Annotated in this window: 30 protein-coding genes and 1 pseudogene; 25 read left to right on the forward strand and 6 right to left on the reverse strand. The window is 55.8% G+C overall.

The genetic code is table 11. From position 1 onward, the window contains the following. Positions 1–374 precede the first annotated feature (374 nt). The 4 genes from C162_RS13060 (at position 375) to deoC (ending at position 5745) form a co-directional block, all read left to right on the forward strand. Entirely contained in the window at positions 375–1451 is a 1077-nt protein-coding gene (locus C162_RS13060) for a bifunctional 3-deoxy-7-phosphoheptulonate synthase/chorismate mutase (RefSeq protein WP_036694897.1), read from the forward strand. A gap of 41 nt (positions 1452–1492) precedes the next feature. Continuing rightward, positions 1493–2947 carry a SulP family inorganic anion transporter gene (locus C162_RS13065; RefSeq protein ID WP_442792435.1) on the forward strand — a complete coding sequence of 485 codons (1455 nt, stop codon included), beginning with the start codon at positions 1493–1495 and terminating at the stop codon, positions 2945–2947. A gap of 211 nt (positions 2948–3158) precedes the next feature. Continuing rightward, positions 3159–4916, forward strand: a complete 1758-nt coding sequence (locus tag C162_RS13070) for a methyl-accepting chemotaxis protein (RefSeq protein WP_036694900.1) — start codon at positions 3159–3161, stop codon at positions 4914–4916. A gap of 151 nt (positions 4917–5067) precedes the next feature. Next, positions 5068–5745 carry a deoxyribose-phosphate aldolase gene (deoC, locus tag C162_RS13075; protein ID WP_036694901.1) on the forward strand — a complete coding sequence of 226 codons (678 nt, stop codon included), beginning with the start codon at positions 5068–5070 and terminating at the stop codon, positions 5743–5745. Between the two features lie 1200 nt (positions 5746–6945). Here deoC and C162_RS13085 read toward each other — a convergent pair. Then, positions 6946–8226, reverse strand: coding sequence for a glycoside hydrolase family 125 protein (locus C162_RS13085; protein ID WP_051493447.1), 1281 nt, complete (start codon positions 8224–8226; stop codon positions 6946–6948). Positions 8227–8253: 27 nt separating this feature from the next. Next, positions 8254–11022 (reverse strand): alpha-mannosidase, encoded by a 2769-nt coding sequence (locus C162_RS13090; protein ID WP_036694905.1) that lies wholly within the window; start codon positions 11020–11022, stop codon positions 8254–8256. A 356-nt stretch (positions 11023–11378) separates the two neighbouring features. Between C162_RS13090 and C162_RS13095 the strand changes: the two genes are divergently transcribed. The 6 genes from C162_RS13095 to C162_RS13120 all read left to right on the forward strand — a co-directional run bounded on the left by C162_RS13095 (position 11379) and on the right by C162_RS13120 (position 21675). Next, the gene (locus C162_RS13095; RefSeq protein ID WP_051493448.1) at positions 11379–12293 is read left to right on the forward strand and encodes an ABC transporter permease; all 915 of its coding nucleotides are present in this window, start codon (positions 11379–11381) and stop codon (positions 12291–12293) included. 16 nt (positions 12294–12309) lie between these two features. Further along, positions 12310–13221, forward strand: coding sequence for a carbohydrate ABC transporter permease (locus C162_RS13100; protein WP_036694906.1), 912 nt, complete (start codon positions 12310–12312; stop codon positions 13219–13221). 37 nt (positions 13222–13258) lie between these two features. Continuing rightward, a complete protein-coding gene (locus C162_RS13105; protein WP_036694907.1) occupies positions 13259–14869 on the forward strand; it encodes an extracellular solute-binding protein in 1611 nt (536 codons plus the stop codon). Between the two features lie 93 nt (positions 14870–14962). Then, entirely contained in the window at positions 14963–17266 is a 2304-nt protein-coding gene (locus tag C162_RS13110; RefSeq protein ID WP_036694944.1) for a glycoside hydrolase family 3 N-terminal domain-containing protein, read from the forward strand. 3 nt (positions 17267–17269) lie between these two features. After that, on the forward strand, positions 17270–20440 hold the full coding sequence (locus C162_RS13115; protein ID WP_036694908.1) for an alpha-mannosidase: 3171 nt from the start codon (positions 17270–17272) through the stop codon (positions 20438–20440). Positions 20441–20658: 218 nt separating this feature from the next. After that, a complete protein-coding gene (locus C162_RS13120) occupies positions 20659–21675 on the forward strand; it encodes a glycosidase (protein WP_036694909.1) in 1017 nt (338 codons plus the stop codon). Between the two features lie 357 nt (positions 21676–22032). Here C162_RS13120 and C162_RS13125 read toward each other — a convergent pair whose 3' ends face one another. Further along, complete coding sequence (locus C162_RS13125; RefSeq protein WP_063829014.1) at positions 22033–24369, reverse strand: helix-turn-helix domain-containing protein; 2337 nt, start codon at positions 24367–24369, stop codon at positions 22033–22035. Positions 24370–24638: 269 nt separating this feature from the next. On the opposite strand from C162_RS13125, the gene C162_RS13130 reads away from it, so the two are divergent. The 7 genes from C162_RS13130 to C162_RS13160 all read left to right on the forward strand — a co-directional run bounded on the left by C162_RS13130 (position 24639) and on the right by C162_RS13160 (position 32865). Continuing rightward, positions 24639–25739 (forward strand): amidohydrolase/deacetylase family metallohydrolase, encoded by a 1101-nt coding sequence (locus tag C162_RS13130; protein ID WP_235218421.1) that lies wholly within the window; start codon positions 24639–24641, stop codon positions 25737–25739. Beyond that, entirely contained in the window at positions 25717–26823 is a 1107-nt protein-coding gene (locus tag C162_RS13135) for a DgaE family pyridoxal phosphate-dependent ammonia lyase (protein ID WP_036694911.1), read from the forward strand. The genes C162_RS13130 and C162_RS13135 overlap by 23 nt, the downstream gene beginning before the upstream one ends. Next, complete coding sequence (gene dagF / locus C162_RS13140) at positions 26823–27578, forward strand: 2-dehydro-3-deoxy-phosphogluconate aldolase (RefSeq protein ID WP_036694912.1); 756 nt, start codon at positions 26823–26825, stop codon at positions 27576–27578. The genes C162_RS13135 and dagF overlap by 1 nt, the downstream gene beginning before the upstream one ends. After that, the gene (locus tag C162_RS13145) at positions 27571–28584 is read left to right on the forward strand and encodes a sugar kinase (protein WP_036694913.1); all 1014 of its coding nucleotides are present in this window, start codon (positions 27571–27573) and stop codon (positions 28582–28584) included. The genes dagF and C162_RS13145 overlap by 8 nt, the downstream gene beginning before the upstream one ends. A 10-nt stretch (positions 28585–28594) precedes the next feature. Further along, positions 28595–29317: a GntR family transcriptional regulator gene (locus C162_RS13150; RefSeq protein WP_036694914.1), complete on the forward strand. Its 723-nt coding sequence runs from the start codon at positions 28595–28597 to the stop codon at positions 29315–29317. A 306-nt stretch (positions 29318–29623) separates the two neighbouring features. Beyond that, positions 29624–30919 carry a homocysteine synthase gene (locus tag C162_RS13155; RefSeq protein WP_036694915.1) on the forward strand — a complete coding sequence of 432 codons (1296 nt, stop codon included), beginning with the start codon at positions 29624–29626 and terminating at the stop codon, positions 30917–30919. Positions 30920–31806: 887 nt separating this feature from the next. Then, positions 31807–32865, forward strand: coding sequence for a hypothetical protein (locus tag C162_RS13160; RefSeq protein WP_036694916.1), 1059 nt, complete (start codon positions 31807–31809; stop codon positions 32863–32865). A 266-nt stretch (positions 32866–33131) separates the two neighbouring features. On the opposite strand, the gene C162_RS13165 is transcribed toward C162_RS13160, so the two are convergent. Continuing rightward, positions 33132–33941 (reverse strand): polysaccharide deacetylase family protein, encoded by an 810-nt coding sequence (locus tag C162_RS13165; RefSeq protein WP_036694917.1) that lies wholly within the window; start codon positions 33939–33941, stop codon positions 33132–33134. Between the two features lie 308 nt (positions 33942–34249). Between C162_RS13165 and C162_RS13170 the strand changes: the two genes are divergently transcribed. The 8 genes from C162_RS13170 to C162_RS13205 all read left to right on the forward strand — a co-directional run bounded on the left by C162_RS13170 (position 34250) and on the right by C162_RS13205 (position 47892). Continuing rightward, positions 34250–34915, forward strand: a complete 666-nt coding sequence (locus C162_RS13170) for a hypothetical protein (RefSeq protein ID WP_036694918.1) — start codon at positions 34250–34252, stop codon at positions 34913–34915. Between the two features lie 2 nt (positions 34916–34917). After that, positions 34918–39207 (forward strand): glycoside hydrolase family 2, encoded by a 4290-nt coding sequence (locus tag C162_RS13175; RefSeq protein ID WP_036694919.1) that lies wholly within the window; start codon positions 34918–34920, stop codon positions 39205–39207. Further along, a complete protein-coding gene (locus tag C162_RS13180) occupies positions 39204–41744 on the forward strand; it encodes a GH36-type glycosyl hydrolase domain-containing protein (protein WP_036694920.1) in 2541 nt (846 codons plus the stop codon). The genes C162_RS13175 and C162_RS13180 overlap by 4 nt, the downstream gene beginning before the upstream one ends. Before the next feature lie 934 nt (positions 41745–42678). Next, positions 42679–44646, forward strand: coding sequence for a heavy metal translocating P-type ATPase (locus C162_RS13185; RefSeq protein WP_051493450.1), 1968 nt, complete (start codon positions 42679–42681; stop codon positions 44644–44646). A gap of 205 nt (positions 44647–44851) precedes the next feature. Further along, positions 44852–45793: a thioredoxin-disulfide reductase gene (trxB, locus tag C162_RS13190; RefSeq protein ID WP_036694921.1), complete on the forward strand. Its 942-nt coding sequence runs from the start codon at positions 44852–44854 to the stop codon at positions 45791–45793. An 83-nt stretch (positions 45794–45876) separates the two neighbouring features. Then, on the forward strand, positions 45877–46113 hold the full coding sequence (locus tag C162_RS13195) for a glutaredoxin family protein (RefSeq protein ID WP_036694922.1): 237 nt from the start codon (positions 45877–45879) through the stop codon (positions 46111–46113). Between the two features lie 410 nt (positions 46114–46523). Continuing rightward, the gene (locus C162_RS13200) at positions 46524–47225 is read left to right on the forward strand and encodes a phosphodiester glycosidase family protein (protein ID WP_036694923.1); all 702 of its coding nucleotides are present in this window, start codon (positions 46524–46526) and stop codon (positions 47223–47225) included. Positions 47226–47340: 115 nt separating this feature from the next. After that, the gene (locus C162_RS13205) at positions 47341–47892 is read left to right on the forward strand and encodes a hypothetical protein (RefSeq protein WP_036694924.1); all 552 of its coding nucleotides are present in this window, start codon (positions 47341–47343) and stop codon (positions 47890–47892) included. Positions 47893–48065: 173 nt separating this feature from the next. Here the strand turns inward: C162_RS13205 and C162_RS13210 are convergent, their stop codons facing one another. Both C162_RS13210 and C162_RS36360 read right to left on the reverse strand, forming a co-directional pair. After that, the gene (locus C162_RS13210; RefSeq protein WP_036694925.1) at positions 48066–48260 is read right to left on the reverse strand and encodes a hypothetical protein; all 195 of its coding nucleotides are present in this window, start codon (positions 48258–48260) and stop codon (positions 48066–48068) included. Between the two features lie 229 nt (positions 48261–48489). Beyond that, positions 48490–48684, reverse strand: a pseudogene (locus C162_RS36360) (ROK family protein); the annotation flags it as partial.

Below are 48684 nucleotides of genomic sequence, written 5' to 3' on the forward strand. Positions count from 1 at the left end.
AGAGCACTGATATACCTTGTAATGACAATGACGAAGAGAGTAAGCACTTCATAGCGGATCTTAACAGGGAAGGCGTGCCGGAGACTGAGAGCACCCTCATGAGACGTTTAGTGCCGAAGTTCACTTCCGAGTCGGTCCCTGAAGTACACTGCTGCAGCAGGTATGGGTAGGGTGGCCCGCTTCCTGCGTTAACGGATGTAAGACAGAATGAATCCACGGCCGGTAATCTTCAGGTATTCCGCCATATGCTGATGCGTCAGCTGGATTCAGCTCTAAATAAGGGTGGTACCACGGCTCCTCGTCCCTTGCGGCGGGGGGCCTTTTTGCGTTCGTTCATAGCCTTAATTATTAATATCACAAAGGAGTGTCTGGGAATGAGTAATGTGGAATTGGATGACTTGAGAGCAAGATTGGATGAGATTAACGGTCAGCTGCTGGAGCTGATCTCGGAGCGTGCCGGAATCGTTCAGGAGATTGGGGTACTCAAAGAGAAGCAGGGCGTGCCGAAGTTCGATCCTGAACGGGAGAAGGCGATGCTGGAGAAAATGGTGGCAGGCAATAAGGGGCCGTTCACGAATGGAACCATCCGTACGCTGTTCAAGCAGATTTTCTCTGCCTCGCTTGATCTGCAAAGTACGGAGCATAAGAAGACCCTGCTGGTAGCGCGCAAAGATCATGCGGAGGATACAGTTATTGAGCTGCCGGGCGGCGTTACTGTAGGCGGATTATCCTCGCTGATGGTGGCTGGCCCCTGCTCGGTGGAGAGCGAGCTGCAGACCCGTACGGTAGCTGCGGCCCTGCAGAAGGCAGGCATCAAGGTTATGCGCGGCGGCGCCTTCAAACCCCGGACCTCCCCTTATGATTTCCAGGGACTGGGCATGGATGGCCTGCGGATTCTGCGTGAAGCGGCGAGTGAATACGGGCTGCTGACGATCAGTGAGATTGTCGATCCCCGGCATATTGAAGAAGCGCTGGATTATGTGGATGTCATTCAGGTCGGCGCGCGGAACATGCACAACTTCGAGCTGCTTAAGGCGGTAGGGGAAGTGAATAAGCCGGTGCTGCTGAAGCGCGGACTATCCGCCACGCTGGATGAATTCGTTCATGCGGCAGAATATATTATGTCCCGCGGCAATATGGAGATTATGCTGATTGAACGCGGGATCCGAACCTATGAGCGGTCGACGCGCAATACGCTGGATATCTCGGCGGTGCCGATTCTTAAGCAGGAATGCCATCTGCCGGTGCTGGTCGATGTCACCCATTCCACTGGACGTAAGGATATCCTGATTCCATGTGCCAAGGCCGCGCTTGCTGCCGGAGCCGACGGGATTATGGTAGAGGTGCATCCTGATCCGGCTACAGCCTTGTCCGATGCGGCGCAGCAGCTTAATATTGAGGAGTTCAACACCTTCTTCAATGAAGTGAAGGCTTCGGGATTATACCGTTAAGCTGAATAGGGTAAATTCAGGCACTAGGAGGAACTGGAATTTTGAAGCAAATCGTCTCATACAACAACGGTTGGTTCTCCAACACACGGAGTGATATTTTATCGGGCATGACCGTGGCTATTGCCTTAATTCCTGAAGCGATTGCTTTCTCCATCCTTGCTGGCGTAAGCCCGATGGTTGGTTTGTACGCCTCCTTCTGTATCGCTATTGTAACAGCCTTCGCCGGCGGGCGGCCGGGGATGATCTCGGCGGCGACAGGAGCGATGGCGCTCCTGGTCGGCAGCCTGGTGTTGTCGCACGGCATTGAGTATCTGTTCGCGGCTACGGTGCTGGCTGGCATCCTGCAGATTGTGATGGGACTGCTGAAGCTGGGCCGGTTCATCACCTTCCTGCCGCAGCCGGTCATGACGGGCTTTGTCAACGCGCTGGCGATTCTGATCTTTATGGCTCAGCTGGTGCATTTTGAGGGGCAGGGCTGGATCATGTATGCATTGGTGGCTCTTACGCTGGTCATTATCTATACGGTTCCCCGGATCACCAAGGCGGTGCCGTCAGCGCTGGTCGCCATTGTCGTAGTCTCGGTACTCAGCATTATGCTGGGGCTGGATGTTAGAACCGTGGGCGATATGGGGACTATTACTTCGGCACTGCCGGTATTCCATCTGCCGAGCCTTCCCTTGACGCTGGATGCGCTGCTGATTATTCTGCCGTATTCGCTCTCTCTCGCGGTAGTCGGATTACTGGAATCGCTGATGACGGCCACGCTGATTGATGATATCACGGGCACCGGCAGCGATAAGAACCGGGAAGCGAAGGGGCAGGGGCTAGCCAACATTGTGACCGGCTTCTTCGGAGGCATGGCGGGCTGCGCGATGATCGGCCAGTCGATGGTCAATATGAAATCGGGCGGACGGACACGCTTGTCCACTTTTGTCTCCGGGATCTTCCTATTGTTCCTGATTCTTGTGTTGGGTGATGTCGTTAAGAAGATTCCTATGGGTGCACTGGTCGGTGTAATGATTATGGTCTGCATCAGCACCTTCGAATGGAAGTCCCTGACCTCCTTGCGGAGAGTTCCGCTAAGCGATGCCCTGGTCATGGTGGTCACTGTGGTTACAGTAGTAGCTACCGATAACCTGTCGATCGGCGTGCTGTTCGGCGTGCTGCTGAGTGCTTTGTCTTTTGCCTGGAAAATCGCTTCCCTCCAGCTGAGTGTTCATACTACGGCCTCTGTAACGACTTATCGGGTATCGGGCCAGCTGTTCTTCGGAACCACGAGCCATTTCGTGAATGAATTCATGTATGACAGTGATCCGGCGCAGGTCATTATCGATTTCAGCCGTTCCCATGTGTGGGATCAGTCGGCGGTGGGGGCTATTGCCAAGACGATGGACAAATACGCGGCACTAGGTACTAAGGTCACTCTCACGGGTCTAAATGAAGAAAGTGCCCGGCTGGTGCAGCGGGTTGGATTGTCGTCTTCGGGCGGACATTGACGGATCAAGGACAGAAGGCTGTTTTTGGAGCGATTGGGCTTCAGAAGCAGCCTTTTTTTTGAATGGTTCAAAATTTATCGTTTGTACCCCCTTAGGAAAAGGGTTTTTGAAAAGTTTGTCGAAATTTTCCGGTAGAGGGACATTTGTCATTGCTTCTTCGGATGGCCCTACTATAACTACGCAATTGTGATGCGCGAAAGGGAAGGCCTCCATGTTTTCTTTTATCCGAACCAGACTGATTGCCCGTATTCTCTGTGTTATGACTTTAGTGATTCTCTGCATTACAGCAGGCAATGCTGCCATTCAGTGGGTGAACACCGGATCAGCGGTTAAAGGGACGATCAGCAGCTACAACATGAGTATTGCCAGCCATTATGTGACGCAGATTGATGCCGGGCGCTACAGTGAATTCCTGGCCGATCCGCAGGAGTCGGACCTGTATTGGTTGCTCCGCCATGAACTGGATCAGTTCCGGAAGTCGATTGGTGCCCGTTATGTATATTTTGTGCGGATTGATGATGCCCGCCAGCCGCAGCTGATGATTGACGGCAGGCCGGAGGGAGACCCGCTGGCTTCGGGGATTAATGAGAGTACCGATATGCCAGCGGCCGCAGTTACGGCTGTACTTGCCGGAGAGAATGCCAGCACGCCGCTGATCAGTAATCCCGAATACGGGGATTATATCTCGGCATTCGTTCCAATGAAGGACACCACTGGGAAGCTGGTCGGGGCGCTGGGCATTGATACGGATGTTGCTGTACTGAGTACGCTGACCCGTGATGTCCTGATTGAGAGCCTGCCGCTCTATAGTATTATTCTAGCGCTGTCTCTGGGCGCACTCGCGGTGCTGGCATGGTTCGTCTCCCGGTCCTTGCGTCCGCTGGTGACGATTACAGAGAGCGCGGGCACGCTGGCCGAAGGGGATCTCGCCGGGGCTGCCCGCATCCTGCATGCCCGTCCGGTCACCTCCCGGGATGAGATTGGCAGGGCTTATCAGGCAATGCTCCAGATGTCGGGGGATCTGAATGCCAGAGTGAAGGGGATGGTATCCGGGGTGTCTACCGCATCCGACAGCCTCTACGGCTCCTCCGAGACCTTCGCCAGGAATGCCGATGATGTGCTGAAGATGAGTGAGACGGTGAGCGGCAGAATCAGCGATATCTATGCCGGTGCTAACTCGCAGACGGAAGGCGCACAGAGCAGCGCTGTGGCTATGGATGAGATGGCGCTGGGCATCTCGCGTATTTCGGAGGCCTCGGCTGCGGTCTCGGAATTCGCAGTCAAGGCGCTGGACATTGCAGAGGCGTCCCAGACGGCCATGAACCATACGAACCAGCAGATGAAGTCGATCTCCGTATCTACCGGGGAGACGCTGGATATCGTGCTGAAGCTGCAAGGCTATACCGATGAGATTGAGGGCGCGCTGGCTGCGATCAGGGAGTCTGCGGATCAGACAAAGCTGCTTGCGCTGAATGCCTCGATTGAAGCGGCACGTGCGGGGGAGCACGGCAGGGGATTCACTGTCGTAGCCGGTGAAGTGCGCAAGCTGGCAGAAGGTTCCGCAGCCTCGGCCGAGCGGGTGGCTGAGCTGCTGTTGCATATCAGCCAGGCTTCGGCGAGCATCGGGGTTCAGATGACGGAAGCGTCCGCTGAAGTGAAGGAAGGGGTGCGGATGTCAGCCGAAGCGGAGGCTGCTCTGCTGGAGGCCTCCGCCGCCTTCCGGGAGGTGGCCGGACAGATCGTTGATGTGTCGGCGACAGCGGAGCAGCTCTCCGCTGGCTCGGAGGAGGTTGCGGCAGCGGTGGGCAGTATGGCCGATATTGCCGGAGAGGTCTCGGAGCAGACCCGGGAGATCCGTGAGCTGACCGATCTGCAATTGGCGCGTATCAAAGAAGTCTATGAGGCTTCGCTGAGCGTCAGCGCGAGTACGGGCGATCTGCGGGAGGCCATCCGGCAGGTGAATGTATAGGGAGATAGGGGACGGTAGGTGTGATCTATACTGCCCGGATTGGATACAGGATTAGCAGATGTTATACCCTCCAGCTTTCAAAAGTGTCCGACTATTGGTATGATTACAAGGGATGTGAACATCTATTACCGATTATATGGAGGAATTGAACATGAGTGAAACTACAATATCCGGGATTATTGATCATACGCTGCTGAAGGCAGATGCCCGTAAAGATGATATTATCAAGCTTGCTGAAGAGGCAAAAGCCTACAAATTCGCCTCTGTGTGTGTGAATCCGGCATGGGTCGCCACGGCGCATGCCGTGCTGAAGGATACACCGGAAGTGAAGGTATGTACAGTAATCGGCTTCCCGCTGGGGGCATCGACGCCTGAGTCGAAGGCTTTTGAGACGAAGGATGCCATTGCGAACGGTGCCGGTGAGGTGGATATGGTCATTAATATCGGCGCACTAAAGGATGGCAATGACGAACTAGTGAAGCGCGATATGGTTGCAGTAGTCGAAGCCGCGCGCGGCAAAGCGCTGACCAAGGTCATTATTGAGGCCTGCCTGCTGACTGAAGAGGAGAAGGTCCGTGCCTGCAAGCTTGCTGTAGAAGCGGGCGCAGACTTCGTGAAGACTTCGACCGGCTTCTCGACCGGCGGGGCAACGAAGGAAGATATCGCCCTGATGCGGGCAACGGTAGGCCCTGAGATCGGCGTGAAGGCCTCCGGCGGTGTACGCAGCGCGGAAGACGCCCTCGTGATGATCGGCGCAGGCGCCAGCCGGATCGGAACCAGCGGCGGCGTAGCGATTGCCAAGGGCGAGCAGAGCCAGAGCGGCTACTAAGCCGAAGTAAGCTAAATACACACAGAAACGGCTGAGGCCTCCTTGAGTTCAAGGGAGCCTCAGCCGTTTTCTGCTTGTGGGAAGTAGGGAAGGTGGATTTCCTCCAACTATTAATGATCAAATGAGTGCTGCCGTTCCACTACATAAATTAATTGTATTTAAGAGTACTTAACAAATTAATAAAAGTTATATAAAAAGGATATATAACCATAGCACCAATAGCAAGGAGTCCATGCACTGGAGGAACCATTTCAGCAGGATTAACATTTGGCCATATTGTGGTAAAAACAAATACGAAAATGGCGAAGTATGGCAACCATAAAATTGCCGTGAAATAATTTAATTTAGATGCTTTAAAATGCTTGTTGGTATAAAAAATGAAGAAAGCCGTACCTAATATAAAAAATATTATATTAAAAATTGAGACCAATCTATTTGTAAAAACGAAATCTAAACCAGTTGTCCTACTCAATCTATTTACATTCCCCATTAATTGCAATTCAATAAATAATAATAAAGCATACATACAACTGATACTATTCAGCTTTAGCATAATTAATCACCTCACTCCACTTCCATACATACTCTAGGTGGACAATTTTATGAATGATCTATGGTTGAGGGGCAAGGCAGTAGGCATTATTGAAGGTTGATTTCCAGGGAATGAATTATGTAGCCTTGGCTAATGTCAACTGGCTTTTGACGGTATGAAAAAACAAGGACACTGTGGGTTTTAGCAGGTCCTTGTTTTTTTTATTGTACGTGGGCCAAATATATGCGTAAAACAGAATACAAGGGGCGCTGCTGGGATGACGTATAAGCCGCATGTTCCCCAGCCAGGAACATTTTTAGAGAAATCCTGCAAAAAGTGCAGCAATACTGCCCAATAGAAGCGGTCTGTACCGAAAACCTGTACGAAATACAACAAAGTCAGCGCTAACTTGCTCTCTGTACTGAAATTTGTGCAAATAATGCAACACTCTACTACAATCAGTAAAAGTTGTAGAAGAATCCTGCAAAACATGCAACAATGCTCTCTATATAACTGATCGGTGAGAGAGAAATGGCTGGATATGCCACCAGAAAGTGATAAGACACCAGTATTATTTACCGCAGGGGGATTTTATTCTGCAGATTGCTAGTATTAGCTCCTCTATTAGTGGGCAAAACCGAAAGTTCTGTTTGATTTCCCGCTACCCCCTAGACCAGCCCCTTATCCATTGCCTTGCCGATCAGCGTGGCGAACAGGCTGTTGGACCAGGCGAACCACTCGCGCGAGAAGTCAGCCGGATCATCCGGGTGGAAGCCTTCGTGCATATAGCCGGTATCGGCATCGGTCCGGATCAGCATATCGATCAGCTCCTTGATCTCCTCATCGTTATCCGCCGTCAGTGCCTGCATGGATAGCGCCATATGCCACACATAACCGCCCGGCGTATGCGGACTGCCGATGCCCTTGGCGTGCTTGCCCTCGAAATAGAACGGGTTGTCGAAGCTGAGCGCGAACCGGCGGGTATTCTGATAGATCTCATCCTCCACGCCAACATACCCAATATAAGGAATAGAGATCAGCCCCGGGGTTCCGGCATCGTCCATCAGTGAGTAGTTGCCGTAGCCATCTGTCTCATAGGCGTAGATTCTGCCGTATTTCGGATGGGTTACGATGCCGTAGGTACGGATGCCGAAGTCGATATCTTTGCGGAGCTTCGCCGCTCTGGCTGCCAGCCGCTCATCCTTATATACCTCAGTTGCCATCTCGCCAATATATCCCAGAATAACCACAGCGAACATATTCGAAGGAATGTTGTAGCCGAATTCGCAGCTATCATCGCTTGGGCGGAAGCCCGACCAGCTCATCCCCGTATAGTTGACCGGCATTCCCCGGCCGTCATTCTGCAAGGTCTCGGTATCTTTCAGCGTCTGGCGGACGAAGTGGTACGGGGACTTCTCCCCGTGGCGCTGCTCGGTCTCAATCGTGTTCACAATCGAGGTCAGCGCCTGATAGCAGGCAGCATCGAAGATATCGGTCTGCTCCGCTTCCTTCCAGTACATATAAGCCAGCTGAACGACGAAGCAGAGGGAGTCCAGCTCATATTTGCGTTCCCACATCCACGGGTTCAGGTTACAGTCGTCCGTATCGCGGTAATGCTTGTCGCTTGCCGTCTCGTTGAAGGCGTTGGTGTACGGATCAATATTCACATAGAACATCTGGCGGGCAATCAGGCCGCGGAGAATCCGCTGCAATTCAGGGTCATGCTTGGCAAAAGGAATATAGTGCCGCACCTGCTCCGTCGAATCGCGCAGCCACATGGCCGGAATATCGCCGGTGAACACGAAGGTCGTGCCGTCCTCCAGCAGCTTGGTTGTAGTCTCCAGTGTGTTCGGGAAGCAGTTGCGGAACAACTGCTGCAGTTTCGGGTGATGCGCAAGCCGTTCATCGGCCTCATTCAGATAGGCGGTAATGGAAGCTGGCAGATTCATGATGTAATTCCTCCTGGCATAGTGAATTTAGGATTGTGCGGATTTTAGAGCATAGGTGACAATTTGAGCTTTACCGACAGAGTGGCGTAGAGTGCCTGCTTCCAGGGCTTCCTGCTGTTTGCGCCGTTCCAGAATATCACTGGCATGGATGGCCTTCACGGGAAAATGCGGCGTAAGCGCGAGCTCCTGCTCTGCTCCCGCCAGGTTGTACCAGCGTAGAATGAGGTCCTCATGGTCTGCGGACATTTTGAAGGCGGACAGCGCCAAAGTGCGGCCCTGCCATTCCAGCGGCTGATAGACCGCAGGGAGGGAACCCTCCTGCCAGCCGGTCTGGACCGTGAACCAAGGTACCTGGTACTGATAGGCCCAGGAGCAGGCCTCCGTCCAGTCCGTATCCCCGGCAAAGGGACAGACCGCGAACTCCACCGTCTGCTCACCAAGACACTGGGCTTCCGGTGTAGGGAACACGCCCCAGTCCCCCAGCTCCGATACGCTGCGCAGCAGGGTAACGGCAATTGCATTGCTGCCGTCCCGCAGCACCTCGTATTCGTTCAGCCCTTTATTGGCTACCAGTAGTCCGGCGCTGCCATCCGACACACTGACATAAGCCTGCTGGTGCTGGGCATTGCTCGGATTGATCCAGTCCGCAGCCGGCTCGATCTCACGTTCAGCAGCTTCGAAGATCGAGTCGGCCCGCAGGGTGGACGCCGCCAGCCCGGTAGGGAAAAGCACACGCAGCCGGTGATCCTTAGCCTGATTATTGAACGCGGCCGAGACCTGAACGCCGGTCCCGCCGGCCTCCAGGCTGATCCGGGTTACAATCCGCAGCGGAGTCTGCTCCGCAGAGCGTCCGGCCTTGCGCTGCCGGAACGGCACCATTCTGCGCTTCTCGTCCTCGAACGAAGCATCGGCGGAAGCGGGAATCGTCCATTCATGCACGATTTCATAGGTGATTCGGTAAGGCTCATGTTCGGCAAGCGAGATCCGGGCAGCGAGTCCCTTGGTCGTCAGTGCAGCATCGCCCTCGGGCTGGCGGAACACATATTCATTGCCGATATCGCCGCAATTCTCATAGACGCCGAGTCCGGTGAAGCTGCGGCCTGTCCGCTTGTCGGCCACATCGTAAGAACCGTCCTCGCGGATCTGGACGGCCAGGAAGCCATTCTCCATCCCCCGTTCCAGCAGCTTAAGCGGACCCGCATCAGCAGCACCGGCAGCTCCAGCGGATGCATCGTCCAGCGCCCCCGTCCAGGCGTAGGTGCTGTAACCAAGCGGTGGTACATGCATGGCCTCGAAGGTCAGCCGGACCATCCGGGCCATATAAGGCTTGCGGAACTGATCGTCCGGCAGCTCATAACCGAACCGGGTGCCCAGATCCTCCGCCCGGCAAGCCACGATCTGCCCTTCGGAGTCCACTAGCCGACCGCCCTCCAGGTCAAGCGGAAGCTGATCCAGCGCTTCGGCAATCGCCGCCGGATTTGGCCCTTCCTTGAAGTAACGCTTGGCGATGATGACCTCCATGCTTACTGTTCCGCTGCGTTCCCAGCCGGTAGTATTGAAGACCGTCACTGGCAGGGCAGATTCGCCCCAGGCCGCTACATTCCGGGTTCCGATCTGAGCGGATACCGCCTTCAGACTCTCTTCAATAATAACTTCGCCGACATGGCGGCTCTTCTCGAAGCGGCTGATCATCTCGCGGTGGACCTCATCCACACTGCAGCCGCAGATGCTGTCATGCGGGTGATTCTGCATCAGGGTCTTCCAGGCATAGGTCAGCAGGGCATGAGGATAAGCCTGTCCGCTGACCAGGTAAGCCAATGCCGCCAGCGGCTCAGCGCCCTTCTCCAGCAGCGTCTGGCCCTGCTTGTTCAGCTGCTTCAGGTAGACGCGGGCGGAAGCGGTATTCACCAGCGTCCCCCAGCCGTCCGTATGCTGGCTGCGCAGCTCGCCATGCACGGTGACCAGGTCCTCAGGCAGCGAAGGCGCCAGCGCTTTCAGGTATTGCTCGAAACTGGAGTGGACAAAGTCTGTGTCCGGGTACAGCTTCCGGGCCGTCTCCAGCGCATCCGCGAGATCACGCTGCACCGGCTGATGATCACAGCCGTTCATGAACAGCAGCTCCGGGGTGGAGGCGTATTTGCCGGCATCCGTGATTTTTTTGCCCCAGAAGACCTTGGCTTCCTCTAGATCTACCGGCACCTCGTTGCCATTGCTGTACCAGTTCGCAAACAGTAGTCCCAGCACAGTCGAGCCATCAGGTGACTCCCAGTACATCTCAGAGTAAGGCGATTCGTAGCTGGTGCTGTTCAGCTCGCCCACCATATTATCGAAGCCCGTCGGCTTCACGCCGCGGCCGAACACCGCAGTCTCAATGTCAGCCTGCTTGAGCAGCTGGGGGGCTTGGCCCATATTGCCGAAGGAATCGGGGAAGTAGCCGAGCTTCGAGATGACGCCATATTTCGCTGCGTCCTGATGGCCAATCAGCAGATTGCGCACATTAGCCTCGGAGCTGGTCAGGAATTCATCCTGGAGCACATACCAGGGGCCGATAACAATCCGGCCTTCACGGATGAAGCGCTCCAGCTGCTCTCTCCGCTCAGGATGAACCTGCAGATAGTCTTCAATAATAATGGTCTGTCCGTCCAGGTGGAAATACCGGTAGCGCTCGTCCTGCTCCAGCGTCTCCAGCAGCTCGTTCATCAGCTTCGCCAGCAGCACATGGTGACGCTCGTAAGGCATATACCATTCCCGGTCCCAATGGGTGTGTGAGATCAGGTGGGCAGTTGTACGGGTCATGACAGAAACCTCCTATATCTTCAGTCGATATTGTAGCGATGGCATTCGTAGCAAATGTTTGCATACCTGCCGGGGGATCACAATATGTAACTTTTGCAGGGGGGAGGAGGGTTCATAATTCACACATTTACGGCAGTAAGCCAGCAGCGGCCCATCGAAGTATTCAGCCCGTAAGTCCCGTAGCAGCGCGGTTTTACACTCCGTTAACATGACAATGCACAACCTACATATTTACGATGTCAGCTTAGTTTCTCTACAATTTGGGATGTAAGCGTTAGCAGGAAAGGCCATAGCAAGAATGCGAAGCGGATACAGATTTATGTGTAATGAAAACTAACATAGAGAGGAGTGGGAGAATGAAGGGGAACAAGTCCCTTGGCAAAAGAATCTGGCAGAATTGGGAGCTCTATCTGTTCATGCTTCCCGCGTTACTGTATTTCTTCATCTTTCATTATGGTCCGATGTACGGCATTCAGATTGCCTTCAAGAACTTCGTACCCTCCAAAGGAATTACAGGCAGCGACTGGGTAGGCTTCGACCATTTCCAACGGTTTTTCAATTCTTATTTCTTCTGGGATCTGCTGTGGAACACGTTCAGCATCAGCTTCTATGAGCTTGCCATCGGGTTTCCGCTGCCGATCATTCTGGCCCTGGCCTTCAATGAGGTCCGCAACGGCCCGTTCAAGAAGTCGGTCCAGACAGTTACTTATGCGCCGCATTTCATTTCGGTGGTCGTCATGGCAGGGATGATTATTACCTTCCTGTCGCCCTCCAGCGGAGTGATTATCCGGTTCATTGAATTCCTGGGCTTCCAGCCCGCACAGTTCCTGACCGATCCGGCCTGGTTCAAGACGGTGTACGTCTTCTCAGGCGTCTGGCAGAGCACGGGGTGGGGGACAATTATCTATCTCGCGGCCCTGTCCGGCGTAGATCCCCAGCTGCATGAAGCGGCCATCGTAGATGGAGCCAGCCGGATCAAGCGGGTACTGCATATCAATCTGCCGACGATTATACCCACGATTACGATCATGCTGATTCTGAACATGGGTAACATTCTGGGCCTGGGCTTCGAGAAAATCCTGCTGCTGCAGAATTCGCTTAATATGGAAGCCTCCGATATCATATCCACCTATGTGTACCGCGCCGGTCTGGTGAACGCCCAATACAGCTTCTCGACCGCTGTCGGATTGTTCAACTCGGTGGTCAATGTAATACTGCTCGTTACCGTCAACCGGATTGCCAAACGCACCAGTGAGAACAGCCTCTGGTAGAAAGGAGTTGAAGTCTTTGGTTACTGCGATGAAAGAATCCAGGGGAGATAAGCTGTTTCTGATCAGCACCTACATCTATCTGTGCCTTGCACTGGTAGTGGTCCTCTATCCGCTGATCTACATCCTCAGCGCGTCTATCAGCTCGCCGCAGGATGTCAATTCGGGCGCCATGTGGCTGTTCCCGAAGAATGTGACGCTGGACGGCTACAAGCTGGTGTTCGAGAACCCGAAGATTTGGAACGGATATCTCAATACCATCATCTATACAGCTGTGGGCACTCTGCTTAATCTGGCGGTTACGCTGCCAGCAGCATATGCGCTCAGCCGGTCTGATTTTGTCGGACGCCAGCTGTTCATGGGTCTCATTCTGTTCACAATGTTCTTCAGCGGAGGTCTGGTGCCGACCTACCTGCTGGTTAAGAACCTGGGCCTCATTAACAGCATGGGGGCGTTGATCCTGCCTGTGGCCGCATCGGTGTGGAACATCGTGGTCGCCCGCACCTTTTTCCAGTCCACGATTCCAAAAGAATTACAAGAAGCGGCCCACATCGACGGCTGTACGAATCTGAAGCTGTTCATCCGCATTATCCTGCCGCTGTCCGCGCCAATTGTCGCCGTGATGGCCCTGTTCTACGGGGTTGGACACTGGAACAGCTATTTCCCGTCCCTGATCTATCTGAACGATGAAGCCAAGTATCCGCTGCAGATGGTGCTGCGCCAGATCCTGGTCCTGCAGGAAATGTCAGCTGAGACCACAGGCGCTGCGATCAACGGTGAGGTAGCTATGGCCATGAATAATAAGGCAGAGACGGCATCGCTGGTCAAATATGGCGTCATCGTCGTCTCGACACTGCCGATTGTGGCGGTCTACCCGTTCCTGCAGCGTTATTTTGTCCAAGGGGTCATGATTGGCTCTGTGAAAGGCTAAAGGTTAAAATGTAATGAACCTAAGGGAGGAATTATTAATGCAGATCACACGTAAACCATGGAATATTCTGCTGTCTTCGGCTGTGATTCTTGGACTGCTGGCTGGTTGCGGGAGCTCCAATGAAGGCACCGCGAATAAGGGTACCGGAGAGGCCACGGTGAACAAGGAGGGCTTCCCGATTGTGAGTGAGCCGATCACCCTGAGCATGATGGCGCCGGATGTGGGCATTCAGAACTGGGAGAACATGCCGGTGCTCCAGCAGATGAAGGAGAAGACCGGGATTACGATGGAATATAAAAATGCGCCGAAGGACAGCTTCGATACCAAAAAGAATCTGGTGTTCGCCAGCGGCGATTACCCGGATATTTTCTACGCTGCCGGTCTGACGACTGCCGAGCAGATGAATTACGGCGAACAGGGCATTCTGATCCCGCTGGAAGACCTGATCGAAGAATATGCCCCGAACTTCAAGGCTTTGCTTGCGGAGAACCCGGATGTGCGCAAATCGATTACCGCTCCGGACGGTCATATCTACTCCCTGCCGGTGGTGGAAATGAGCCAGCACTGGTACCGCAACCCGATGTGGTATAACGGGGACTTCCTGAAGGCCCTGAATATCGATAAGCTGCCTGAAACGACCGAGGAGCTGTACACCTACCTGAAGCGCGTGAAGGAGGAAGATCCGAACGGCAACGGAACTGCCGATGAGATTCCAATCTCCTCAGTGACGACAACGGCTGCGAACCTCCGCGATATCCGTACCTGGCTGCTGGGCGCTTTTGGCATCTATGAAGAAGAAATCTATGTAGACGATGCGGACAAGGTCCACTATACACCGCTTGAAGAAGGCTATAAGGAGTACCTGACGTATATGAACCGTCTCTGGTCCGAGGAGCTGCTGGATCATGAGAGCTTCTCGCAGACGGCGGAGCAGAAGAAGGCCAAGGCGCAGAATAACCGCGTGGCGCTCTTTTCCGACTGGCATGCTTATATGACGAAGGGCGGAGAGCCGTCCATGGCAGATCCGATGTTCGCCCCTGTGCGCAGTGAATCGGTGTCCGCTCCGGCGATTGCCAAGAACAGAGGAATTACGACCGGCGCATTCGCCATTACGAACAGTAACCCTGCACCGGAAGCCTCGCTCCGCTGGGTAGATTACCTCTATTCCTATGAAGGTGCCCTGTTCTTCAACAAAGGGCCGGAGGGAACGCTCTGGGAGTACACCGACAAAGACAACCGTGTGAAGCAATACCTGCCTGTACCGGACGGCAAGGAGATGGAGGATTTCCGGGCCACCTTGACGCCGAACTACGGCATTCCTGCCCCAACCCTGTCCATGGATGATATCAACAAGGGACTCAAGACAGACTTCGACCTCTGGGTAGAGCAGGAGACCAAGCAGAAGCTGCTGGATCGGGGCGCACGGATTCCGTTCCCGGCCCTGTTCCTCACGGTGGAAGAGCAGACAGAAATCAGCAGTCTGAATTCGGACCTGAGCACTTATGTGAAGCAGATGGAAGCGAAGTTCATCACTGGTGCCGAGCCGCTGACCGGCTGGGACAACTATGTCGCAACTGTCAAGAAGATGGGCGGAGAGCGTGTAGCCGAGATCAACCAGGCTGCGTATGACCGCTGGAAGACTAACTAATTCCTCAGGCGCTATCCATTTTCTTCGAACTTTCATTCTCTGAAGTGCCGAGAGTGAGCGGCAGAATGACTAATGCAGAAAGGTGCTGTAAAAATGATCTATAAGGATAAAACGCGGACTGTGGCGGATCGGGTACAGGACCTGCTGCAGCGCATGACACTTGGAGAGAAGGCTGGACAATTAGTCCAGCCTTTCGGCTGGCAGTGCTATGAGAAGCACGCGGACGGAACCACAGGCATGACGGAAGCCTTCAAGCGCCAGGTTGCTACCGGAGGCGTCGGCTCCCTGTACGGGACGCTGCGTGCCGACCCGTGGACCGGAGTCACGCTGGAGACCGGCCTGTCCCCGAAGGAGGGGGCGGAGGCCGTTAATGCCATTCAGGCTTATGCGATGAAGGAGAGCCGGCTTGGCATTCCGATTCTGTTCGGCGAAGAATGCTCCCACGGGCATATGGCGATCGGAGCCACTGTATTTCCGGTGCCGCTTGCACTGGGCAGCATGTGGAACCCGGAGCTGTACCGGGAGATGTGCCGGGTGGTAGCGCTTGAGACCCGCAGCCAGGGCGGAGCGGCGACCTACTCGCCGGTGCTGGATGTGGTGCGTGATCCGCGCTGGGGCCGGACGGAGGAGACCTTCGGCGAAGATCCGTTCCTGATTGCGACTATGGGTGTGGAGGCCGTGAAGGGCTTGCAGGGAGAACGGCTGGACGCGGAGGATTCCGTGCTTGCCACCCTGAAGCACTTCGCCGCCTACGGCAGCTCGGAAGGCGGGCGGAACTCCGCGCCCGTGCATATGGGATTGCGCGAGCTGCATGAGGTTGATCTGTTGCCGTTCCGTAAGGCGGTAGAGGCCGGTGCGCTGTCCATTATGACAGCTTACAACGAGATTGACGGCGTGCCGTGTACGACGAACCGTTATCTTTTGCAGGATGTGCTGCGGGAAGAGTGGGGCTTCGAAGGCTTCGTGATCACGGACTGCGGAGCGCTGGGCATGCTGACGAATGGTCATAACACCGCAAATAGCGGAGAAACAGCTGTAGCGCAGGCACTGCTGGCGGGCATCGATATGGAGATGTCGGGCGAGATGTTCGAGCAGCATATCGCGGCTGCTACCACGCACGGGCGGCTGCAGGAATCCGATCTGGAGCGTGCGGCGGCACGGATTCTGGAGTTGAAGTTCAAGCTTGGGCTGTTCGACCGCCCCTATGCCGATCCTGAGCAGGCGGAGAGCATCATCGGCAAGCCGGAGCACCGCGAGCTGGCCCGGCGGATTGCCGGTGAGAGCATCATCATGCTGAAGAATGAGAACGCAGTGCTGCCGCTAAGTAAGGAGATCCGTAAGCTTGCTGTGATCGGCCCCAATGCGGATGCCCCGTACAACCAGCTTGGCGACTATACCTCGCCGCAGCCCGCAGGCGCGATTATCACCGTGCTGGACGGTATCCGGCAGGCGCTGGGCGGTGGAGCGGACAAGGTCCTGTACGCACCCGGCTGCCGGATCAAGGGCGATTCCCGGGAAGGCTTCACCCCTGCGCTGGCCTGTGCGGCCGAAGCCGATGCGGTGGTGCTGGCGATCGGCGGCTCCAGCGCCAGAGATTTCGGTGAGGGGACGATTGATTTGCTCACCGGCGCTTCTGTTGTGACGGAGCATTCCTGGAGCGACATGGAATGCGGCGAGGGCATCGACCGGTCCACGCTGAATCTGATGGGCGTGCAACTGGAGTTAGCGCAGGAGATCCACAAGCTGGGCAAGCCGCTGATTGTGGTCTATATCAACGGCCGCCCGATTGCCGAGCCTTGGATTGTAGAGCACGCGGACGCCATTCTGGAGGCGTGGTACCCGGGCCAGGAGGGCGGACATGCAATTGCTGACATTCTGTTCGGCGAGGTGAACCCTTCCGGGCGGCTGACGATCAGCATCCCGAAGCATGTCGGCCAGCTGCCCGTGTACTACTATAAGCGGCGGACGAGAGGCAAACGGTATCTGGAGACGGATTTTCACGCTGAATATCCCTTCGGCTATGGTCTTAGCTTCACTGAATTCGGATACAGCAACCTGAAGGTGGAGCCTCCTGTAATCTCTGCGGATGAAGAAGCGCTTGTCTCCGTGGATGTAACTAACAGCGGTGACCGGGCGTGCAGCGAGGTGGTCCAGCTGTATATTTCCGACCTGGCCTCTTCCATTACCCGGCCCGAGAAGCAGCTGAAGGGCTTCCGCAAGATCAGCCTTCAGCCGGGAGACACGCAGACGGTGACGTTCCGTGTAGGCCGGGAGGAGCTGGAGTATGTATCGGCAGATCTGACGCGGATCGTCGAGCCGGGAGAATTCACAGTGATGGCCGGCCCGCACTCCGCAGAGTACCTGAGCGCGCCGCTCCAAGTCAGAGAGGAGGGCTAAGCTATGAAGCGTATGGACCGGTTCGCCGGATGGCTGGACAAGCGGCAATGGGCTGAGAAGATAGAGCTTGCGGAATGGACTATGCGGAGGTCCCGCTACCGCACTCCCGGCTGCTATGAGCATGAGGAGGAGCTGCATCGGGAGTACAATGTTTCCCGGCTGGATGGCGGGTATGGAACCACCTATTTCCTTCACCGGGAGATCGCGGTGCCGGGAGACTGGGCACCGGAAGAGGCGGCGCTGCTCTATCTGGGACGCGGGGAAGGTCTGCTGAAGCTGGGCGGAGCGCCGTACCATGGCCTGGACAGCAATCACTGGTTCATTCCGCTGCCGTCCGGCGCTGCGGGCGAGCGCCTGGAGCTGGACATCGAGCTGTATGATCCGGTACCGGAGCCGGAGGACCCGCTGAACCGCCAGGCGGTGATCAAGCCGCCGCTGACGGGTATTGAAATCAAGCTGGTGCGCGTCAATCGTCCGGTATACAGCCTGCTGCATACGGTGCGAATCGTACACGAAGCGGCCCTCCTGCTGCCGGAGGGAGACATGCGCCGCCTCCGCAGCCTTAAGGCGCTGGAGCGGGTGATGGACACGCTCTATATGAAGGAGGAGCTGCTGCTGGACGGCGGGGCCGTAACTGCGGCGGAACAGCAGTTACGGGCTGCTGCTTCGGCGGACCGGGCGGCGGGACTGCACCCGGGAACGATGCATATGGTAGGCCAGTCGCATATTGATGTGGCCTGGCTGTGGCCGGTCCGGGAGACGGTGCGCAAGGTCAGCAGGACCTTCTCCACCGTCTGCACTCTGATGGACAAGTACCCGGACTTCCGGTACTCCCAGAGCCAGCCCCAGCTCTATGCCTTCGCCAAAGAGCATTATCCCGAGCTGTACGGGCGGATCAAGGAGCGGATTGCCGAAGGCCGGTGGGAGCTGGTCGGAGGTATGTGGGTGGAGCCGGATCTGAACATTCCCGGCGGGGAGTCGCTGGTCCGGCAGATGCTGTACGGCCAGGACTTCTATATGAAGGAATTCGGCAAGCAGTCCACGATTGAATGGCTGCCGGATACCTTCGGCTATTGCGCCTCTCTGCCGCAGCTGCTGAAGCAGGCGGGTATCGATTATTTCATGACCACCAAGCTGGGCTGGAATGATACCAATCCCTTCCCGCATACCTTATTCCATTGGGTCGGCATTGACGGGACGAGGATTGTGGCCTATCAGAACCATGGGGTGAACGAGCATACGCATCCGAAGGATGTGCAGGAGCATTGGCAGGCCAACGCCCAGAAGGAAGCGCATGATGAGCTGATGCTGCTCTACGGACACGGCGACGGCGGAGGCGGGGTCACCCACGAGATGCTGGAATATGTGAGCCGCACCGATCTTGCGCCGGGCCAGCCGGTTAGCGAATTCTCGACGGCGGAAGCCTTCTTCTCGGAGATCGGCGCGCGCCAGCCGGAGCTTCCGGCGTGGCACGGCGATCTCTATCTGGAGCTGCACCGGGGGACCTTCACGACCCATGCCTTCAATAAGTGCAGCAACCGCAAGGCGGAGATTTTGTACCGGCAGGCGGAGATTTGGAGTGTGCTGGCGGAGAAGGACGGTGCTCTGGATCTGGAGCAGCCGGATCAGCCGGAGGTGCAGCGGCTGCCCTCAGGGGAGCTGGCCGAGGGCTGGAAGCTGCTGCTGCTCAACCAGTTCCATGACATCATTCCGGGGACTTCGATCCCGGAGGTGTATACGACCTCGCGGGAGGAATACGCGGAGATCTTCCGTCTGGGCGGGCAGGCGCTGGACCGCTCCCTGCATGCTCTGACGGCTGAAGTGAATACATTGGGCGAAGGCCGTCCCTATGTGGTCTTCAACAGCCTGGGCTGGGAGCGTACGGAGCTGCTCCGGCTGGAGGGCGGTTCTGAGCTGGCTGCGGTGCAGGTATTCGACGAGGACGGTCTGCTGCCGAGCGAATACTGGAACACGGAGGCTGGCGGGGATAGTTACACGCTGGCTGTGCAGGTCCGCAAGGTTCCGGCCTTCGGCTGCCGGACGATCTGGCTGCGGGAGGCGGAGGAGCCGGCCGGAGCATGGCCTGAGCCGCCGGGTGCTTCCGTCATCGGGGAAGCTTTCCCGGAAGAGTGGGAGACCGACCATTACATCCTCACATTCAATAAGTACGGCGAAATCAGCCGCTGGTTTGACAAAAGCGCGGGCCGCGAGCTGCTCCAGCCCGGCCAAACCGGGAACCAGCTTCAGTTCTACCATGACACCCCGCCGCTGTGGGATGCCTGGGATATAGATCCGCGTTATGAGCAGCAGCCTGCGGGCAAGGCGAAGCTGCTGGACTGCCGGGTGCTCACCAGCGGCCCTGTGCAGACCGTGCTGAAGTTCCGCTGGCAGCTGCATGAATCGCTGATTGAGCAGGAGATCGTCCTGCCCCGGAACAGCCGCAGGGTGGATTTCCGTACCCGCGTAAGCTGGAGGGAGCAGCATAAGCTGCTGAAGGTTGCTTTTCCGGTGGACATTGTGGCCGCGAAGGCTACCTATGAGATTCCGTTCGGCGCGCTGGAGCGCCCGACCCACCGCAACACCAGCTGGGAGCAGGCGCAATTCGAGGTCTGCGGGCACCGCTGGGCCGATCTGTCCGAGGGCGGCTATGGCGTGAGCCTACTGAACGACTGCAAATACGGCTATGACATTCATGACGGAGTGCTGCGGCTCTCGCTGCTGCGCTCCCCGCGCTGGCCGGACCGTTATGCCGACCAGGGGGAGCATGAATTCACCTATTCGCTGTATCCGCATAGCGGAGAATGGCGGCAGGCCGATGTGGTACGGGAAGCAGCAGAGCTGAATGAACCGCTGCTGGCGGTCAGCGAAGCCGCACATTCCGGCCAATATCCAAGCACCCATGCCTGGCTTGCCTTCCAGAGCCATCATGTCATGCTCGATACAATCAAGCAGGCAGAGGACGGCAGCGGCACGATTATCCGGCTGTATGAAGCGGCGGGCAGCAGAGAATCGGCTGTGCTGGATTGGAAGGACAAGGACGTCCGCGCCTGCCGCGTCAATCTGCTGGAGAGCACGACCAGCTCCGTGGAGACCGCCGGCGGCGTCATCCCGCTGTCCTTCAGACCCTATGAGGTACAGACGCTTAAGTTATATAAGAAGCACGAAAGTAATTAACAGAAAGCAGAGAAGCGGAGGGGAAATTTGGAACTGTAGGAGCGGTAGCGTCCGCCTTTGTCAACGGATTTCAACCGCTGAAAAGCGGATTAAATCTAGAAATCTGTTGACAACAGCGGCCGGAAGTCCAAATGTTCACCGCAGTGACGATCAAGCTTCAAGTTCAAAGCCTAAGTGCTTCTTATATACCACGAACATCATTCGCAGGAGGAATAGACATGCAAATTACAAGACATCCCAATAATCCGATTGTCGTCCCGGGCGGCTATGAGTGGCGCAAGGTGACCGTGTTCAACCCGGCGGTCATCATCGATAACGGCAAGTTCTATATGATCGAGCGCACCGCCGGTTCCCTGACTCCCTGCAAGAACTATCTGGGCTTGCTGGAGAGTGAGGACGGAGTGAACTTCACCCATGTGAAGGATGAGCCGATTGTTACCCCGGATATGCTGGGCTTTCCGTACGGCAGCGTGCAGGACCCGCGTATTGTGAAGATCGATGGAACCTTCTACCTCAACTACGCCCTGCGTCCCTGCGCCATGAGCTATTATCCTACCGGGGCCGGCGTCCCTGAGCGCTCCATTCCCAAATACCCGGACGGCTGGGGGGAAGAGGAGGGCCACTGGCTGACCCGCTCCTCGATTCTGAAGTCAACCAATTTGCTGGACTGGGAGTTCGTGGCGGATACCACACCGCTCGACATCAATGACCGGGACAACATCCTGTTCCCTGAGAAAATAAACGGCAAATTCGTGCTGCTCCGCCGCCCCGAAGAATATGTGGGCGAAGCTTACGGGACGGAAAAAGCTGCTATGTGGATTACCTATTCCGAGGATCTCGTGAATTGGGAAGAGCCCAAGCTGCTCGCCGCCGCCGGGAACCTGTCCTGGGAGTCGCGGAAGATCGGCGGCTCAACGCCTCCAATCCGTACAGACAAGGGCTGGCTGGTGCTCTATCACGGTGTCGATGAAGAGATCGTCTACCGTGTAGGGGCGATGCTGCTGGATCTGGAGCAGCCGGAGAAAATCATTGCCCGGACCCATAACTTCATTATGGAGCCGGAGACGTATTACGAGAAATTTGGCTTCCAGATTCCGAATGTCATCTTCCCGACCGGCAATGTGGTCAAGGACGGCCTGCTCTATATCTACTACGGGGTAACCGACACAGCGATCGCGCTCGCCACGGTGCCGCTGGATGAATTGGTGGAGCATATTCTGAACGAAGCGGAGTAGCCAGGAAGCCGCCGCCAAGCGGAGTACCAGATAATCGCCCCGCGAAGCGGAGTAACCCAAGCACTGGTGAGGCAGGCTGCGTGATTCGTCCCGCAAATGGCGAAGTGGCGAATCACCTGCATAGCTGCTGGTGATATAAATGTTGCACATTTTGCAGCCCCGGTTCACAGATAGCGAGCTTTGCGGGAGGAATGTTGCATAGAATGCAGGAATAAACCTGCCACGCTGCCCGATAAAGATGGAATCCTGCCTTTTGTACAACAATTATGCGTTCGGGCCCATAGGATGAGTAAAATGTTGCATTATGTGCAGGATTGGTTGTATGCCAATATTCAGGACGGACGCTCCGCCCGTTTTTCAAACCGGTCTTTTCGCAGCGGCCCCCTTCAAGGCATGTTCCTTGCGGTATTGCCCCGGCGTCAGACCGGTTTCTTTTTTGAACTTGCGGATGAAGTTGGGTGCATCCAGGTAACCGACCTGCTCGATGATCTCCTTGAGCGGAGCACTGGTGTTCTCCAGCAGCCGGATCACCTCGTCCACACGCCGCTGCCAGATATATTGCGAGAAATTACTGCCGGTCTTCTCCTTGAAGCTTCGGCTTAAATAAGAGGTCGAGATGGCGAACTTCAGCGCCACATGCTCAAGGCTCAGGGTGTAGTCTGCGAACTGCTGATCCACATACGCCAGAATGTCATCCATCAGGGAAGATTCGCTGTTCTCGGTGTTCCGCTCCACCTGGGCACAAATGGCGGAAGCCAGCGAGAGCAGCCGGCTCTCCAGCTCCTCCAGCGTCTCGAAGGAGGTCAGCTCCGGCATATTGGTGAACACCTCATCCATACCCAGCTCCGAGGCGGTACGCAGAAAAGCATTCAACAGATCGAAGCAGATACACCGCAGCAGATGAACCTGCAGCGGCTCGTCCTTGATCGTGTCAATGGTGTCGGCAATCATCTGAGCCGCTACCGATTCGTTGCCCTGCTTCAGACTCTGCTCCAGCTTCAGCATGGATTTGCGCGGAATCCAGAAGCTCTCGGCAGCGGCGGGATTCAGCTCTGCGAGCTGCTCGAAGTAGGTGACCTGGCCGCTGCGCCGGATCATCCGGTGCTCAAGAGCAGCGGAGGCTTCAATGAAGGACTGGTTCAGCCTGGCGAGGTCCCGGTAGGCCATGCCGACACCGATGCTCAGCGCGAGCTGCGAGTGTTCGCGGATCACTGCCTGAATGGCTTCAATAACCTGCTCCATCCGGTGCTGAACAGGCATCTCCCCTTCCCCTGGAAGGGAGATAATCAGGGCGAACTGGTCCTTGACCGAGAATTCAATCCCGAAGATCTGCGCATCCGGGCCCGGCAGGCAGATATTGCTGAGCATCTCCTGCAGCAGATGGCGTTCCTGCCAAGACTTGCCGCCCTGCGCTGCATCATCCCAGGACAGGATGGCCGAGAAATAGAGGCCCTGTCCCTGCTTATGCCTGAAGCCTGCGCTCAGGATCATCTGTTCAATCTCGGGATCATCCGGCTGGCCGTGCTTGAGCAGCAGCAGCATGCACTGGTTGCGGACAAAAGGCTCCTGGAGGTCAATCCGGGCACTGTAGTCATGAAGCGTCTGCCGGATCGATTCCCATTCATTGCGCAGCTTGGGAGCTTCGTTGCCGCTGCCCCGCGGCTTGGCGAATTCCATCAGATCGCGGATCGGGTGGTATTGCCGCTTGGCCAGCAGCAGCGCGGCCGCTATGCCGGTAACAACTGTAATACAGAAGACAATTAGAATCAGCGTCTGAACATGGGCGACCCGGCTGAAAAATTGGAAACTGGGCATCGTGGTGACGTAGGTCCAGCCATTCTCTTCAGACTTCACAGAGACCACGGAGTACTGCTCTCCGTCCAGCTCCAGATTGTGAATCCCCGGCTTAAGAGCGGATAGGGTCTGAAGCTCGTTCTGGGGGAAGCTGACGCCATGGCTGTTCGCGGTCAGCACCTCGCCGGAGGGGCCGAAGATATAGCTGCTGCCCGAGAAATCGCTCAGAACTGAATCCATGACGCCGGTAAGATTGGATTCCTTCATCAGATAGACAACTGTTCCGTAAGGGAACGGGTCATTCGGCTTCACCGGGACGAGCATGGCGAGCATCGGCTCCATCCGGGAATTGACCGTCACATTCTCGGCTGGACGGACCAGTGGCTGACGGGTCTCGTTCAAGTCACGCCGCAGTTCCTCCGGGGTCCAGTGTTCGAACTGATAGAGAGTATCGAAGGTGACATGAAGATCAGCCAACCCACGGTAAGAATAGATATTGGAATCGCCGTGGAAGTAGAGGAACAGATCCTCGGCGATACTGCTGCTGGCCTTGTAATTCGCCAGTGCCTGAATCGCCTCCAGACTGTAATAAGGATGCCGGACCATATAAGGGGTCAGATGCTTGTCATAGGCGATGCGTCCGGCGATCTCCTGAAGCTCATTCATCCGTCCGTCGATGGTGCTTTTCACTTGATTAAGCTGATTAACATTGGATTGTTCAATTTCGACCCGCAGGCCCTTGACGGCGTTTTCATAGACGAAGATGGTAACGCCGGTGAGCGGGATCAGGAACATGAGGATATAGGAAAAAGCGTATTTCAGCAGCAGCCTTGACTTGAAGTGATTCCAGGTCAGCCGGAACCGGTTCAGCAAGGATGGCTGGGGTGCGGGATTGGACATGCAGCAGTACCTCCAGTGTTAAGATATTCGGATTAGAATTCTTGGATGGAACCTCTTGGATTAGAAATCGCAGTTCTCTTCTGGATTACACTTGTGCTACTATAAACATTATAACATTATAATCTTTGGAGTGAAGCAGCTTTATATTTTTATGACAGGACGGCACAGCCGTTGCTACTTGTTAAATATAAGGATGTATGGAGTTCATGTCATTAATCATTTTTGGTAATTCCCCTGTAAATCTGTAATTGAAGAAGGAGATGGGACGAGTGGGCACAGAGAACGTGCTGCGCAACTTGCAGCTGGTGGATGGCCGGACGGTGGATATCTCCATTCAGGGCGGAATCATTACCGCGATTACCCCGCCGGGCCAGGCGGAAGGCAGGAGCCTGCTGGACTGCTCCGGGTTATACGGCTCCAGCGGATGGATTGATCTGCATGTGCATGCTGTGCCGGAGCTTGACCCCTACGGCGATCAGATTGACGAGATCGGGGTGAAGCAGGGGGTGACGACACTGGTGGATGCCGGGAGCTGCGGAGCAGACCGGATCGGGGCTTTTTACAGTGCGAGTCTTCTGGCCGATACCCGGGTATTCGCACTGCTTAATATCTCAAGAATCGGACTTGCGCGGACCGACGAGCTCTCGCAGCTGGAGTGGATTGACCGGGCCCGCGCGCTTGCAGCAGTGGAGGCTTATCCTGAATTCATCGTCGGCCTGAAAGCCCGCATCAGCCAAAGCGTCGTTAAGGGCAGCGGCATACAGCCGCTTAAGCTGGCACGAACCTTATCGGATGAGACGAAGCTTCCGCTCATGGTGCATATCGGCTCCGCGCCGCCTGCTATCTCTGAAGTGCTGGAGCTGCTGCGGGCGGGCGATGTAATTACTCATTACCTGAACGGCAAAGCCAATAATCTGTTCCGGGCGGACGGCACACCGCTGCCGGAACTGCTGGATGCTGTAGACCGGGGTGTCCAACTGGACGTAGGGCATGGCACCGCAAGCTTCTCCTTCCGGGTGGCGGAACAAGCGAAGGCGGCTGGTATCGTGCTGAATACGATCAGCACAGACATCTACCGGGGCAACCGGCTGAACGGTCCGGTGTACAGCATGGCGGATGTACTGACCAAGTTCCTCTATCTCGGCTACAGTCTGGAAGATGTAATCCGTGCCGTCACCAGCAGCGCCGCAGAGTGGCTCGGCAAGCCGGAGCTTGGGCAGATCCGGGTAGGGGGGCAGGCGAATCTGACCTTATTCTCCCTGGAAGACGGTGAGAAACAGCTTATGGACTCAGAGGGCGGGGTGCGGACCGCGCACCACTATATTGAAGCAAAAGGAGTCTTTATCAATGGATCACTCATTACAGGCTAAATATGGATTGAAGCGTGTGATTAATGCCAGCGGAAGAATGAGCATCCTTGGCGTGTCTGCACCGGCGGATTCAGTCATGGAGGCAATGAAGCAAGGAGGGCAGCGGTATGTGGAAATCGCGGATCTGGTGGACAAATCGGGAGATTACATCGCCCGTCTGCTCGGCTCGGAAGGAGCCGTTGTGGTGAACTCGGCCTCCAGCGGCATTGCGCTGTCGGTGGCGGCCATAGTGACCGCCGGAGATCCGCGGCTTAGCCTGCGCCTGCATCAGGAGCCGGTGCTGAAGAATGAGATTATCATGCTGAAAGGCCATAACGTGCAGTATGGAGCGCCGGTGGAGACAATGGTCTTCCTTGGCGGAGGGCGGGTGGTTGAAGCGGGATATGCGAATGAAGGCCGCGTAGAGCATATTGAACAGGCCATCGGGGAACGTACCGCAGCGATTCTCTATGTGAAATCCCACCACGCCGTCCAGAAGAATATGATCTCGGTGGAGGAGGCCTGGGAGGTTGCCCGGCGCAGGGGTGTGCCGATGATTGTTGATGCGGCTGCGGAGGAGGACTTGCGCAAATATGTCCAGTATTCCGATTTGGCCATCTACAGCGGCTCGAAGGCGGTGGAAGGTCCAACTTCGGGCATTGTAGCGGGCGGGAAGAAATACATCGGCTGGCTGAAGGTGCAGCTGCACGGGATCGGCCGCAGCATGAAGGTCGGCAAAGAGACGACCTTCGGGCTGCTCCAGGCTTTGGATGAATATCAGGACAAGGCGGACAACAGCCAGCAGGAGAAGCAGGCGCTGGAGGCACTTCAGCCGCTCGCCGATCTTCCCGGCGTGTCGGTCCGCACCCTGCAGGATGAAGCGGGGCGGGCGATTTACCGGGGACGCATCCAGATTGATGCCGCTGCTGCGGGAAGGGATGCAAGAGAGGTCAATGACCGCCTGCGGGAAGGCGATATTGCCGTGTATACGCGGGACTATGGCGTGAAGCAGGGATATTTCGATATCGATCCGAGATCGCTGCAGGGCGATGATCTCCAGGTTATCGTCAGCAGAATTCAAGAGATTATAGGGGGCAGATCATAATGAGCAAGATTCAGGAGCGTTTTTATAAGAACAGAGCGGCACTGAATGTCCTGGCCGGCAGTATCGGGAACGCCAAGGATATCTACGAGGCTGCCGAAGGGCATGTTCTGGTGGGCGTACTCTCCAAAAATTACGCCAACGCCCAGGAAGCGTCCGCCGCTATGACGGAGTACGGACAGGCGATCCAGGATGCCGTATCCATCGGGCTTGGTGCCGGGGACAACCGCCAGGCGGCGGTGGTCGCAGAGATTGCTGCAAGCTATGCGGGCAGCCATATCAACCAGGTCTTTCCGGCTGTAGGCGCGACCCGTGCTAACCTGGGAGCCAAGGACAGCTGGATTAACAGCCTGGTCTCTCCCTGCGGACAGCCGGGCTATGTCAATATTTCCACCGGGCCGGTCAGCGCGGGGAATGCTTCGCAGGCCATCGTTCCAGTGCACGCTGCCATTGCCCTGGTCCGGGATATGGGCGGCAATGCACTCAAATATTTTCCGATGAAAGGGCTGGAGCTGGAAGAAGAGTATCGTGCGGTGGCCCAGGCCTGCGGAGAAGCCGGATTTGCCCTGGAGCCTACAGGCGGAATCGATCTGGATAACTTCGCGCCCATTCTGGAGATTGCGCTTCAGGCAGGCGTACCGCAGGTGATCCCGCATATCTATTCTTCCATTATTGATCCGCAGACCGGAAGCACGAAGGTGCAGGATGTCCGCACGCTGCTCCATAAGATGAAATCGCTGGTGGACCGGTATGCCTAGAATCGCGGCCTTCGGCGAAGTGATGATGCGGCTGCAGGTGCCGGGGGTGGAGACGCTGGCCCAGAGCAGCAGGCTGGAGTACTCTTTTTCGGGCAGCGGGGTGAATGTAACGGCGGCGCTCGCCAAATACGGCCATAATGGAGCACTAATCACAACCTTGCCGGAGACTCCAGTGGGGGAAGCTGCGATGGCCTATCTGCGCAAGCTTGGGGTGGATACGTCACTGATCCGCCGGGGCGGCAAGCACCTCGGAATGTACTTCCTGGAGAACGGGTTCGGCGCCCGCCCCGGAAGAGTCACGTATACCGACCGGCTGGGCAGCAGCTTCAATACCGCTGAGGCTGGTCAGTATGATATGGCGGCGCTGGCTTCCCGGGTGGATGTGCTCCATCTATGCGGCATTGCGCTGGCTATGAATGACGGAGTGCGCGGGCAGATGAAGCAGCTTGCGGCGGAGGTGAAGCGTGCGGGGGGCATGGTGGTTTTTGACTGCAATTACCGTCCGGCGTTATGGGGTGAGGCGGGGTATACCAAGGCCCGTCCGCATTACGAAGAGCTGCTTGCGCTTGCCGATTTGGTGCTGATGAACGAAAAGGATGCGCTGTACATTCTTGGCACCGCAGCGGCAGATTATGATAGAATAACACAGTTGAAGCAAGCGGTTCCCGCTGTGGCGGAGCGCTTCGGAATCAGAGCGGCAGCGGGCACCCACCGTGAGATTAATGCGGACAATACGCATTCCCTGACAGGATATTTGTACCGTCAAGGTACATTCGCGTTCTCCCGCAAGCTGACCTTCCCGGTGTATGACCGGATTGGTGCCGGTGATGCTTTTGCCAGCGCTGTGATCCATGGTGAGTTGCAGGAGTATCCGCAGCAGCAGACGGTGGAGATGGCAGCGGCCGCAGCGATGCTGGCCCACACCATCCCGGGAGATACCGCGCTGTTTACCGAGAGCGAGGTGCTCCGGGCGCTGTCAGACTTTACCTTAGATGTTGAAAGGTAGTGAACGTAAGGTGTCACTGAAACGCAAGCAAGGCCCCTTATACCAGCAGATCCACAAGATCCTCAAAGACCGGATTCTGCACGGGGTATACCCGCTCGGCAGCATTATCCCCTCCGAGCCTCAGCTCGAGAAGGAGTTCGATGTCAGCAAAATGACGGTTCGCGGCGCGGTCCAGGAGCTGGCCCAGGAAGGCTATGTGCAGAAGAAAAGCGGCGTCGGAACCATTGTGATGCGCAATACCGCCTACCAGAAGCTCTCCAAAGGCAAACGGTTCACAGAGCTGCTGGTCGAAGCAGGCCATAAGCTGGAAAAGAAATTGCTCGCATCCCAGCGTCTCGCTAATGAAGCAGGAACAGAGGAATACAGCCGCTACGGGCCGTATTGCCAGCGGATCGAACGTCTGTATATTCTGGATGGCCAGCCCTATATACATCTGGTGCATTTCCTTACGGCAGCAGCCCTGCCCGGCGGGGGAGCGGCAGAGATGGGGGCAGACATCCAGTCCTTGTACGACTCGCTGGAGGAGAACGGTATTGTGCTGGAGAACTTCAGGGACCGCTTCTTCGTGGAGCCGGCACCATCCGAGGTATGCCTGCTGCTCAAGCTGCCGCCGGGGACGCCTGTGCTGAAGCGTCTGCGCAACTCCTATGACGGGGAGGGCCGGCTGATCGAACACAGTATCGGCTGCTATAATACGGAGCTCCATCACTATCTGGTCAGCTATGATACTTGAGGTGGAGGCTGATGAGCGCCGCTCCCTTGAACCCGCTGCTTGCAGCGGGTTTTTTAGGATTGATGTAGCCCGCGGCTAAGAATTGTGCCTGAAATACAAGATTCGCTGAAACCTATCGGCTCTATCCCTCCAAAGTTGCAGAATGTACAGCATTTTGCAGGGAGGTTATTCTGGCTTGCTAAACTTAATAAAACACAGTGAATTAATAAGAATTTTATCTTTTCAAATGACATGGTTTGTGAGAGAATAGGTACAATCTTGTAGAGTTAACATTTGACATTACCTATTTTAGAGGAGGAAACACCCATGTCAGAAGAGCACAAGCTGTCCTTTGAAACCCTCGCCGTCCACGCAGGCCAGGAGATTGATCCCACTACTTTAGCTCGTGCCGTGCCGTTGTACCAGACCACTTCGTATGGGTTCCGCGATGCGGAGCACGCAGCGAATCTGTTCGCGCTTAAGGAGTTCGGCAATATCTACACCCGGCTGATGAATCCGACGACCGATGTGTTTGAACAGCGTCTTGCTGCGCTTGAGGGCGGGGCAGGTGCACTGGCGACCGCGTCCGGAATGGCGGCCATTTCCTTCTCTATTCTGAATATTGCCGGAGCAGGGGATGAGATTGTGTCCTCCGCAAGTCTGTACGGCGGGACTTATAATCTGTTCTCTACAACGTTGCCTAAGCTGGGGATTCAGGTGAAGTTCGTGGATTCCGACAATCCGGAGAACTTCCGGGCAGCGATTACGGACAAGACCAAAGCGCTGTACGCCGAGACCATTGGTAATCCGCAAGGGAATGTACTGGATATCGAAGCAGTGGCGGCTATCGCCCATGAACATGGAATTCCGCTGATTGTGGATAATACCTTCCCAAGCCCGTATCTGCTGCGTCCGATTGAACATGGTGCGGATATCGTCGTGCATTCGGCAACCAAATTCATCGGCGGCCATGGCACATCCATCGGCGGAATCATCGTGGACGGCGGCAAGTTCGACTGGAAGGCCAGCGGAAGGTTCCCCGGCCTGACCGAACCGGACCCGAGCTACCACGGGGTAGTCTACACTGAAGCTGTAGGCCCTATCGCTTATATCATCAAAGCACGGGTACAACTGCTTCGTGACCTCGGCGCGGCGATCTCCCCGTTCAACTCCTGGATGCTGCTGCAGGGACTCGAAACGCTGCATTTGCGTCTGGAACGCCACAGCCAGAATGCACTCAAGGTCGCCCAATATCTGGAGGCACATGATTCTGTAGAGTGGGTCAGCTATGCCGGACTACAGAGTCATCCATCCTATAAGCTGGCTCAGAAATATCTGCCTAAGGGCCAGGGCGCGATTCTGACCTTCGGAATTAAGGGCGGGGCGGCCGCAGGGGTGAAGCTGATCGAGAACGTGAAGCTGTTCTCCCATCTGGCCAATGTCGGCGATTCCAAGTCGCTGATCATCCACCCGGCCAGCACCACCCACCAGCAGCTGTCGGTCGAGGAGCAGATTACCGCCGGTGTTACACCGGAGCTGCTGCGTTTGTCCATCGGCACCGAATCCATCGACGATATCCTCTATGACCTGGAGCAGGCGATCGCTGCCAGCCAGCAGGGATAGAAAGGGTTAGCGGGAGCGGGCTGTGCTGGGGAGTGAGAGGTTGAACCGCTGAGCTGCCGAGCTGCCGGAGAGTTGTAGCCGGATAGACGGTGAGCAGAAGCCTTGTACTCCCCCCCAACTGGTTTCAATTAGACACAGTTCCTTGCAACTTAGGAAGAGGAATTAAAGACTACTGTTTGATGCAGAATGTTTCTGTATTAGGCGGTGGTCTTTTTTTGCGGGAGCAGGGGGTGGGGTTGGGAGTGTGAGTGTGAGTGTGAGTGTGAGTGTGAGTGTGAGTGTGAGTGTGAGTGTGAGTGTGAGTAATGGGAAGAGGGTGAGGGTTTGCGAGGAAATAAGGAATAGTTTGTGAGAAAAACGGTTCGTGAGGGATTGATCCGCACTGAAACTGCCCGGCAATTGTACTTTCTGCAATAGATTAGGCTATATCCGGCGTTAAATTCCGTTCTGATGTATTCCATACAACAGATTTCCGGCACATGCCTCCAAAACACCCTTTCCGCGAAAATCTGCTGTACAAACTGCAACAGATCGCTTTTTACAGCCGCTAAAGAGAAGATCTGCTGTAGTAAATACAATTGATCACCAAGCGTCAAGCAGAAGCCAACCCGAACCCTAAATTAATTCGAAGTCTATAGAGATTAACAACAGAATATGTAAAGGTTACTTCCCGCCTACTTCAGCTCGCCTACCCATTGAAGCTCGTCACCCCACCGCATGTCCACTACTCATCCGGGTAAGATTTTGCTGCTGCATTCATTTGATAACGTTTGCATATTTCAGTACCTCTGCCAGTATTTATAGATTGAAGCCTCTTAAAATGCTGGCAGCTTCTCCTCAGGGGGAGCGGAGCGGCAGTAATTCAAAGGTAAAGGGTGGGTGCGAGGATGAAGGGTGAACGCCAGCAGAAGGATGATCCAAACAAGGAAGAGCGCCCGTTCAAGTATAACACCGGCGACCGGACCATTGGCGTGGAGATGAGCCAGTCCGCATCTGTAGCTTCCGCAGCAGCGGAATTTCTTGCTGAAGGGGAGCCGCGTAAGGGAAAAGTGAACCGGGAGCGGACTTATTCGCGCCGCCCGGGGGAGCGTCAGGCTTTCCTGGTCCTGCGTGATGGAGCGGGCGAGCGGTCTCTTCAACGCGCAGAGCCGGGTGTCTACCCTGCGGGCCCTTGCCTGATCCGGGGCGAGGAATGGCTGCTTGCGCCGGAGGTCGCAGCACTCTATTCAAGCTGGATGTCATGCAGTGATGAGGAGCAGGCGGAGCGTATCCTGCAGCGGATCTGTCACCGGCTGCGGGCTGCTGCTGCCGACCTTCTGGAGTCGGCGGACGGCGTCTGGGCCGCAGTTGCTCTGCTCTATACGCCGGAGCTTGCTGCCCGCCCGGCCAGACTCGCTGCGCTTCAGGATGCGCAGCTTGATGCGCTGTTCGCCGCCGCGCTGCAGAGCCAGCGGCTGGGCGGCGACAGCCGCATCGACTTGCTGGCGCCGTACCCCGCCAGCCTCAATGAATTCGCGGCGCAGCGCGAATTCATTGAGGGCGTGGCCGAGCAGACTCTCGGCCACGCTTATGCGGCAGCCTGCCGCATCGGGGCGCTGCTCGCGCCCGATGTGGGGCAGGCTGCCGCCGGGGAAATCGCGCGTATCGCCGATTTCCTGGTGCTGGACGGCGCGGCGGCGGAGGCCGCGCCCGGAGAGAACGCCGCCGAGGGCTTCGCGCTGGCGGCGGCTGGGGTGCTGGCCGCCGTACGCCGGGTGCGGCCGGCGGCTGCGGTGCTCGCCGCAGGGGCACCGGCGGCGTATGCGCTGGCCGATCTGTATGAGATCGGCATGAGCGGGGTCTTTTGCAGCGCGGCTCAGCGAACCGAAGCGCTGCTGCGGGCGGCCTGCCTGACCTGGATTGCCCGGCAGGACAATGTAGATGCCGCCGCCGGAGGCTGGCAGTAGCCGGGTATCTAGCGGTAGCTGGCAGTAGCGGCGGGCTGGCCTGCCTACACTGTCTGATCTGCCGCAAGCAGCCGGATCGGCAGGCAACGACCAATCCGGCTGCTCTATTCTTCACCATCTCCACAATCGTATGCCAACGAATTAACCGCAAAACCTTCGAAAATACACAACAACCCGATTACGCCAGGCCCTGGGGCTGTGCGGAATCGGGTTTTTAATCTAACTTAATAGGGTGTGTTTTATGTGGTCTGACTTATCTCATATGTTTAAGTCGTGTGCCCCAATCTGACCGTAGCCCCGCCCGGGATGCGGCGGGCTTCATTCCCCACTGAGACCCATACCTCCGTTGCCGACGGGTTATAGACCATCTCCTGCGAAGCGGAGAAGCGCAGTCCTTCCACAGCGGACAGGTAGTCCACGATCTCAATATTGGTGGCATACCAGATGTCCTCGTGGCCGCCCATCATGGCGGCGAACTGCTCCAGCTCCTGCCAGTTATCATCGTCATTGAACTCATAGCTGTGTCCCCAGACATAGAGCAGCTGCATATAAGAGAAACGGGGCTTTTCCTCCAGGAACTTCTTGCCCAAGTTCAGCATCTCCTTGTGGTGGCAGGTAGGGTGCCAGGCCAGCAGGTTGTCCGGCAGGCTGAAGCTGTGGTGGGAATTCACCGTGCGGGAATATTCAATACCCAGGGCAGGTAGTAAGCCGATAACATGATCATTGTAATTGCCGAACGGATAGGACATGCCCCGGACCGGATAACCGGCTAGCTCCTCTAGCGCCTTGCGGTCCGTCAGAATCTCATCGGCGATCCCCTCGCGCGGGGTCATGGTAAGGAAAGGATGAGTGCTGGTATGCGCCGAAATCTCATGCCCCTCATAGAGTGCAGCCACCTCGTCCTGCGAGATGTAGCCCTCATTGCCGAACAATCCCGAATTAAGATGAAAAGACCCCTTCAGCCCATGCTGATTCAGAATCTCCACGAGCTTCCGGTCGTAGGTTCTTCCATCATCCCAGCTTAATGTTAGCGCTTTAGAAACTCCGCCCGGAAAAAGATCAAATTTGATTCTCATACTTTGCTTTCCTCCCTGATTGTACGAATAGAGTGAAGTCCCATTAAGCTGTTCTTTCTAAGTTAAAGATATTAATTCATTAAAAATGATGCCAGAAGTGAAGACGGATAGCAAGACGCTTGTTTAAAGAGATATTTCGGAGCTTGATCAACCATCTATTGGAAGGGGATTCACATGCTTAATTCTAGCAAAGTATCCGCACTTTTCTCATGTCGTTATTATGCTAAAGAAGGGCATGATCGTCAAGGAACCGGCCCGCCGGATACGTTACTCTAAAAGGGTAGATGACATAAGGTTGGAGGGACACGATGCAGCGTTGTTTATATAGAGCCGAGTGCCGGGAGGATGCTAATCCGTCAGCGTTCTGGGGTGCACAGACCCCGCTACTGAATGAACGAATGGACAGGCTGGGCCTTGAACGGCTAAGTATTTTTCAGGATGGTAAGGAGCTGTTTCTGTACTATGAATGCGTCAGCCGGGAGGTGGAGCCGGAGCAGCTAATTGAGGGTGCGGCAGAGATTCTTAAGGAGTGGCCGGGAGGGGGGCAGCCCCGGTTGTGGGTGCCTATGATAGATATTTTTCATTATCAGCAGCCGGTCACCGCAGAGCATTGGAAGCGCAGTCATTCGGCGGGAACCCCCTACGGAAGAGTGGCGGCGCTGAAGCCGGAGCAGGTCGCCAGCTATGTGTATCACCATTACCAGTATCAGGAGGAGCGCCCGGGAGACGGCGACAAGTACGGGATTATCGGGCTGCATGAGAACCTGCTGTTCTTTTATTCCGAGCTGCCTGCAACGGTAGAGCCTACCCCGTACGCAGGGAAGCTTACCACGAATCTCCGGCCGGAGAACTGGGGTGAGGTGATGGAGCCGCATTTCAGGAAATGGAGTGAGATGGAGACGGATCAGGCCATTTGGAAAAAGCTTGCGCTCGTCCTAAACATCCCCCGCCCCCATTCAGGAAAAGGAGAATGAATATGTTACGTACATCCATATGTCTCAATGGCGAGTGGGATTTCATGCCGCTCTATGACCAGCCGCGCACCCGCGCCCTTCCGGAGAGATTGCAATACGAGGCCCGCAAAATACAGGTCCCATCGAGCTGGCGCTACAGCTATACTGCGCCTTCCGGCAGCAAATTCGGCGAAGTTGCCGAGTATCATTTCCAGCCCTTCGATGTGTACAGATACCCGGAGGAATGGAATGCAGCCGAAGCCGGGGTGCTTCACCGCAGCTTTCAGGTGCCGGAGACGATGCTGGAGCAGCGGATCGTGCTGCGGTTCGAGGGCATTATGCAAAAAGCGGCCATCTATCTGGACCGCGAGCGGATTGCCGTCTGGGAGGACGGCTTCCTGCCCTTGCGGCTGGATATCACCGCGCTGGCGAAGCCCGGCCGGGAGCAACAGCTGCATGTGGTCTGCGGCAGCTTCGACACGGCGGTGCTTCCCTCCGGGGAGACCAAAATCACCGGACTCTCCGGCTCCTGGTTCGGCAGAATCGCCCGGGGCATCTGGCAGGATGTCTTCCTGGAGGCGTATCCGCCGGTAACGCTGGAGGATTTTACGATCCGTACCTCTGTCCGGCAGGGAAGGCTGGAAGTGGATGCTCTGATCAGCAGCGCAGAAGACGGCCCCTCAACCGAAGGGCTGCAGGTGTTCCTTCAAGTCAGGGAGCGGAAGTCCGGCGTTCCGGCCGCACTGGCAGAGCCGCCGCATTTATCGCAGCCGCTGGCGGCCGCCCAGTCGCTGCCCGTCCTTGAAGCGGAAGCCGCAGTAGCGCTTCGCCCTGCGGAGGCTGCTGCTGGGCGGCAGTTATGCAGCAATACCGGCAGCCGGGATTGGGGCGGAGCGGCATTCAGCCTGCCCTGGCAGGCGGCCAGGCTGTGGAGTCCCGATTCCCCTGCCCTGTATGAGCTGGAGCTTGTGCTGCAATCGGACGGTGAGATTCTGGACCGCCGGAGCGAGACCTTCGGCTTCCGGGAGTTCTGGTGCGAGGGTCCGCAGTTTATGCTGAACGGGATTCCCGTTAATCTGCGTGGGGACTCTTGGCATTTTCAGGGAGCAGCCCAGCAGACAGAGGACTATATACGCAACTGGTACCGGATGTGCCGGCAGGCGGGCATTAACAGCATCCGGCTGCATGCGCAGCCGTATCCGTCCGATTATCTGCGGATTGCCGATGAGGAGGGGATGCTGATTGTCGATGAGACGGCTATCTACGGCTCCAGCAAAAGCATGGATGCCGCCCATCCCGATTTCATCGACAATTGCCGCGCGCATGTGCAGCGGCTGGTGAAGCGGGACAAGAATCACCCCTCGGTCATTCTGTGGAGTGTACAGAACGAGATGCGCTGGGTGGACGGAAGGGATCACTACAAGCAGCATATCCCCGGCCTGATCGGACTGATGAAGGCGCTGGATGATACCCGCCCGGTCATGGTGGAGGGGGATAACCGCCTGGTCTCCAGGCAGCAGACTGAGGTGGAGAGCCGCCATTACAACATTGACGGCACGATCGCGCAGTGGGACCGGCAGGTTCCGCTCACCTTCGGCGAGCATGGCGGCTGGTGGTACATCTGTCCGCAGAACAGTAGTATGTACTCGGGAATGGATGTATATAAGGATTCTGACGCAAGTGCTGCCGGGCTGGCCCACAAGGAGCGGCTGTTCGTGGAATATGCACGGCGGCAGGGCGTCTCAGGCATCTCTACCTTTAACTTTGTCCACTACTTCATGCGGGCGATGCCGGAGCAGGAGATCAAGCTACCGCAGGCCGACCTGACCACTCCCGGCCTCAAGTCTGCTGTGATTCCGGCCTACTCGCTATCGCTGAACAACGGACTGCTGCCGGAGGAGTATCCGGTCTACAGGCCTAATCCGGCTTTTGCCATTATGGCCGCGGCCTTCAAGCCGGTCACGCTGATTGCCGCCGAATACAACCGCTGCTTCTTCGATGATGCGCCGGTCTCCCGCAGCTTCGATGTCTATAACGATACGCTGTCAGCGCAGGAAGTAACGGTCGAATGTGAAGTCATACAGGGCGGTCACAGGGTATATAGCGAGACCTTCCGCTTCCGTCATGAGCCTGCTGCACGTAGGAGCATCGGGCTGGAGTGGATGCCGGACCCGGTCAATGGTGAAGGAACTGGGGCAGCAGCAGGAGATGGGGCTGAAGTAGGTGCAACGTCAGGTGAAGGAGAAGCTGTGCTGTCTGCCCGGCTATTCCATGGCAGCGAGCTGATGCATGAGCTTAATGTAAGCTACCGCCTGCTGTCCGGGAGCTACCGGACCGAGCCGGTAGAGATCGCGCTGTCCGCAGCTTACATCGGCTCTGACCGGGACTTCCAGGCGATTCACGCGCTGGTGCCCGCGCTGGTCCGGGCAGAACCGGAAGCTGTAGAGAAGCTTGCGGCCGGAACCCTGCTGATTGTCGGCAGCAAGATGGAGGATAAGGGCGGGGCGCTGGACCGGAGGCTGAGAGGATTCGTGCAGCGGGGCGGCAGTCTGCTGCTGCTGGAGCAGCTTCATCTCTCTCCCGGCAGATTGCCGCTCACCCGCAGGGAATTCATCCGCGCCCATGCCGGGGATTACGGGCATCCGGTACTTCGGGGATTAGGCGCGGAGGATCTGATGTACTGGCATGAGGAGCTGCGTGAGGACGGGCCGCTGCCGATCATCCGGGTGGCGTTCGAGAAGCCGGTAACCGGCGACTTCACCCTGCTGCTGGAATGCAGCGCAGGAGACTTCGGAGACGGCGGCGATCTGTGGTCGCCGCTGCTGGAATACCGCTGCGGAGCCGGCATGTTCCTGGCGAATCAGCTGGAGATTATGGATCATCTCCAGCGGGTTCCCCAGGCGCAGCTGCTGTTGCGCAGCCTGCTGCAGTACGCGGGCCGCGCGGTCCACGCGGCCGCTCCCCCGGCTGCGGCGCTGAATGCCTCCGCGGGTCCTGGCATCGCGGCCAGCCCTGGCGCCGCCATCAAGCCCGCCGCCGCCGTCACCGGGTCCGCAGCGGCTGCCGGGCGACCCGCCGCGCTGGCGCCCGCTGCGGCAAGGTCCGCTGCGGTGTGGGTCCGCAGCGGCGGAATGGCGGAGGCCTTGCTCGGCAAGCTCCGCCTGAAGGGCCAGAGCCTGGACAGCGCCGCAGGCTTGTCCGGCCTGCCCCCCGGCCTCCTCGTCGTGGAGGCCGAACTGCTGGGCGTGCCGGGCGCGGCGGAAGCCGTGCGCCAGGCAGCCCTGGCCGGCGGCAGCGTGCTGGTGCTGCCGGCAGAGCCCGGCGGGCAGGAGGCACTCGCCCGCCTGCTGGACGCTCCCGTGCGCATCGCGCCGCACGGCACGTATCATCTGGCGGCGGACTACACGCACGCCGCCGTCCAGGGCATCAGCCCGGTCGACCTGTTCGGCTTCGATAAGGTGCATCTCTCACCCCGGGATGTCGTCAACCGGGAGCTGGCCGTATGCAGGCTGGAGGTGCCGGGCGCCGAGGTGCTGTGCACCAGCGTGGAAGGCACGGCCTGGAAGGACTATTTCGCCGGGCAGCATACGGCGGAATACAGCAGGCTGGCGCTAGTCGAGCTGAACCGCAGCCAGGCGGCAGCTCCAGGGGCTTTTGTGATCCGCCAGGCGGCCGGAGCGGGAGAGATCCTCTGCTCGCAGCTGCTTACCGACCCCGACAGTGACAAGAGCCTAAGGCTCTACGCCCGCCTGCTCGCCAATCTCGGAGCCGCTTTTGACGATGAGCTGCTGCTTCATGACAAGGAGGATGCGCAGTGGGCGGTGGAGGCCGCAATGACGCTGTTCTGTCCGCCGCATATCGACTACGAGGCGATGAAGGCCTACTATACAGACCCTGAATTCTCCCTGAACAATCTGGGGGAAGGCCTATACGGCTGGATGAAGAAAAAAGAACGGCGCACAAACGGAACCTTCCTCATTCCCGCACCGGAAGGACGCCCTCTGTTCCTGAGCTGCTTTGTGCACCTGCCGGAGACGGCGGATGCAGCCTCAGACAGCATGAATAGGGACGGCACAAGAACCGGCAGACTCCGGGTGAACTCGGCCTGTACTTTTGAGATCTATATGAACGGCAGACTGGTGGCAGATCCTGAACAGGAGATTACGCTGGCCAGCGGGATCAACCGCTTGATCGCCATCGTCAGGGGAGCGCAGGAGGATATCGCCTTCGGCATGGTGTTCCTGAATACAGACGGCACGTATATGAATGATCTGGAGTTCCGCCTGACGATGGATGAGGTGGAGCCCAAATGAGCAAGAGCAATGGAGAGGAGCAGACCGATATGAACGCCAATGAACCGGGACCATCCGCATCATCCGCACCGTTCACATCATCCGTACCACCCGCAGACCCATCTGGCCACGCACAGAGTAACAAGGCTGTAGAACCGCCTTTTGGGAGCAATTTGCTTGCCCGCACTGCTGAGCTGGACCAGTATTTCGCCTTCAACGATGAAGCGAGGGAGGTAGAGTTCAAGCGGCATGATATGCCGACTCCCTGGCTGAATTATTTATCCAACGGGACCTTCCATACGATGCTGTCCCATGCAGGCGGGGGACTATCTTTCTATAAATCTCCGCAGATCTGGCGGATTACCCGCTACCGTTTCTTCCATCTGCCGACCGACCGCTCCGGCCCGTATATTTACTTGCAGGATGCAGGAACCGGCAGCTACTGGTGTCCCACTTATGAGCCGGCCTTCCGGAAGCCGCAGGAGTGGCGGAGCAGCCATGGCATGGGCTATACCCGCTTTGAAGCGCAGGCGGATGAGCTGGCAGCGAAGACGGTATATTTTGTCGGGCCTTATGAGAATTCGCTGATCTGGAATCTGACGCTGACGAACAATAGCAGTGAGGTCAAGGAGCTGAACGTGTATGCCTACGCCGAGTTTGGGATGATGGAATTCATGCGCGAGCTGCAATGGCAATGCTACAACAAGCATCAGGTCTCGGTGCAGTACCATGACAAGGAAGCGCTGATCTACAAATACGGGGTGGAAAATCAGCCCAAGCCGGACGAAACCCCGCTGGTCTATATGATGTCCGATGCCCCGCTCGCCGGATATGACGGAGACCGTGAAGAATTCATCGGCAGCTACCGCAGCGAATCCAATCCGGCTGCTATTGAGCAGGGGGGCTGCACTGGCTCGGCCATTCTGGGAGGCGACCCCTGCGGCGCACTCCAGGTCCGGGTAAGACTTGCGCCTGGAGAGACCCGCACCGTGAACTTTTTCCTCGGAACAGCGATGAACGAGGAAGAGATTGAACGGGCCATCGGCCATTCACGGGAGGCGGATTTCGTCACCCGTTCCTATGCGGCACTTCAGGAGAACTGGGAGCGTTACCTCGGGGCGTGGAATTGTGAGCTGCCGGATCAGGATGCGCAGCGTATGCTTAATACCTGGAATCCGTATCAGGCGCAGCGGAATTTTCTGTTCTCGCGCAATATTTCGTATTATGCCACCGGCACCTTCCGGGGCGTAGGCTACCGGGATACGGCCCAGGATATTCTGGCGGTCGTACCGTACGATCCCGAGGCAGCCAAGGATAAAGTCCGGCTGCTCCTGGGGCAGCAGTATCAGGACGGGCATGTGAATCATTATTTTTTCCCGAATGAGGGCTGGGACCCGGTGACCAGCATCCATTCGGATGATCACCTGTGGACGGCGCTTGCCGTATGGGACATTCTGGCCGAGACCGGGGACGCGGCGTTCCTTCAGGAGAGTATCCCGTTCTATGATGGCGGTGAAGCGCCGCTGTATGATCATTTGAAGCGGGCGGTGGACTTCACCGTCTCCCGGCTGGGACCGAACGGCTTCCCGCTGATGCTGCGCTCGGACTGGAATGACCAGCTTTTCCGCGTATGCCGTGAGGGCAGGGGAGAGAGCATCTGGACAGCGATGCAGTTCGGGACCGTGCTGCTGCGCATGAAGGATCTGGCGGCGGCCTCCGGTTACCCGGAGCATGCGGCGGACTATGACCGGCTCTACGGGGAGCAGAAGCAGCTTGTGAACACGCTGGGCTGGGACGGGCAATGGTTCCGGCGGGCGGTGATGGATGACGGGCGGTATCTGGGTACCGCTGAGCATGAGGAGGCCCAGATCTGGCTCAATGCGCAGACCTGGGCGACCCTGTCCGGGATGGCTGAGTCTGACAAGGGGCTGAAGGCGATGGACAGTGTGCGCGACATTCTCGATACAGAGCTGGGCATCAAAAAACTGCATCCGTCCATCACCACCTTCCCTGATCCCGCCGATCCGTTAACCAACTATAACAAAGGAACCGGGGAGAACGGGGCCATCTTCTGCCATGCCAATACCTGGGCAATTATTGCGGAGTGTATGCTGGGCAGAGGGGACCAGGCGTACAAATATTACCGCCAGCTGATCCCGAACGTCGCCATGGAGCAAGCCGGAATCCAGCGCTACAAAGCGGAGCCGTATGTCTATGCCTCGAACCTGTTCGGGCCGGAGTCCGACAGATTCGGTCTGGCGAACGTATCTTGGCTGACCGGGACGGCCGCATGGATGTATGTAGCCGCTACGCAGTACATTATGGGCATCAAGCCGGTGCTGGCCGGACTGTCCATTAACCCGTGCATCCCGTCTTCCTGGGAGGGCTTCTCGGTCAGCCGGCGGTTCCGTGGCTGCGAATATGAGATTACCGTGAAGAACAATAGCCATGTCTGCTCAGGCGTCCAAGAAATTCGGGTGGACGGCGAACGGCTCGAAGGAACAGTCATCCCCCCATACCCGCACAAACAATCCGTGAAAGTGGAGGTCATACTGTAACGGTAGGCTTTCTGTAGAGACAGAGGGACTAAGTTAGATACAGAGTATACAAGCAGTATATAAAAAGTGTCCCGTAGGCGGCTCCTAGCAACGCCCGTGCGGGACATTTTTTTTGGTGTGCAACGACAGCCGGTTGATGCAATGGGGAACTGCGCACCTGGCCCCACCATTTGAAATCGCTGGATTAATGAGGTGCAGAAGTGCACCTGAATTCACTCAAAGTGGGAGATATGTGGAAATGAGGTGCAGAAGTGCACCTGAATTCACCTAAAGTGGGAGATATGTGGAAATGAGGTGCAGAAGTGCACCTGAATTCGCCTAAAGCGGAAGATACGTGGAAATGAGGTGCAGAAGTGCACCTGATTTCGCAGCTGAACTATAAGTTACTGTTAATGACATTAAACAAATTCACATCCTTAGCTGCCACCTCGCTAAAACGCCCTCATTAACCTCATTAACTCCACGAATCCCAAGCACCGCCACTAACCGTACTAAACACACTAATCAACTAGCGCCCCAGTAACCGCCTTAATCGCCTTAATCTCCTAACCCGCCTAGCCCGCATTCCCTTCATCCGCCTCCCTAGCAATCTGTACCCTTTCCCCAGGTTTACCCTCTTTCCCAAAAATCAGGCTTGCCCCCGGGTTTACTTTTACTCCTTGCGTGGTATAGTATAGGTATAAGTTGCGCTAAGGAAATATAGTTGCTCTATTGCAACAATGATTATCATTCTCATTTATCTCTCAGGCATGTCTTTCTTTTAGTCATCACTTTGAGTCATGCCATCATCCCAGTCATTATCCTCAACAACCATACCTATTCAACATGCTGTCCCGGCGATGCCGGGGCAGCATGTGTCATTTTAAGGGTGTTAATAATGGCTCTCATTCTCAAGTGTGCGCTTAACCAAAACCATTCAGGAAGGTGATTTATTATGCAAGCAACCTCGAAATCAATGCCCAAATCCATAGCGCGTCAAGGAGGGGCGCAGCAACCCCGTACTCCGGGACCGCGCCGCTTCGATCCGCTGGCAATGCTCAGCAACTCCGAAATGCAGGCCGCTCTGGGGAGCGGGCTGATTATGCTCGCAGCCTGGGCTACCAGCGGCTGGTCGGAGGTCTTATCTGTAATTCTCTACGTGATCTCGTATACACTGGGCGGCTGGATGAAGGCGAAAGAAGGCGTGGAGACGCTGGTCAAGGAGCGTGACCTGGATGTTAATCTGCTAATGATCGCAGCTGCCCTGGGGGCCGCCTCCATCGGGTACTGGAATGAAGGGGCGATGCTGATCTTCATCTTTGCGCTGAGCGGAGCGCTGGAGAGTTATACGATGGAACGCAGCAAAAAGGATATCTCCTCTCTGCTGGCCCTCAAGCCTGCCACTGCGGTCCGCATCGAGCAGGGCGCGATGAGTGAGGTAACCATTGATCAGCTCGTGCTGGGCGATCTGCTGCTGATCCGTCCGGGTGAGCTGGTTCCTGCTGACGGCAAGGTGTGCCGGGGGGAATCATCTGTGAATCAGGCCTCCATCACGGGAGAATCGCTTCCTGTAGACAAAACTGTCGGCAGTGAAGTATTCGCCGGCACCGTTAATGGAGAAGGCCCCCTGTATATAGAAGTGACGAAGACTGCCGAGAATACGCTGTTCGCCAAAATCATCCGCATGGTGGAAGAGGCGGAGAACGAAGTGCCGGATTCGCAGCGTTTTATCAAACGGCTGGAATCCGTATATGCCCGAGTTGTGGTGGCTGCCACAGTACTGCTGATCACCTTGCCGCCGTTTGTGCTGGACTGGAGCTGGAGCGATACGTTCTACAAGGCCATGGTCTTCCTGGTCGTGGCGTCCCCGTGTGCGCTGGTATCCTCAATCATGCCCGCCATGCTGTCGGCTATCTCCAAGAGCGCCCGCAAAGGCATCCTGTTCAAAGGCGGGGTTCATCTGGAGAATATGGCGCGGACCTCGGTTGTTGCTTTTGACAAAACGGGTACTCTGACGGAAGGCATTCCGCAGGTCACGGACTTCATCGCCGGAGAAGGGTATGTGCGGAAAGAGCTGCTGGCCGTGAGTGCCTCCATCGAGAAGCTGTCGGGGCATCCGCTGGCAGAGGCCATTGTCGCACTGGCGGAAGCGGAGCAGATCGGGCTGCGGGATATTGAAGAGAGCCAGTCGGTTACCGGCTGGGGAATTGAAGGCGTCATAGACGGCCAGTTGTGGCGGATCGGCAAGTCCAATCTGCTGGATGAAGCGGAAGGGGCGGCTGCCGGGGCGGCTACGGACCATTGGAAGGCTCTGCGCAGCAGTCTGGAACAGGAAGGCAAAACGGTATCGCTGATCCTTGCCGGAGAGACCATCGCCGGAATGATTGCCCTGCAGGACACCGTTCGCCCCCAGGCGGCGGCTGCCGTGCGCAAGCTGCATGATCTGGGGATCAAGGTAGCGATGCTGACCGGTGACCGCGAGGCTACAGCCCGGGTCATTGCGGGGCAGAGCGGCGTTGACCTTGTGTTCGCCGGGCTTTTGCCGGAAGATAAGGTATCGCATATCAAGGCGCTTCGGGAGCAATACGGTCATGTGATCATGGTAGGCGATGGGGTGAATGATGCGCCTGCGCTCGCAACCGCAACGGTTGGCATGGGCATGGGCATGAAGGGCAGCGGGGCTGCACTGGAGATTGCCGATGTGGTACTGATGAATGACAACATTGAAGAGATTGCCGGGACGATTGCCCTGGCGCGCCGGACGCAGCGGATTGTGAAGCAGAATATGATCTTTGCCGTAACGGTCATTGCCGCCTTGATGATCAGTAACTTTGTGCAGGGGATTGCGCTGCCGTTCGGGGTGGTCGGGCATGAGGGAAGTACGATTCTCGTTATCCTTAACGGATTGCGTCTGCTGCGTTAGAAGCCGGTGCAATGTAGGGAGCAGCAGAATATGTGCCCCCGCTTATTTTAAATTGCTTAAAATTGAATTGTTCACAAAAAGGAGCGTTTACAACGGTTCTGACATATTGACAACTCCCCTTGAGGTGATCATAATAAATACTAGATTATAATTATTTTAAATAAGGAATGGCGTCTTTTCCGTCCATCTCAAGGGGGATATCATCATGTACAAATCAATTATTGTCGGTACTGGACCGGCTGGATTGACAGCTGCTATATATTTGGCCCGGGCGAACCTGAACCCGCTCGTTATCGAAGGTCCGCAGCCAGGCGGACAGCTTACAACTACAACGGAGATCGAGAACTTCCCGGGATTCCCGGAAGGCATTCTGGGTCCTGATCTGATGGATAATATGCGCAAGCAGGCAGAGCGTTTCGGTGCGCAGTTCGTGACCGGCTGGGTGAACAGCGTGGAACTGGGTGACCGTCCGTTCAAGCTGAACGTGGAAGGCATGGGCACGCTGATTACGGATACGCTGATTATCTCCACGGGTGCTACTGCCAAGTATCTCGGGATTCCCGGGGAGCAGGATAACATCGGACGCGGGGTCAGCACTTGTGCTACCTGTGACGGATTTTTCTTCCGCGGCAAAGAGATCGTGGTGGTCGGCGGCGGCGATTCCGCGCTTGAAGAAGCGGGCTTCCTGACACGTTTTGCTTCCAAGGTAACCCTGGTGCACCGCCGTGAAGAGCTGCGGGCCTCGAAGATTATGCAGGACCGTGTCCGCGATAACGCCAAAGTGACCTGGGGACTGAACCGCACCCCTGTTGAAGTGATTGCCGGAGATAAGGGTGTAACCGGCCTGAAGGTGATCAACAACGAGACCGGGGAAGAAGAGTTCATTGAAGCCAGCGGGGTATTCGTGGCGGTCGGCCATCATCCGAATACGGCATTCCTGGGCGGACAAATCACTACGGATGCAAACGGTTATATTGTATCGAATCCCGGAACCTCCGAGACGAACATTCCCGGCGTATTCGCCTGCGGCGATGTGCAGGATACCCGTTACAGACAGGCCATCACGGCTGCAGGCAGCGGCTGTATGGCGGCTATGGATGCCGAGAAATATATCGAGAGCCTGGAGCACAGCGCAGTAATTATGTAAGTCTGGCATTTGGAGAAGCAAGGATTCCGGTGCTACAATAGAGCTCAGAGTCTAATACTTAGATACGAGGAGGAAATCATACTATGGAGAATGTAATTGTATACACATCGACGAATTGCCCGCATTGCCGTCAGGTGAAAAGCTTCCTGAGCGATAAAGGGGTAGCGTACGAAGAACGCAACATCGAGCAGAACGAAGAGTACGCCCAGCAGGTGTGGGATATGGGCATGAGAGCCGTGCCGATTACGGTGATCGGGGATATGAAGATCGTAGGCATGAACAAGACCAAGTTCGACAAGGCTCTGGCTGCAACGGAGTAATTAGCTGAATAGATTGAATAGTATACACAGGCCGCTTCCCGCTGGGAGGCGGTTTTTTTGTATATTTTGGGGTCCCCGTAAAGTATCTGAGTCATCATCGAGACTATAGCTGCACTTTTTGGGGTTATTTTTGGCGGTGCTGCTGCGGGATGAGTACTTATTATAATCGTCTTCGTAGTAAGGATGCTTAACATCCTACTTAGTACTCGACTATCCTCAAAAAGTAGTAGGGGAAGCAATGGGATTATACAAAATAATCCTTAAAAATTATCGATTGGGTAGTAAAAGAGATCTAATAATTCACCTACTAAGTGAAGGATTATCGACAACCGTTATTGTTAGGGAATGACAATGACAAGGGTTGATTCCCGCGATATCACCTCCACATCAAAATGAAAAGGGTGATTAATATGGCTAACGCGAAATATCGACAAACAACCTGGAATGGAATTACAGTAGATTATATTGAAGCAGATATGTCCACAATACGGATTAAAGATTTGGGGGGGACAAATCTCACAACCTCTAGCGAGTACGGGATTAACGGGACTTACTTTGACGATACTACGGGCTATGTTCATGGTATTGCCGTAACATCCGGTGGTACTCCAGTAAGAAATTATGCTTCAACCAATGCAACATTAAAACGCGGCACGCTTGTTTGTATGCGACCCAATAACGGAACAAATCAAGTAGCATATGTCTCGGTCATCAACAAGATTGCTGACTTGTCCATTCCGACTGGCTGGATTGATTGGGCAATTGGAGGTGTCAGCTTAAAGTTGCAAGAAGCAGTTTCTAGCGAAGCTGCTTACAACAATCTCGTCAAGGATGAAAAAGGAAATCTAAGCTTTGGTGCTAACTTTCGTGCTGCAGTAGGTTATAATGGCAGCAAAATTATTATGGCTGCAATGACCAAAGCCACAAATTGTACAGCTTTGGACGCGAGAGGTATCATGAAATATCTTGGATGTACTGATGCAGTTATGTTGGATGGCAGCACAGCATCACAAATTCGTGCGAAACAAGTAAACAGCAGCGTACCTTACGTCTCAGGTGGTCCACGTAACATCTATAGTGTTATCACAGTAAATGGAGCAACTTGGTCTTAATACAATCATGCTTTTTATGGGAAATCCATTATTTGTTTCCTTTTTAATACATAATTGTGTAACCTTTTCTCATTGATAACGTCTAATTTTATATCATCCAAAAAGGTGGGATAAAATGTCAAAGTATATTGCTAGATTGGCTTTAAGCCTTTCAATGGTCATGTTCTTGTTGTTATCCTGTAGTAATGCGGCTCCAACGGGTGAATTAAATCAAGCAACCAGTACGACCTCACACAACAACTTGAAAGACAATAGCAACGAAAAAGCATCTGAAACAGATCAGTCAAAAAAAAATACCTTTAAAGCTGAACTAGCATTTGATGTGAGTTCTTTAGAAAATCAGTTATCCGAAGACCAGCGGCCACTGCTAAATGTTCTTGAAAAAAATCTAAAGGCACTTGTTGAGCACAACCACGAGGAGTTTCAAGCTGGGTTTGTTAATAAGAAATTAGCTGATGCCTTAGACTTTTACTATGGTGAAAACCTCCAATATAAGTTCACGGGTGTTGAAAGTGTAGAATTCAATTCCACAATCAAAAACCAGGTGCATATCACAGTCATTGGGGAATGTTTGGACAACAAGACTGGAAAGTTAGACTCAATTAAAATGATGTATGCCATTCGGCTGAATGAGAAAGGTACTTGGAATATATACACAATTGATTAACGCACCTATCCGTCATCATTAGAGCTAAAGTCTAACAATTGGTTACAACCGTGTGCGGAAAACAGAACACAATATGCAGGAACGAGGTCTGTGGGGGACTAAGGCATGACGAAGTGAGAGAAACAGCCGGGCGTTGAGCAGTTATAGAGTCTCCTGCGCAACGCGCCGGTCCATCAAGTAAGAGACATGAACATCTGAAAGACAGCATAGACGGCAATGCCGCTGGCGATAAGGAGGAATCCCGATTTCTTCCGCGACTGGAACAGACGCAGGACACCGAGGCTGACGAGCGGAGCAATGATGAGCAGCAGCAGCAGCACCGCTATGAACATCTTCGCCGAAATATCAGACGTATCAACATAAGTCATGGATTCTCTCTCCATTTCAGAAAAAAAGGGTATGGTGACAAATGTCACACAAGTATCCTTATTATATAGGATAGCTACTCCTTTTAGAGCAGGAAATGCAGATAAAAATGCGGCGATTTTAAGAAATATAAGAATTTATGCGCTAGCCAAAAGTGATCCTACTTTAATCACGCAAAAACAAGCCGCGTCATAAAAAGCATGCCGCAGCTGTTCCGCTTGTAAATATGCTTTATAGGGTCACGCGGATATTGCCCAGAAAATGCATGACCGCTGAAAATCCCGCTCCAATCATGGTTCCCCGGCTACCCAGCCTGGAGAAGGTGATTTCGAGCTGCTGCTTGTGGTAGGGGAGGGTACGCTCAGCTACCACCCGGCGCAGCGGCTCGCCGAGCCACGGCTCCGCCTCCGATAGAGCGCCGCCGAT

Origin of the sequence: Paenibacillus sp. FSL R7-269 (assembly GCF_000517865.1) — a bacterium.
Taxonomy (GTDB): domain Bacteria; phylum Bacillota; class Bacilli; order Paenibacillales; family Paenibacillaceae; genus Paenibacillus_AQ.

What these genes read in the sequence shown, in the direction of transcription:
- C162_RS13205 (WP_036694924.1), top strand. Translation starts at nt 47,341, where the DNA reads ATGTCAAAGTATATTGCTAGATTGGCTTTAAGCCTTTCAATGGTCATG.
- C162_RS13195 (WP_036694922.1), top strand. Translation starts at nt 45,877, where the DNA reads ATGGAGAATGTAATTGTATACACATCGACGAATTGCCCGCATTGCCGT.
- trxB (WP_036694921.1), top strand. Translation starts at nt 44,852, where the DNA reads ATGTACAAATCAATTATTGTCGGTACTGGACCGGCTGGATTGACAGCT.
- deoC (WP_036694901.1), top strand. Translation starts at nt 5,068, where the DNA reads ATGAGTGAAACTACAATATCCGGGATTATTGATCATACGCTGCTGAAG.
- C162_RS13135 (WP_036694911.1), top strand. Translation starts at nt 25,717, where the DNA reads ATGGATCACTCATTACAGGCTAAATATGGATTGAAGCGTGTGATTAAT.
- C162_RS13185 (WP_051493450.1), top strand. Translation starts at nt 42,679, where the DNA reads ATGCAAGCAACCTCGAAATCAATGCCCAAATCCATAGCGCGTCAAGGA.
- C162_RS13115 (WP_036694908.1), top strand. Translation starts at nt 17,270, where the DNA reads ATGAAGCGTATGGACCGGTTCGCCGGATGGCTGGACAAGCGGCAATGG.
- C162_RS13120 (WP_036694909.1), top strand. Translation starts at nt 20,659, where the DNA reads ATGCAAATTACAAGACATCCCAATAATCCGATTGTCGTCCCGGGCGGC.
- C162_RS13095 (WP_051493448.1), top strand. Translation starts at nt 11,379, where the DNA reads ATGAAGGGGAACAAGTCCCTTGGCAAAAGAATCTGGCAGAATTGGGAG.
- C162_RS13180 (WP_036694920.1), top strand. Translation starts at nt 39,204, where the DNA reads ATGAGCAAGAGCAATGGAGAGGAGCAGACCGATATGAACGCCAATGAA.
- C162_RS13060 (WP_036694897.1), top strand. Translation starts at nt 375, where the DNA reads ATGAGTAATGTGGAATTGGATGACTTGAGAGCAAGATTGGATGAGATT.
- C162_RS13145 (WP_036694913.1), top strand. Translation starts at nt 27,571, where the DNA reads ATGCCTAGAATCGCGGCCTTCGGCGAAGTGATGATGCGGCTGCAGGTG.
- C162_RS13105 (WP_036694907.1), top strand. Translation starts at nt 13,259, where the DNA reads ATGCAGATCACACGTAAACCATGGAATATTCTGCTGTCTTCGGCTGTG.
- C162_RS13160 (WP_036694916.1), top strand. Translation starts at nt 31,807, where the DNA reads ATGAAGGGTGAACGCCAGCAGAAGGATGATCCAAACAAGGAAGAGCGC.
- C162_RS13210 (WP_036694925.1), bottom strand. Translation starts at nt 48,260, where the DNA reads ATGACTTATGTTGATACGTCTGATATTTCGGCGAAGATGTTCATAGCG.
- C162_RS13070 (WP_036694900.1), top strand. Translation starts at nt 3,159, where the DNA reads ATGTTTTCTTTTATCCGAACCAGACTGATTGCCCGTATTCTCTGTGTT.
- C162_RS13165 (WP_036694917.1), bottom strand. Translation starts at nt 33,941, where the DNA reads ATGAGAATCAAATTTGATCTTTTTCCGGGCGGAGTTTCTAAAGCGCTA.
- dagF (WP_036694912.1), top strand. Translation starts at nt 26,823, where the DNA reads ATGAGCAAGATTCAGGAGCGTTTTTATAAGAACAGAGCGGCACTGAAT.
- C162_RS13125 (WP_063829014.1), bottom strand. Translation starts at nt 24,369, where the DNA reads ATGTCCAATCCCGCACCCCAGCCATCCTTGCTGAACCGGTTCCGGCTG.
- C162_RS13090 (WP_036694905.1), bottom strand. Translation starts at nt 11,022, where the DNA reads ATGACCCGTACAACTGCCCACCTGATCTCACACACCCATTGGGACCGG.
- C162_RS13200 (WP_036694923.1), top strand. Translation starts at nt 46,524, where the DNA reads ATGGCTAACGCGAAATATCGACAAACAACCTGGAATGGAATTACAGTA.
- C162_RS13085 (WP_051493447.1), bottom strand. Translation starts at nt 8,226, where the DNA reads ATGAATCTGCCAGCTTCCATTACCGCCTATCTGAATGAGGCCGATGAA.
- C162_RS13170 (WP_036694918.1), top strand. Translation starts at nt 34,250, where the DNA reads ATGCAGCGTTGTTTATATAGAGCCGAGTGCCGGGAGGATGCTAATCCG.
- C162_RS13155 (WP_036694915.1), top strand. Translation starts at nt 29,624, where the DNA reads ATGTCAGAAGAGCACAAGCTGTCCTTTGAAACCCTCGCCGTCCACGCA.
- C162_RS13110 (WP_036694944.1), top strand. Translation starts at nt 14,963, where the DNA reads ATGATCTATAAGGATAAAACGCGGACTGTGGCGGATCGGGTACAGGAC.
- C162_RS13175 (WP_036694919.1), top strand. Translation starts at nt 34,918, where the DNA reads ATGTTACGTACATCCATATGTCTCAATGGCGAGTGGGATTTCATGCCG.